Consider the following 57,671-nt stretch of genomic DNA (forward strand, 5'->3'; position numbering starts at 1 on the left):
CAGTTATTTATGGTGATGTTTACCGTCCTGCTGATATGACCGTACGTTGGTCTTCATACGCTCAAACCCTGACAAACCGTCCAGTAAAAGGAATGTTAACGGGGCCGGTTACGATCTTACAATGGTCATTCGTACGTAACGATCAACCACGCTCTACAACAACTTACCAAATTGCATTAGCGATTTTAGATGAAGTACAAGCTTTAGAAAAAGCAGGTATTAAAATTATCCAAATCGATGAACCTGCAATTCGTGAAGGTCTGCCATTACGTAAAGCTGATCACCAACAATATTTAGATTGGGCTGTACGTTCATTCCGAGTTTCATCTTCGAATGTAGATGATGATACACAGATTCACACCCATATGTGTTACTCTGAGTTCAACGATATCATTGAAGATATTGCTGCAATGGATGCTGATGTAATTACTATCGAGACTTCACGTTCGCAAATGGAATTATTAGATGCATTTGCTGCAGATTTTAAATATCCAAACGATATTGGACCAGGTGTTTATGACATTCACTCTCCTCGTGTACCGAGTACAGAAGAGATGGTTGAATTATTACGTAAAGCAAAAGCTGTAGTTCCAGCTGAGCAACTTTGGGTAAATCCTGACTGTGGTTTAAAAACACGTGCTTGGCCAGAAACTAAAGCTGCCTTAGAAGCTATGGTTGAAGCTGCTAAAATCTTGCGAGCTGAATAAGTTTAGATTTCTAGAATTATAAATATAAAAGATCCTGAAGTTAAATCACTTCAGGATCTTTTTTTGTAAAAAGATAATAGTTTCTATTTAATACTTTAATATAGAAAGTTTAAATTTACCCTAATCAAAAAAGTGTATATCATGAAAACTTTCACTTGTCTTTTATACTTTCTGTTTTTTGTATCAATCTATACCTTTGCACAAGAGGGCTATCCCACCCCACCATTCAAATCAAACACTCTTTTTTATATACAACATAGCGAAGGTCATAACACCTATGTCTATGAAGCAAATATGAGTGATAAACAGCATTTCAATAACAAGAATCCTATCAATAACTATCGGATTTTATATGATAAAGGAGGAGAAATTAAACCTTTAACTGGTATTCAACAAAAATTTGCCTACGGTATTATAACAAAAGAACTAGGAAATAATATAGTTGAGTTTGAGATTGTGTCTTACAAAAATCAACCCTTATATCTCAAGATGGATAAAGCAGGAAAGCCTTATGTGGAAACCACATTAAATGGTCACAAATTTAATCTCCATCGTATTTTCATCAAACAAAAAGAGGGAACTTCAGGTTTAGGGACGCAAGTTGAATATCTCATATTTTACGGCACAGACCACAGAGGTACCAAAGTACGAGAGAAATTGATACCGTAGTTGACATTTAGGCATCAATCCCGTTGCCTTCTACCATATTCAACTCTTTAATGCATTAGATTTTTTTATTTAATTAGTTTACATAAATTGATTGAAAAAGAAAATGAGGCGTTTATTTGACGTTGCTGCATCATAATATTTAAACGTATACCCTTCTTTAATTCAAGGGAAGGATATACGTTTTATTCATTTCATAAACAATCTATTGAGTTTATCCTCAATTAGAAAGAATAAACTATCATTTAGTTATTTTTTGTTTTTACGTGCTATTTTCCGTTTTCCTTTTATTCGATCTTCAACGTCTTTGATCGTGGACAACATCTCACTATCTAAATTTTCCAATCTAACCAAATTTAATACTTTTAAGGCTTTTTTAAATTTTTTAAGTTTTTCCAATATAAGTACCCTTTTTAATAGAAATAACGAAGATGAAACTCCGGGTATTGTTAAAGCAAACTCAATTGTTTTTTCTGCCTCTTCATATGCATTGGTATCAATCAAGATTTGTATATAAGGTTGATAAATTTCCAAAGCATATAAATTATGTACTAACGCTTCTTGAAAATATTTCTTTGCTTGTTCAAAATCAAACAACTGTTCCGCATGAAGTCTCCCCATCAGACATAGTGCCATCGTATTTGAATCGTCATAAGACAAGGCGTATGACAAAGATTCTAACGTATTTTCTAGGTAATATGGATAACTATCCAATGCCTGTAACAAATATTTATTCATAAAATATATTGCATCAATTCTCAAAAGATCCTTAAATAATCGATGTCTATTTAAGGATCAATAATTAAATAAAAGATTATCTTAAATACCTCGACTCACGAAATACCAAAGAAATCATTAATTGCTCGAACATTGTCGAGACCAAAATAAAGTCAAAAAAGGAGTAACTACGAGAAAAAAGTATTCTGAAGAATATACCCAAGATCCTTCTTTTGGATTGAAGTAGGGTTATTTAATATAGCAAACATATTCTTCTACTGTTAATTGTGAATACCTAATTGATTTTGCAAATATTTAAAACAAAATTGAAATTTCAAAATAAATTTATCAAAAAACTATTTAGGTATACGTTTCACGATCAACAGCAAATTATTTTCCAGAACCAAATAGCCATACTCATAAATAAAATAATAGGTCTGTCCTTTAGCATTGATGAAATTATGAGTATGATATTTTAAATCAAAGCCTTGCAGCAACATCTTTTCCTTGCTTATCTTGAGTATCCCTTCATCTCCCAGAACTTCTTGTAGAATACGCCTGTTCTTACGCAATGTATGATTGATCTTTCTGATCAAGTTCGTTTGATCACTATTCTGTTTATAGTTATAACTATTGCGACAGGCATCATCACAAAATCTTTTATCAGAGCGTCCCCTTATTGACTTTTTACAATCTAGACATTTTTTTAAATTAATTTCTTCTTCCATAAATCATAAAATAAACGACAACAAACGTTTACAAACGGTTATAGTCGATTACAAACGTTTACAAACGGTTATAGTCGATTACAAACGTTTATTAACCGATTAAAATCTCAATTACTTTTCACTTTTGTTTCTGTTTCCTAAGAATAATTCGAAAGGATGCATTTATTGAAGTTAAACAATTTTACAAACATTTAAAAGCAAAGTTATGAGCAGATTAAAAAACAGAATTCAATTGATTGGACACTTAGGTTCTGATCCCGTGGTAAAAATTAGCACAAGCGGAACTAAAGTATCAACCTTACGTTTAGCTACCAAAGATCTATTTAAAAACAAAGCTGGTGAATGGGTTGATGAAACCCAGTGGCATACTTTAGTGATCTGGGGCAACCTTAATACTACTGTAGAAAAATATTGTCTAAGAGGTTCAGAGTTGTTAGTAGAGGGAAAACTTACCTACCGCGAATACGAAGATAATAATGGAAATAACAAGACAATTACAGAAATCAAAGTTGACAGTTTAATTGTTATGAATAAATCTAAATTAAAGAAACGAAATGAAGAAATTTCTAGTCAAGAAATTATAGAAGAAGATTTACCATTTTAAATAAATAGTAGTAAAAACAAACATTTCAATCCAGATGATTGTTTCTTATTTAAACTCAATATCATATGAAAAGAATATTTCCAATATCATTAATCGTGTTAACTTGCCTTTCTTTATCGAGCTGTTCGGTCATTGAAGGTATTTTCAAAGCAGGAGTTTGGTCAGGTATAATCATCGTTGTGGTCGTTGTTGCTTTAGTAATATGGCTACTAGCTAAACTTTTTGGTGGAGGTAGTAAAAACTAACATAACTTACAAGATATGCCTAAAAATATTTTAGGCATATTTTTTTAATTATATCTATGTTTCATTACTATTGAACTACTAAACCTTTTCAAACTTTCCATACAATTTCCAATAATATTGAATATCAGACAAGGAAAATAAACTTTTTTTCCAAGAGCTAAGAATCAGCGATATCTGTTCCCCATTTTGCTCATACTTCCCAACAAAAACTTCCTCTTCAGACAAAAACAAACCCAAGTTATTATGAAGAAGATGCAGAAAGCAAGACTTACGATCTTCGCGGAAATCGATTTTGTATCGTAATGGCGGGAAATCCTTATACAGAGAGTGGCTCAAAATTTAGAATCCCTGATATGCTAGCCAATCGCGCTGATGTATACAACTTAGGAGATGTTATAGGAGATACAGATTACTTATTCAATTTAAGCTTAATTGAAAATGCTGCTGTTGAAAATCCTGCAATTGACAAAATTGCAGGTAAAAGTTTCAACGATTTTTACGCGCTCATACGGTATATAGAAAATAGAGAAGAACAATTACCAGAGTTAGAAGGAAACTATTTGAAGCAAGAGGTTGATGACTTCCTTGCAGTCTTGCAGCATCTTCTTAAGATTCGGAATATCGTCATAAAGGTAAATCAAAGCTACATCAACAGTGCTGCTATGCAAGATAATTATCGAACAGAGCCTCCCTTTAAATTACAGGGTTCTTATCGAAATATGAGCAAATTGGTCGCCCAAGTCGTTCCTATGATGAACGATCAAGAAATTAATCAGCTTATTTTAACACATTATGAAAGTGAATCACAAACGCTTACTGCAGATACAGAATCAAATTTATTAAAGCTTAAAGAGTTAGCAGATATCTTAACAAAAGAGGAAAAAGAACGCTGGGAAGCAATCAAAAAGGTTTTTCAAAAAGACAATAAGCATGGTGCTCTAGGTAAAGATGATAAAATGTTTGCTCAATTATTGGAATTTAATGAAAACTTACAGGGCATAATCAATGCCATCAGTAAGAAATAAATCGGTAACATAATAAAGATTAAGATTATTCTATCTTCTTAAGATAAAAGAGGCAATCATTAAAAATGAATGCCTCTTCTATTTTATTGCTGTAAGATTTACTTAGTCGCTGCTCCAGTAATTTCAGTAGCCAATTTTTGAGTATACTCAGCCCACAATTTAGCATCATCAGCTGTAAACTTACTAGCAGCGGTAGCTGTTTTAGTAGCCCACTCTTGTTGTTTAGTTGCTAATTCTTGAAGCTTGGTCGCATCACCACCTTTAGCAGCAGCAACATACTCATTCACAAATTTTGTATAATCATCAGCCAATTGCTGTACTTCCGGAGAACTAAATTTAGGTACTGTAGTTGTCGAAGTAGTCTCTGTAGTAGTTGTTGTCGCAACACCATTATCAGTGTTAACTTGAGTAGTTGTATCTTTTACTTCTACTTTTTTGCTATCCGTATTATTACATGACGCAAAAATAATGACTGCAGCTGCAGCAGATAAAATCAATTTCTTCATAAAATTATAAGTTTAAAATAAATAAAATTACGTTAATTTAAAATAAAGATCAGACAATATATTTTAAAATTAAACAAATGCTAAAGCATAAAATAAAAAATCAGAAAGAAATGATCTTTTATACTCTTAGAGCACAATAAAGAGCTTTGAAATTTAATTTGCAAAATTGGATAATTGTAACAATAATATAGACTTATAGATCTATATTTTAGGAAATCCCTTTTATTTTATGAAATACTGAATTCATCTATCACATTAATGAACAATGCTTTACCATCGCCCTCCTGCTCCACCACCTCCAGAAGATCCTCCACCAAAACTTCCACCACCCGAACCACTAGACCTGCCCGATCCATCACTTGAACTGCTTGATGATGACCTCACCAATCTCGGCGTACTCTGAGTTCCATGAGAGATTGTATAGCCACAAAATTTACATAGATCATACTTTTCTTCTAATCCACCAGAACTATAGGTCGCCTTTGTAATAGTTTTACGTAAATCTTTTTCAAATGTTTTATAATGGCATTGTGGACATAATTCGATAGTTTTATTTTCATCCCAGGGAATCAATTTAGTCTCATTAGTTTTACTATTAACCCAGACTTCATAATCACGGCTATTAATTTTCTCTTCCATTAATTGACCTGCATCCAGGTAATTTCTCATTTTTGAATCCGCATTATCTCTATTTATACGCAACCAATTACCAGAATTATCTGGGGGTAATAACCGTCCTTCATATTTATATAATCTTTTATTTGACTTGCCAAAATCTATCCAAGCCAAAGGACTTAATAATAATGGAAAAAAGTTCCATCTCAAAAATTTACGAATTGCTTGCTGAATATTTTCCTCATCCTTATAAGAATTCATAACAGTCGTTACACCCGCATTATACTTCATAGCAAGAGTTATGATACCGAACACGAGAATGAAATAAGGTAAATTCCTAACTTGATAAACTTGTTCAAAATTTTCAAAAACAAATGCAAAAATAAAAGACGTAAAAAACATCAGCATACCCATACACCCACAACCGCTTACTAACGGAGGAAAATAACTACTTTTTTTTGTAATCTTTCCCTTTGTCATTTTAGTCACAACTGAGATCCAAACATATAAGATTACAAAAGCAAAAAGAACTAGTAATGAATTTTTTAAATGTGGATTTTTAAAATTCCAGAAAGGTATTGTTTCTGGCATTAAGCGATCCAATTCAGTTCGTGCATCTGGCGCAGTCAAGATAGTCTGGATAAATCGTGAACATTCTAAAACGCCACGATCATAATCCTCCGCTTTAAAATTGGGGACTAAAAACTTTTCACCTATCCGCTTAAGATAGGCATCCGGCAATATACTCTCCATACCATATCCAGATATAAATCGATACTCATGTCTGTTTTTAGCAATAAAAAGAAGTAATCCATTATTACTCTCTTTTTTACCAATTCCCCAAGCATTAAATAAATTTAATGCAAAATCAAAATCACTATCTCCGACATAGTCATTAACTATTACAATCGCAAATTCACATTTTGTGATCGAATCGATCTGCCAAGAAATAGCATCTAGTTCTTCTACTACATGATTAGAAATAATTTGATCCGGATTTGAAACAAAATAATTTTGTCCCTTAATTTTAGGATTAGGAAGATCTTCAATGCCATATTGAGCAAAAGAAAATGAGGACCCATGAATTAATACAAGGGTAAAAACTGTGAAAATAATTTTTTTAAAAATTCTTGACATAAACTAAATTTAGTATTTTAATTTGAACCAAAAAACATTTAATATTCTTCATAAATAAAATATCGTAACTGAGGCTACTCGATATCAATACATTCAAAAAAAAGAGGTAAGTATCTTGGATACTTACCTCTCAATTAGCGATTAAAAGATTAGAAAAATTATTTTTCGATATCTTTTAAGCTATTCATCTTTTTATATTCTAGGAAACCTTTAATATCTGTAAAATGTTCACGAACACGTTTATTTCCAAATTCAAAGACTTTATGAGCTAATCCATCTAAGAAATCTCGATCGTGAGACACCAAGATCAATGTTCCATCAAAATCTTGAAGAGCATCTTTAATAATATCTTTAGTCTTCATATCTAAGTGATTGGTAGGCTCATCTAGTATAAGAACATTTACAGGTTCCAATAGCAATTTAATCATGGCCAAACGAGTTTTTTCACCTCCTGACAAGACTTTTACTTTTTTTGTAGTATCATCTCCGCTAAACATGAAAGCGCCGAGCAAATCTTTAATTTTCACGCGGACATCACCTACTGCAATCTGATCAATCGTGTCGAAAACAGTAAGTTCTCCATCCAATAACGCTGCCTGATTTTGTGCAAAATAGCCAATCTTAGCATTGTGACCAATTTTCAAACTTCCTTCGTAATCAATCTCTCCCATAATTGCTTTAATCATAGTTGATTTTCCTTCTCCATTTTTACCCACAAAAGCAACTTTTTCGCCACGTTCAATAACCATATCTGCTTTTTGAAAAACAACATGTTCATCATATTTTTTTGTAAGTTCCTCAACCATAACAGGATATTGTCCTGAACGAGGTGAAGGTGGAAATTTTAATCTCAAAGCAGATGTATCAACCTCATCGATCTCAATTACTTCCAATTTCTCTAACATTTTAACACGTGATTGTACTTGGAGCGTCTTTGAATAAGTTCCTCTAAAACGGTCTATGAATTCTTGATTATCAGCAATAAATCTTTGTTGCTCTTCATAAGCCTTTAATTGGTGTAGACGGCGATCTTTACGTAACTCAAGATAATGACTGTACTTAGCCTTATAATCATAGATACGACCCATCGTTACTTCAATTGTTCGATTTGTAATGTTATCGACAAAAGCTCTATCGTGAGAAATAACAATGACAGCTTTTGCAGAATTCATCAAGAAATCCTCTAGCCATTGAATACTCTCAATATCCATATGATTGGTCGGCTCATCCAATAAAATTAAATCTGGTTTTTTCAAGAGAATCTTCGCCAGTTCAATTCGCATGCGCCATCCTCCAGAAAATTCAGAAGTTTGACGAGTAAAATCTGTGCGTTCAAATCCCAATCCTTTTAGTACCTTCTCGACCTCAGCATCGTAATTAACCTCTTCGATTGAATAAAACTTTTCACTTAGTTCAGACACTCTTTCAATCAGCTTCATGTAATCATCAGTTTCGTAGTCTGTTCTTACATTAAGTTGTTCATTTAGTTCCTCTAATTCATCCCGCATCTGATAAACTTCTCCAAATGCTTTAGATGTCTCTTCAAAAACAGTAACATTATCTTCTGTTAATAAATGTTGGGGTAAGTATGCAATAACTGCATCTTTAGGTCCCGAAACATTACCTGTTGTAGGTTTACCTGCACCAGCAATAATCTTCAATAATGTTGATTTACCTGCACCATTTTTTCCCATTAAAGCAATTTTATCATTTTCATTGATTGAAAATGACACATCACTAAAAAGAGTTGTTCCTCCGAAGGAAACTGAAATATTATTTACGTTAATCACTTTTATTCGCTTATATTTTCCGCAAAGATAAGCGAATCAATCTTATAAATATAGTACCCACCATTTTTATAGATGATTATAACTAATTACTATAAGAAAAAACAAGAATTATTGTCAATAATTTTCAGCATATATCTTTATCGATAATTGAATATCATCTCATATAAAAGAAATTAATAATAGTAATTTTCAATTTTGTGTATCTTTGCCTTATGCGATTTGATATAATTACCGTACTCCCAAGTCTATTAGATAGTCCTTTTGCACATTCTATTTTGCAACGGGCACAAAAAAAAGGTTTAGCAGAAATTGTTGTACACAATCTACGTGATTACGCGAAAAATAAACAGAAAAGTGTTGATGATTATCCCTATGGAGGAGGTTCTGGTATGGTTATGCAGATCGAGCCCTTTGCGGCTTGTATAGAAAAACTACAAGCAGAGCGCACGTATGATGAAATTATCTTCATGTCTCCTGATGGTGAAACACTCAATCAAGAAATCGCTAATAATTTATCTACAAAAGGTAACATGATGATTCTTTGTGGCCACTACAAAGGTATTGATCAACGAATTAGAGATATCTATGTTACAAAAGAAATTTCTGTGGGTGATTATGTTTTATCTGGAGGAGAATTACCAGCGGCAATTTTAACAGATGCCATTATAAGATTAATACCTGGAGTTTTATCAGATGAGACTTCCGCTTTATCCGATTCTTTTCAAGACGGATTACTTGATGCGCCCATTTATACGCGTCCTGCAGACTGGAAAGGACATAAAGTTCCGGATGTATTACTTAGTGGACATGAAGCTAAAATATTGCAATGGAGAGACGAACAGCAGCTTATCCGCACCCGAGAAAGAAGACCAGATTTATTAAATGACTAATAAATTTCAGATTTTATTGATTATTTATCATAAAAAGTTTGCTTAATCATTTTTTTTTATAAATTTGTGATACAATGACGACAGTTAGAACATATACAAATTGGTGGTGGCCTGAAGCAACAAGCATCGGGGACTAATTGGTATTGTCAAAATATTTCATAATCAACCAAAACCATTTATGGAAGTTCAAACCCGATGCGACTCAGTATCGGGTTTTTTTATGTTTAAAAAATTAAGAATAAAATGAAATACACGTTTAAAACAAATCTCAAAAAATTGCTTGCTGATACGACAACTCCGGTTAGCATATATCTCAGATTACGTGACGTCTTTCCAAATAGCATTTTACTAGAAAGTTCGGATTACCACAGCAGAGACAACAATATAAGTTACATCTGTTGCCAGTCCATTGCGCATATCAAACTTGATAATACGCAATTAGAAATTGCATATCCGAACGAAAAAGTCATCCTTAAAAATAAGGAAGAAATTAATTTAAAAGAGGAGGTTGCTACATTCAGAAAAGCATTTGGCGAACCCATTTCCACAGAACGTAACATTATTTCAAATGGTCTTTTTGGTTATTTCACATTTGATGCCATCGAACATTTCGAAGATATCAAGTTAACTACGGCTCCAAGTCCAAAACTGGAGATTCCACATTTACAGTATCATGTTTATAAATACGTGATAGCAATAGACCATTTTAGAAATGAACTATTTGTATTTGAACATTTATTAAATGATGAAGAATCCGAATTAGATAAACTACAGTATTTAATACAAAATAAGAACTTTCCCGAATATACATTTCGTAGAACTGGAGAAGAGGCGTCCAATAGATCAGATGAAGAACATCGCGAATTGGTCAAAAAAGTAAAAGAACATATTCAAAGAGGTGATGTTTTTCAAATTGTTCCATCACGCGCATTTTCAACGCCTTTTCTAGGCGATGAGTTCAATGTATATCGTGCTTTACGTTCCATCAACCCCTCCCCCTACTTATTCTACTTTGACTACGGAAATTTCAAACTATTTGGATCTTCTCCAGAAGCACAATTGACCATTAAAAATGGAGAGGCAACAATTTATCCAATTGCAGGTACTTTTAAACGGACCGGTAATATGGAGGAGGATATTAAAATAGCCGAAGAACTTAAAAATGACCCTAAAGAATCCGCTGAACATGTCATGCTCGTAGATCTTGCAAGAAACGATTTAAGTAGACACTGTAACCAAGTTGAGGTAAAATCTTATAAGGAAGCACAATACTACTCCCATGTAATCCACTTAGTTTCAAAAGTTTCAGGCAAATTAAAACCAGGAGTCAATCCTTTTGATGTTGTGGGTGATACTTATCCGGCAGGAACACTGAGTGGTGCCCCTAAGCATATGGCGCTTACTTTAATAGATCGTTATGAAGGCCAACAAAGATCATTCTATAGCGGTGCAATTGGATATATGGGTTTTAATGGCGATTTTAATCATGCTATTATGATTCGTTCATTTTTAAGTAAACAAAATCTATTGAATTACCAAGCAGGAGGAGGAATTGTATTAGATTCAGATCCAGAGATGGAATTACAAGAAGTAAATAATAAAATAGCAGCTTTGAGAAAAGCATTAGAATTAGCAGAAACGTTATGATTAGACCTTTAGAATACTGTGACAATCTATCACACATTCGTAGTTCAATTGACTGTATCGACTATAGAATCATTGAACTTATTGCACAACGGGCGCAATATGTACAACAAGCCGCTCAATATAAATCTTCATTAGAAGAAGTTAAAGCGGAACAAAGAGTAATTAACATGTTCGAGCAAAGAAATGATTGGGCAACTAATTTTAAAATTGAAGGAAAACTCGTAGAAAGTGTATTCCAATCAATCATCAATCACTTCATTAATAAAGAAACAGAAATTTTCCATGAGCAATCATAAAATATTAGTAATCGACAATTACGATTCGTTCACCTACAATTTGGTTCATCTATTACAAGAATGTGATCAAGAATATACAGTATGGAGAAATGATAAATTCAAATTAGAAGAGGTAGCTGCTTTTGATAAAATTTTATTGTCGCCAGGTCCAGGTATTCCGGAAGAAGCCGGTCTGTTATTAGATGTCATCCGCACATATGCGGATACAAAAAGTATATTAGGCATTTGCCTTGGCCAACAAGCCATTGCCGAAGTTTTTGGAGGTAAACTTTATAATATGCCGAGACCGCTACATGGAGTAGCAACAGATCTAATTATTATAGATCATTCAGAAAAACTATTTGAAGATTACGCTAATCACAGTAAAATTGCACGTTATCATTCCTGGGCTGTCGAAACTTCATCTCTTCCTGAAACCTTAAAAGTAACCGCAACAGATGAAGATGGTGTTATCATGGCACTGTCCCATAGGACCCTTGACGTAAAAGGATTACAATTTCATCCAGAATCTGTTTTGACAGAGAATGGAAAAAAACTAATTGAAAACTGGTTAAAAAAATAGAAATGACAATTTTAGATAAAATAGTTGAACGGAAAAGAGTAGAAGTCTCAGAAGCTCAAGCAAAAGTTTCTATCAAAGAACTTAGTGAATATCCACTCTTTAGCAGAACTTGTTATTCGCTAAAAGAATCCGTTCTTGATCCACAACGAACGGGGATAATCTCAGAATACAAACGCGCCTCCCCTTCCAAAGGCATCATCAACAACATTAACACGGTATCAGAAGTTGTCAAAGGATATCAAAATGCAGGCGCTTCTGCAATATCAGTATTAACAGATGCTGATTTTTTTCAGGGAAGTTTAAAGGATCTGGAAGAAGCCCGATCAGTATTAACCATACCTTTACTTCGTAAAGAATTTATAATCGATAAATATCAGATCACTGAAGCAAAAGCCTATGGTGCTGATATTATTTTACTAATAGCGGCATGTTTGACCAATGAAGAAGTAAGCGAACTCTCCAATTACGCTAAAACTTTAGGTCTGAATGTACTTTTGGAGGTTCATAACGAAGAAGAATTAAAAGGAAACCTATTTGATACAGTTGATGCCATTGGTGTAAACAACCGTAATCTGAAAGACTTCTCCGTATCATTAGCGCACTCTTACGACTTAGTCAATAAAATTCCAGATACTTATATTAAAGTTTCAGAAAGTGGAATTTCAGACCCTCAAACAATCCGTGAATTAAAAAGCATTGGTTATAATTCATTTCTTATTGGCGAAAATTTTATGAAAACAACTGACCCGGGGAAAGCATTATTGGAATTTGTAAAAGAAATATAAAAACTATTTAAATCCAATCTAAATAAGAGTATATTTGCTTCTTAAAATCACAGATTAAGTAGCCGCTTCTTATTTTGGACACAAAAATTTTTATCATAAATAAAGATAGTTTTGAGCAAATATACCTTCAATATTGGGAAGGTATGTTTGCATTTTGTATCAAAAATATCCAAGATGAAGAAGTTGCAAAAGAAATCGTTCAAGAAGTTTTTAAATCATTATGGGAACGGCGTGATGATCTTCGGCTTCTAGAAGTTGAGCGATACTTAATCAGAGCTGTTAAACTCAAAACCTTTGAATATATTCGTAATAAAGTTACGCGCCAACATCATTTAGAAAACATAATTAATACTGCGGAAAACCACTATGTAGAGCATCCTTTAATTGCTCAAGAACTATCGGAGAAGATTTCATCATTAGTCAATAAATTACCCGCTCAATGTAAAAATGTTTTTCAAATGAGCAGAGATCAAGGTTTAACAAATAAAGAAATAGCCCATAAATTATATATATCAGAACGAGCTGTAGAATATCACATTTCCAAAGCTTTAAAAACGCTAAAAACCGAATTAACCGAATATATTAATTAAATAAAAAAGAAATCCTGTATTTTTGCTATTAAGGATTTAAGCCGATGAAAGTTGATCAAAAGTTGATAGAGAAATATCATTTAAACCAATGCACCCCAGAAGAAAGAATTCTTGTGGAGGAATGGCTTGTAGATGATAATTTGGACTTTTCTCCACTATCACTTCCTCAAATTGACAAGTCCCGTATCCAATCACAGATCTGGGAAAACATTGCAGCTAATATAATTGAACCAGCCCCAATTAAAGTTGATAATAATAGAAAAAGACTAATACGTTACATAAGTATCGCTGCTTCAATCGTAATTTTATTCGGCCTCTTTATCTGTAAAAACAATATAGACAAAGAAGTTAGTTATGCCATTTTTGATAATAGCACAAGTGCAAATTCAAAGTATTTTGAAAAAAATAGTTATGAACTAATTTTAGGAAAGCATGCTACAGCAAAAATTAATGTAGAAACTGGAGAGTTTTTTTCAATGGGTACAATGGTTATTATTCCAAAGAAAGATTTCGAGTTTAGTTTTACTGGAACTAGAGAAAAAAAGGAATTAAAAAATGGAGAAACTTATTTCATTCTAAACTCTAAAAATACAGGCAAGCAAATTATTCTCTCCCAATCGGAACTCACTTTTTTAGCACCTACAATACAGAATCAGCTTAAATTACAGTTTAACATTATATAACAAGCCTCTATTAATAACTTCAATTTCCATGCAATTAAAACCTATTTCTAAAACTATTCTACTTTTATTAATGGTTTTCTTTATTGGTTGTTCGAGTAGAGACCAAAGCAACAGTAGTTCCAACAACTACAGCTTGTATATTATGAATAAGAATTTGGGAAATACCATCGTAACAACCAATTCTATAGATTCGGGGACAATAAATATTCTTAAAGATGGTATCGACTTACCAACACAATATTTTGATCGAAGCATCATCGTACATAATGGATTTTTCTATCATATAAAAAGTGGAAAATTCATAAAATTCGAAATGCAGGAAAGTGCATTAACAGAAATAGCTGCGATTCCGATGTCCAATCAACATATAGAAAATATGAATTGGCAAGGAAAAGATACGTTATTACTTTTTACGCTTGACAATAAAACATATAGTAAACTGCACTACTATAAAATAGATGTAAAGAAATTCGAGATCATACAAAAAGAAGAAATACATTTACCAGTTGCTCCAATTAAATTTCCGATAGTTTCAATAGGATTCAGCACTTTACATCAGAATAATCTCATACTGGGATATACATACAATAAAGTAATCAACGAAACAGATTTTACGACTATTGACACCATGTATTTTGCAACATTAGACCCACAAACGCTAAAGATAAAAAGCATACAAAAAGATAACCGATCCACCTACCCAGGAGGAGTCAATACAGTACAGTCTTATAGTTTTCATGATGAGAGAGGAAATTTCTATTTTATGAGTTGCCCAGGAATTGCTCTAGGAAACAATCTCAGTAAACCTACCGCAATATTTAAAATACCAAATAATACAACAACAGTAGATTCAAGCTATTTCTTTAATCTTACCGCTACAAATCAAAATCATGCCTATGGCATGTGGTACTTAGGGAATAATGAAGCAATCATTCGTAGTGAAAGAAAAGACCTTTATAACGATTTCAGCGATCATCATTCAACTTATCAATTTGAATATTATGTTGTAGATTTATTAAAACAAACAGCAACAAAGCTAACCCTACCCTACGATAAAGGAACTCGCAAAGAATCTGTTCTTGTGGAGAATGGTAAGGCATATATCACCATTGACGATAAAGATGATAATCATCAAGTTTGGATATACAATATCCAAACTAAAAAGATAAGTACCGGACTAAAATTAGACAAAGAGACAGATTTCATTGTCCGTATAGACAAACTAAATTAGTTTTTATAGCTGAAAATAATTCGCTCCGAATATCTTACCACTTGTCATTTGAATATTGTTAAATAAATCAATTTAAAATCAACTTGATTTTTGTTTTGAAACCTCTTCGACCAAGAAATATTGTCTCCATACAACAGTATTAAACCTTTCTCTTCTTCTTGCTAACTCCATAATTCGCTATCTATCTTTTTATGGCGCTAATCAATGATGATATTTCAATTTGACATTATCATCATAAATCTATTCCAAAAATGAGTAGCCTAAAAACTAAATAAATTTAGATGTATAAATTTTATTAGCCTAAAAATTAAGCAAATAGCACATTTTATAATCTTTTTCTCACTCTGACCTTCGGTATATTTAGAGTTACGCAACACCTCTATGTATAATTAATCTAAATAAAGGGATGTCGAATTTAAAAATAATATGGTCAAGTCTATATTTAATCATATCGTTTACTGCTTACGCACAACAGAGAGGAGAAATAAAAGGAAGAATAAGTACCACCTCAAATACACCTATTGAGGGTGCAACTATTACAATTCTTGAAACAAATCAAGTGACCCAAGCTGATAAAAGCGGTTTATTTTCAATAAAAAATATCGCTTTTGCCAACTATACTATACGAGTATCTGCTGTTGGATTCAAAGCCAAGGACAGAACTTTTCTTATTAGCCAGAAAAACACTGAAGTGCTATCTATAAAACTGGCTTCACAACAGACAACAATGGATGAAGTCGAGATCGTTGCAAGATCCGAAGCAAAAGAAATACAAAAGCAACCATTTAATGTTACAGCAATCGATGCGAAGAAATTGTACAATACAACAATGGATATTGGTCAGGCATTAAATCGTGTTTCGGGCGTTAGACTGCGAGAGTCGGGTGGTGTAGGGTCAAACATGAATTTTAGCTTAAATGGTTTTTCGGGCAATCAGGTTAAATTATTCGTTGATGGAATTCCTATGGATAATTTCGGATCGTCCTTTCAGTTAAACAACATACCAATCAATTTTGCAGAACGAGTTGAAGTCTACAAAGGTGTCGTTCCAGTATGGTTAGGAGGCGATGCATTAGGTGGAGCAGTCAACATTGTAACCAAAAACCAGCCGGGAAAATATTTAGATGCTTCATATTCATATGGCTCATTTAACACCCACAAAACTTCAGTTAATGCCGGATACATTGCTAACAACGGTTTTACAATGATGCTTTCTGCTTTTCAAAATTATTCGGACAACAATTACTTGGTAAATGTAAGATCATACAATTTTGAAACCGGAAAATTTTACCCCGCCGAAAGAAGGAAACGTTTCCACGATGCATACAGAAATGAAACATTAGTATATAATATGGGCGTTTCTAATAAAAAATACGCTGATCAGCTCCTTTTTGGTATTACCCTTGGTCAGAATAAGAAAGAAATCCAGACAGGTAATACTATGGAAGATGTATTTGGAGGTCGAGAAAGCCAAGGAAACATTGTACAGCCTACTTTTAAATACATCAAGAGAAATTTATTGACAGCAGGTTTAGATGTAACGATAAACGCTCGATACAATTTCGGTACGGAAAGAAGTTTGGATACCGTCCCAAGAAGATTCACTTGGACAGGAGAAAGTATACCTAAAAATCCAAAAGATCCAAATGCTCCAGGAGGTGAAAACGACTTAACAGATTACCGCTACAAAAACAACAATGGCAATCTTACGGCCAACATCTCTTATGCAATTAACAAGAATAATAGCATTATGATCAATCATTTGTTGACAACATTTGACAGAAAAGGAAAAGATCATTACTATCCAGATTTAGAAGTTAATAAGCTCCCACGCAAAACAATAAAAAACATTACAGGAATCGGATATAGAACCTCCATACGTGATCGTTGGGATGCTAATATTTTTCTAAAAAACTACAATCAAAATGGAAAATACTTCAATGAACTTGAGAAGGAAATTTATGAGAATGTGGAAATATCAATCAATAAAATCGGATATGGCTTAGCAACTTCCTATTTCCTGAATCCAGACATTCAACTAAAAGCTTCCTATGAGAAAGCATACCGACTTCCCGATAATACCGAATTATTTGGTGATGCCATCAATATTAGTGGTAATCCTGGTCTAAGACCCGAGAGTAGTGATAATATCAACTTAGGTTTATCATATGCTTTAAAATTACAAAAAAACCAACAAATTATCATAGATGCCAATTACATATTCCGCAATGCTAAAGATTTTATACGCCAGTATGTAGGACCATTAAGCAGCAATAATAAGAGAGAACTTAAAAGTGCTAATCTAAGAAGTGTACAAAACAATAGTGTTGATATCAACTTAAAATATTATTTCAAGAACCTGTTTTCAGTTGGAGGAAATATGACCTACCAAAACCTGATCAACACGACTAAAGTTGAACCTTCGCAAATTATACAAAGTAGTATCTACAAAGATAGAATGCCAAATATGCCCTATTTATATGGTAATGCTGACGCGGCTTACTATTTTCACAACGTCGGTAAACAGAATAATACTTTAACGGTTGGATATAATCTTCAATATATACATGAGTTCTTTTTAGATTGGCCAAGTTTAGCGACCCCATCTCAAAGATATAGAATCCCAACACAAGTATCACATGATGTCAACATCATCTATTCTTTAGCATCTGGAAAATATAATATCGCTTTAGAATGTAATAATCTAACCGATGCAACACGTTTCGACAATTTCGAAATGCAAAAACCAAGTAGATCTTTCAATATTAAGTTCAGATACTTTATACGTACAAAATAACAATCACAATTCAATAAATAAATACAATGAAAAAGTTAAACACTTTAAAAATGCTGACCCTAGCATGTGGCGTTTTAGCCATCACTGCATGTTCAAAAGACAATCCTTCTGATGGAGGAAGTGATACCGGAAATTCCGGAAAAAGAGAAAAATTTGTTTTTATCGTAAATGGACAAGGTAGTGGAGAAGCTGGAACTTCAGGTAATTATATCCTGTCAACAGATAATGTAAGCGATGGAACACTCAGTATTGTAGGTAACGGTATGCCAGCGACAGAACAATCCTTTATCAATCAGAACAACTATATCTTTGGACTAACATATGGTGGTCAAGGACCGATAACCCCGTACAACATTGACAGTAAAGGTGAGTTCCAGAGACTTAAAGATGAACAAGTAAATGCTGAGACATCAGGTATTTATGGACATTTTGGAGACAAAAATATTATATTAGGTACCACAAATAGAAGTATTGTTAATCCAGTGGCAACCCTAAGAAATTACGATGCTCAAAATTTCTCTATAGCAAATAAAAACACCGTTGATCTATCCAAAGTTTTAGGCGGAAAAAGAATGGCCATCTGGACCGGCGTGTTTCAAGTAGGAAACAAAATATATGTTCCTTTTCAATCTGGAGACGGATCAAACAACTGGGGCGGTAATTTCACAACCACCGACACTACTTACATCGGTATCTTCTCTTATCCTGAGCTAAAATTCGAAAAAACAATTAGAGATGGACGTGGTTCACATATTGGAAATTGGTGGGCACAACAAGGTCTTGCTGTAGACAACAAAGGTGATGCATACGTTTGGTTTTCAGCAAATGAAGCATCTTTAGCTTCTAAAAACAAATCAGGATTTCTTCGAATTAAGAAAGGAACGGATGAATTTGATAAAGACTATTATTTTGATATTGAATCATTAGGAAATGGCAAAATTGCAAGAGGAAGTTATCTTAAAGATGATAAATTCTTAATGACAGTTTATAATAAAGGCGAACAAGCTGAAGGTGTAGGAGGTGGATTAGTAAAATTATATATCGTCGATATTCAGACAAAAAAGATGACTGAAATCAAAGAAATTCCTGCCCATGAACAACAAGGATATAAGGACGTCGTATTTGTTGAAAAAGATGGCAGTAAAGCTTACTATGCATGTCAGAGTTTAGAAGACAAACAATATTATACCTATACAATTGACATCAATAATGCAACAGCCAAAAGAGGTTTAAAATTTGTCGGTGTATCTGGTGTTTCATCCATGAGTAAAATCAATTACTAAAATTGAAAATCCATTTATTCTGTCAAAGAAATACTTTGACAGAATAAATTTTATCACTTTATAAATAGCGCTTTAAATCATTATGCTCAGCAAAATTAATGCATGGCTACATCTTTGGTTAGGACTAGCGGCAGGCATACCTGTTGTTATACTAAGTATAACCGGCTGTGTACTTGTCTTCGAACATGACATCAAAGAATTCACTACAAATTATATCCGCGTAGAAGCACAAAGATCAGAAGATCAGCTTCCTCCATCTGCAATCTACAAAGCTGTAAAGACAGCCATTCCAGATAAAGAAATAGCTAGTTCCTGGTATTATGGTTTAGATAAATCAGTTAAAGTAAGTTTAGACCACTCCGATAGTTTAGTCTATGTCAATCCTTATACAGCTGAGATCCTAGCTGTTGTTAATCATGAAGATTTCTTTCATTTCATGGATGAAGGGCACCGTCATCTATGGATGCCGAACAAGATCGGCCGTCAAGTAGTCGGCTGGAGTACTTTTATATTCTTTTCACTACTAATCACTGGTCTTATTTTATGGTGGCCAAAAAAATGGAACAAAAGATCTCGTGAGCAGAGTTTTACCATCAAATGGAAAGCGCGGTTCAAACGAGTAAATTATGACCTGCACAATGTATTAGGATTTTACGGACTAACCATAGCCTTAGTTATGTGCCTTACAGGATTAATCATGAGCTTCCCGTGGATGCGCAAATCAGTAGTTTGGCTCAGCGGAGGATACCCGAATAAACCTAAAGTAGAACAAGTTGAAAAAGAAATACCTGATGATCAGCCCTTGAATGATGCATTGGTTGTTGCTGATCAAATCTGGTATAAAGTGCGCCATGAATATGCTCGCCATAACAAAGAAGCCGTTATCGTCCACTACCCTGAAGCCGAGGATAAATCCGTATATGCATGTACAGATATGGAAAATGGTATATGGCGTGACTTAAATTTTGACCGTAATACGCTAGAATTAACAGGCAGAAAACAAGGTCCCATTGATGATGCCAATACCACAGAATGGCTAATGCGCGCAAATTATGCCTTACATACAGGATTCATTGGGGGAATGACTACTAAAATAATATATTTTTTAGCATCACTTATTTGCGCAACATTACCGATTACTGGTTTCTATATCTGGTGGGGGAAAAAGAAAAAAACAGTAAAAAAATCAAAATCTATTCATCCAATAACATCTTAATCTTGCAGACATGTTTCATCATTGCAGATACTTACTTAGTTTATTTCTAGTTTTTACTTTATTTGTTGCCAGTGCTCAAAATTCTGCTAAAATCATGGGCCGTGTCCTAGATGAACAGAACGAACCTGTACCCCATGCACAAGTAACTTTACATCGCGTTCATGATGGAACTGTCGCAAAAATTATTACTGCCGATAGCATAGGGAATTTTATTTTCCCTAATGCACCATATGGAAATTACTATGTGCATATAAAAAATATGACGCACGAAGATTTTAAAACATCTCAATTCATATTAAGCGAGCACGTGAATGCATATGATTTTGGGAAAATTGTATTGCTTCAAAACAATGCTTATCTGGGTGAGGTTGTCATCAATAAACGCAAGCAATTTATAGAACAACATCAAGATAAAACCATTTTCAACATAGAAAACTCTGCTTTAGCAGATGGTAACAGTGGATTAGAACTTTTGACCAAAATTCCAGGTATAAGTCTAGATGATAATGGAACCTTCAGTTTAAAAGGAAAATCTGGTGCTTCTATCATGATTAACGGAAAACTTACCTACCTCTCCGCAGATCAGCTAGCCAATTTGTTAAGAAGCACATCCTCAAACGATATAACAAAAATTGAAGTTATGACTAATCCTAATGCCAAGCAAGATGCGGCAGGAACATCAGGGATAATCAATATCGTATTAAAAAAAGGATTGAAGCAAGGATTGAACGGAGCTGTTTCCGGAAATATGGGAGCAGGTCGGGGATTACACCTAGGCGGTAGTTTAGACCTAAATTACAGAACGGAAAAAGTAAATATCTTCGGAAATTACAATCAATACTTTCAGAATTTAGAATATTACAATTCATTAACACGCTACTTTTATAAAGATGCGCAAGCAGAACCAGAAACCTTCTCCCAACAGGAAAACAAAATTCAACCGAAACTGCGTTCAAATAATTTCAGAGTTGGTATGGATTTTTATTTAAGTTCAAAACAGACTTTGGGATTTCTATTAAATGGAGGCTTTGGTAAATATCCAAAATATGAACCAACCACCAATCATTTTAGAAACTATGCGACAAAAGATCTCATCTGGTCGGCATCAACCATAACCGAAGGAAAAGAAAGATGGGAAGACATGTTATATAACATCAATTATAACCTGAAGTTCAATGAAAATGGGCATGAACTAAAAGTAGATTTTGATATGATTGACCATTATTCCAAAATGGATCAAACACTGAATACTAAATACAGTAATGAAAATCAAAATAATATACGCCCTTTATCATCACGCACTGGCGATATTCCCTCAGACAGTAAGGTTTATGTTGCAAAAATTGATTATACCCTCCCTTTTAATGAAACTTTTAAGCTAGAAACTGGTTGGAAATCTAGTCATATCCGGACAGAAAACGATTTGCGGTATGATACATTGCTAAATGAGAATTATGTTCCAGATCTATCGACAAGTAATCACTTCATTTATAAAGAAACGATACAAGCAGGTTATGTCAATCTATCAAAAACTTGGAACAAATTTTCAACACAAGTAGGATTACGAGCAGAGCACACATCTACCGATGGTAATCAAATAACTTTAAATGAACAGTTCTCTAAGGATTATTTAAAGTTTTTCCCATCAGCATTTTTATCTTATAGCATCAATAACAATCATAAAGTACAACTAAGCTATAGCTATCGCATCGAGCGTCCATCCTTCTGGAGTCTAAATCCATTCCGCGTCTATACAGATCCCTTCTCCTATTCAGAAGGGAATTCAAAACTAGATCCTGCTTACGAGCACGCTTATGAAGCTAACTATACGCTAGCTAACAAATATATATTTACGTTAAATTATGCAGACAGATCTAATGTCGTAAATGATATCATAGGATTAGATCCTACAAACAAACAAATCACTTTTGAAAGACCAGAAAATATCGGTTCATTCAAAAATTTTGGCGTATCATTCATGGCTCCTACACAATTATTTTCCTGGTGGACAGCTACACATTTTGCAAACTATTACAGAAACGAATATGAGATTCCACAAGAAAATGAATTAATCAAAAGATCAGGCAATACGTTATCATTAAATACACAAAATACTTTCAAACTACCCAAAGATTGGTCTGTAGAGATTGGAGGAAATTATAATTCTGGTCTGACCATTGGTTTAACGAATATCAAAAGTTACGGACTTATTTACAGTGGAATACAAAAGAGCATTTTAAGTAAAAAAGCAACGATTAAGCTGGTCGTTAACGACATATTTCATACCAATAACCGTCGATATGAAACAGTATCCAATGCAGTGAGATTAATAGGAAAATCAAATCCAGATAGCAGAACAGCAATTTTATCATTCAATTACCGATTTGGAGGTTCAGATAACAGAGCAAAAGAACGCTCAACAGGTTCGGAAGATATCAAAAATAGATTATAAAAATCAACACGATGCAAAGGTGATATTCCACACCAGTATAAATAGAAAACAGCTATCAAAAGAAATTGATAGCTGTTTTCTATTTATACTTATTCGAGCGTTGTAAATACGAACAACTTTGAAAACTTCAGAACATATATCCTTACTAATTAATCTCTTTACGAAGAAGCATATTTTAGCAAGAAACATGCCCTACATATTAATAAACGATAAATCATGAATTTCCTAAATCATCATATGACATTCATATCAAAAACACCATAAATAGAACTATCTCAAAATTGCTATCTTTGTAAAAAAATCAAATATGTCTGTTAAGATTGGCGAAAATATAGATTTAGGAGACTTTCCATTATTGCTAGCTCCAATGGAGGATGTAAGTGATCCGCCATTCCGTTTTGTTTGTAAGCAAAATGGGGTAGATATGATGTATACGGAATTTATCTCTTCAGAAGGATTAATTCGAGACGCAGCAAAATCACGTAAAAAGTTAGATATCTTCGAGTATGAAAGACCAATAGGTATACAAATCTTCGGTTCCGAAATCGAACACATGAGACAGTCATCTGAAATCTGCACATTAGCAAATCCAGATCTAATCGATATTAATTACGGTTGTCCAGTTAAAAACGTAGCTTGCCGTGGAGCAGGTGCTAGTTTATTGCAAGATATTGATCGTATGGTCGCAATGACAAAAGCAGTCGTGGAAGGAACACATCTACCAGTTACTGTGAAGACCCGCCTTGGCTGGGACGATGATACCAAAAATGTTTATGAAGTGGCAGAACGTTTACAGGATATCGGTATTAAAGCTTTATCAATACATGGACGTACACGCGCACAAATGTATAAAGGGCAAGCAGATTGGTCTATGATTCGTGATATTAAGCGTAATCCACGCATTAAAATTCCAATTTTTGGAAACGGAGATGTAGATTCTTTAGAAAAAGCAATTGCATGGCGCCAGGAATATGAAGTTGATGGTATTATGATTGGTCGCGCCTCAATTGGATATCCTTGGATATTTAGAGAAATAAAACACTTTTTCAACACAGGAGAACGTTTAGCCGGTCCAACAATTGCTGAACGTGTAGATGTGTGCAGAACACATTTGGTTAAATCAATTGAATGGAAAGGACCTAAAACAGGTATTTTCGAAATGCGTCGTCATTATTCAAACTACTTTAAAGGTATACCAGACTTTAAAGAATACAGAATGCGATTAGTCAGTCTTCAGACATTCGAAGAGATCCAAGAAGTGTTAGACGAAATACAACATAACTTTGCGGAAGAAGCTATTTATTAAAAATAGCTTCTTCTAACTTTTAGACTTCAACATCTTCATTACCGTTTTCCTCTCGACAAAAACGGTTCCCAATAAGTAAGCAATCAACATCATATTGCCAATCCAAAAATTCCGGTCAAATACTATGTAATGGATATAAACGATCATAGTACCAACCAACATATAAGCCCCAATTTTAAAGATCTTATAAGGAATTGGATAATTCTTTTGTCCCCAAAAATAGGATAAAAATACCATTACACCATAAGTTATGGTCGTCACATAAATTGCACCTACATAGCTGTAGCGCGGAATCAGGATATAACACAATATAATTGTAATTAAAGCCCCAATACCAGAAATATAGAGACCGTATCGTGTTTGATCAGAAAGTTTATACCACACAGAAAGGTTCATATATATCCCAAGCATCACATAGTTGAATAAAATAACAGGAATAATAAATAGACCCGACCAATATTCTGCACTCTCTGAAGCAGATCCTCCTTGAATAAAATACTTAAGCCATTCAATATTGACAGACAATCCGATCATGACAACCATCATAGCAATCACAAAATATTCCATGATCATTGCATAAACCTTTTTCGAATTATCATTTTTGGCATAGGAGAAGAAAAAAGGTTCGGCTCCTAAACGAAATGCCTGCACGAAAATGCTTAAGAAAACAGCAATCTTTGCAATAGCACCATATATACCAACATCTCGGTCAGCAATACTTTTCGGTAATAATTCAGGCATTAAAATCTTATCTAGGTTTTCGTTTATGATAAATGAAATATTAGCGATCAAAATAGGAAAGCTATATCGAAACATATCACCTAACAACACCCGATCAATTTTAAAATTAAATGTTCTAATCTCGGGCAACAGCATCAACAATGTCACTGCACTCGCTACAAAATTAGAAATAAACACATAACCCAACCATGAGTCTATATACCAGCTAGAAAAATATAGTTCAGTATCCGGAAAATGTTGAAGTAAATAAGGTATGAAGACAATGAATGTCAAGTTTAAAATAACAAATGTGATGATATTGACTAACTTCAATACGCCGTAGCGCAATGGCCGACCATTAGCACGAACTTTGGCAAAAGGAACAACAGCAAGTGCATCAACGACTAAAGTAAGTCCAACAAAGTAAATATAGCTTTTATATTGACCTACAGAGTCAATATTTTCTTTTGCAAACCAATGCGCAATGTCATTAGAAAAAATAAGAATAGTTAATAGAAAAATTAAAGAAGTAAAAATGGTGACAACAAAGCTATTATTGAATACTTTAGATTTATCCTTCTCCTCAACTTTCTGTAAATATCTAAAATAGGTTGTTTCCATCCCAAAAGCTAGGAATGCATTGATCATAGCTGCCCAAGAATACATATTCGTAAATATTCCATAGGTGGAAGCTTCAAATTTACGAACGAAAATTGGCGTTAAAACAAAATTCAGTAATCTAGAGATGATAGTACTGAGACCGTAGATCAAGGTTTGACCAGCAAATTTCTTAAAAACAGACAAGATATTAAGATTTATTTAGACGATTTTTTTAGCACTTCAAAATTCTTAAAATCTTCCCAGACGCCCTCTTCACAAATCACTTCTTCCACTACTGCGCGCTCAGGTCCCTCTTCACAGAATTCTTTTAAACAATCTAGAGCAAAATCATCACCCTCTGCCTCAATATAAACAGAACCATCCGCTAAATTTCTAACAAACCCTTTAATACCCAATTGGTCGGCAACTGCTTTGGTAGATAACCTAAAATAAACCCCCTGTACTTTTCCTTTGATAGAAATATTAACATGTTTCATATCAACAAAAGTACAGAAGATTTTGAGTATTTTACTATGCTAATCTTTGCACCGTAACTTTATCAGATAATCTAAAATGTTCCATATTTTTCAATAGAACAAGACCTGGTTTTTTACCAACTTCAATTGAACCAAATTTATCATCGATATTTAAAGCCTGTGCCCCATTAATAGTAGCCCACTGGATAGATTGCTGAAAATCTAAATTATCAAAATGTTTATGTAACACTTTTAATTCATCTAAAATTGAAAGCTTATCATTGGATGCTAAACTATCTGTACCGATTACAATTTTTTGATTATCGTTTACAAAGTTCATTACTTTTGGCAATTGACCTTCAATATAAAGATTCGCCTTCGGACATAAACACCATACGATATCACGGCCCATTCGGTCCACAAAATCAAGGTCTTTCAATGACGTATACGTATTGTGAACCAAGATCAACTTATTAGGATGAGGTAAATATGGTAAATATGACTGAATTGAATTTCTAGCCTGAGCTTTAAACAAATCAGGATTTTTCCCTATTACTTTAAAGAAATCGATAAATCCTCCCGTTTTATAACGAAACAATCTATTTTCTTCATCACTCTCTTGATTATGAATACTGATAATATTAACATCAGAAACCGCTTTTTTAAATTTCTTCAGAAGTATTTTCGAACAAGAATAAGGAGCATGTGGTGTAATTGAAGAATGTGCTGGATCAAATTCATGAATCAAATCCTTAGCCTCCTGCAATCGACCATCAGCTTCATCCGGTTCTACTCCGAAGACTTCCACAAAAGTGTGGTAAAGAATCTTACTAGACTCCTTAATGTTAGATGTGTTATCAGAATTCACGTGATCTCCAACTGCCACAATACCATTATTGTACATTTCTTCATCAGCAGCAGCCATCGCTTTATCAATCACTTTTAAAGAAGTGCCACGACTTGTCATAACCGAAGAAAGAAAAGCTGGTAATCCAGTCTTTTGCGGAATCGTACCCTTCATATGGGACAATTCTAAGTGACAGTGCGCATTAATAAATCCAGGAACAATAACTCCTTCAAATTTTTCAATATGCTGGCCGCTCAATTCTACGTCTTTACTTTCATAAATCCCAAGGATTTCACCATCATCATTAACTTTTACCACTCCATCTTTAATAGGTAAAGATGTAATTGGTAAGATATAGGTAGCGCTAAAATATTTCATTATTATAAAAACTTTAATAGTTACTTAGCATTCAGGTCAACGCAAAGGAACTGTGGTTATTAACGTTAAAATTCGTGCCAAAATTTAGTAAAAAAAACATTACCATTAAAAAAAACAAATTTACACAATTAGTTTAATTATTTAATCGTGATAAAAATCAAAGGCTTTTAGATAAATTAACTTATAAGAATGTAACATAAATTTAAACCTTAATAAAAACTCCCTTGTTGCTAAAAATAATTAACATGAGCTAAAAGTTTGAATTTTAGCATATTTTTTGAAGGTAGGGAATAAGTTTAAATTCAGCCAATATATTATCTAAAAACCACAATTTTATTCATTTTTGTAGCGATTCAATGACGTTATGTCAGTGAAGCATCAATAAATCATGGAATTATAAATGGACATCCTTTTAGTTATTAAAAAAAGAAACCGGATCAATACAGCTACTTTAAAATCCGAAAGAAGCTAAAGATAAAGCAACACAACATTCATCATAATACAATCCTATAAACGAAAATCTATTCCACTTATTTTTACGAGCAAAACAAATTGATATTCCAAAACTCAATTCCTCAACATCCATTTTTACATTATATTTTTAGTACAGATTTTATTTAATACCTTCGCATTATCAATAAGGGGTGCCTTGTTCTACGAACACGAATAAAGGCTGAGATTATACCCAACAATACATTTATGTGTTGTGCACCTGATCCAGATAATGCTGGCGGAGGGAAAAGGTTAGTTAAATAAGTGAAAAACTGTTGTAACCCCTAGCAATAGTTTGTTTAACTCAAAATTCAATTAAAAAACATGATTAAAAATTTAATCAGCACAGTGCTATTTCTAGGAATAACATTATCCGTATCAGCTCAAAACGCTTTATCCATCAAAGTCTTAGACAATGAAACAAAAAAATCGTTACAGGGCGCAAGTATCGTTCTGACAAAAAATCAGAGTAAGAATTTAACAACTGATCGAAATGGCACTTCAAAGTTTTCAGGATTACCTGATGGACAATACGCCATAACAATCTCTTACATAGGCTATAGTACAGAAAAGAAGCAGATTGATCTGGTACAAAATACTGATCTTGAAATCTTTCTAAAACCACGTGCTATAAAAACAGAAGAAGTCCTGGTCATGGCAACACGTGCCAAAAACAACTCTTCTACAACCTATAAAAATATTAGCAAACAAGATATCGCTAAAAACAATTTCGGACAAGATATTCCATATCTACTAGATCAAACACCATCTGTCGTCATAGGATCGGACGCAGGAGCAGGTATAGGATATACAAATATGAAAATAAGAGGATCTGATAATGCCCGCATAAATGTAACATTGAATGGAATTCCGTTGAATGACGCGGAAAGTATGGGCTCATTTTTCGTCAATCTTCCCGATTTTGCATCCTCAACCGAGAGTATCCAGATTCAAAGAGGAATTGGAACTTCTACAAACGGAGCGGGATCATTCGGGGCATCATTAAACATACAATCCAATACACTCGAAAAAGAGCCCTACGTAGAATTCAACAACTCTTTCGGTTCTTATAATTCTTGGAAAAATACTTTGAAAGTAGGTTCAGGACTACTAAATAATAAATTTGCCTTTAATGTTCGTCTCTCACGTATCTTGAGCGATGGCTATATCGACCGAGCATCTTCCGATTTAAAGTCTTTTTATGTAGATGGAGGTTATTATAGTGACAAACATATTTTAAAGGCCATTGTATTCTCTGGCAAGGAAAAAACATATCAATCTTGGTACGGAACACCAGAGCCAAGATTAAACAATGATGTAGAGGGGATGAAAGATTATGCCGTCAATGATGGCTATACACAGCTAGAAACAGAAAATCTACTAAATTCTGGTCGCACTTACAACAAATACCTATATAAAAACCAAACAGACAACTACACGCAAACACATCACCAGTTACATTACACCAATTTTATCAATGAAAAACTAATTTTTAATGCGGCATTACATTACACCAGAGGTGCAGGCTATTACGAAGAATTCCGACCTGAAGACGACTTTTCAAAATACAATTTACCACCAGTCATTTCAGGAACCGATACCATCAAACAAACCGATTTGGTAAGGAGAAGATGGTTAGATAATTACTTCTATGGGACTACCTTTTCCTTCAACTATAATCCTTCACAGACAATAAAATTGACATGGGGTGGAGCTGCAAATCAATATAAGGGAGATCATTACGGTGAAATAATCTGGGCAAAATATGCTTCCGCCAGCAACTTAGGGGATAAATACTATCTCAATGATGCTAAAAAAGATGACATCAGCACATTTCTGAAAGCAGACTTTACATTCGAAAAATGGTTATTATTTGCGGATATACAGTATCGTAATATTAATTACCAAGTAAAAGGTGATGACGATAAAATCAAAGGAATGGATTTTAAAAGAAAATTCAATTTTGTAAATCCAAAATTAGGAATTACTTACCTCATCAATGAAAATTCAAATTTATACGCCTCATATGCCTATGCTAGTAAAGAACCTGTCAGAAATGACTTTGTTGATCTAAAAGGAAACAATCCCAAACCAGAGAAAATGCAAGATATCGAAGCTGGCTACCGCTTCAATAATGAAACATTTAACATCGGTACGAACTTTTATGGTATGTTCTATAAAGATCAACTTATTCCGACCGGAGCACTTAATAATGTAGGTTCTCCATTGAGAATGAATATCCCAAATAGCTATAGAATAGGCTTAGAAGTAGATGCCGCATGGAAAATTTCAGCGTATTTTGATTGGAAAGCAACAGCGGGACTAAGTCAGAACAAAATCAAAAATTACACGGATGAAACGAGTGGAGAATTCATTAAAAAAACAGATATTGCACTTTCTCCGGCAACTATTTTATCAAGCGAGTTCACTTATCGCCCTCTTCGTTCAGTAGAAATTGCACTATTATCAAAATATATTTCAAGACAATATCTGGACAATAGTTCAGCCAAATTAAGAAGTATAGACCCTTCATTTGTAAACAATATTAGAGCTATTTATAATTTCTCCATATTAGGTTTGAAAAATATAGACCTTGGACTTACTGTCAACAATATCCTAAATGAAAAATATCAAACCAACGGATATACTTGGGGTTATATGGACGGTACATCTCGAAAATATTTTAATTTTTACTATCCACAGGCTACAACAAATTTTATGTTAAGCCTAAACGTAAAATTCTAATAAAACAACTTGCGCCTTCAACATTAATTTAAGGCGCAAGTTGTTTTTAAAGCATTTTCAAGATCCATGACGTCAACAATACTTAATCAGATCAAACTCAATAGTTGGCATTTTTTTCTTAATATTGTCCTATGCGTGCAGTAATACAACGAGTTTCCAAGGCGAGCTGTTCGGTTGATAGCAAAATAACAGGTCAGATTAAAGATGGCTTACTAATCCTTATTGGGATCGAAGAGGAAGATACAATTGAAGATATGAGATGGATGGCACAAAAATTCGTCAATCTTCGAATATTTAATGATGAAAACGGTTTAATGAATAGATCGGTGCTAGACATACGTGGTGAAATATTACTTATATCCCAATTCACATTATTCGCACAAACAAAAAAAGGAAATCGCCCCTCTTTCATCCGTGCAGCCAAACCAGATAAAGCACAGCCGATGTACATACAAATGGCCCACTATCTTAGCACTTTAATAAACAGCGAAGTGCAAATGGGAATATTTGGTGCAGATATGAAAATTGATTTATTAAATGATGGCCCCGTTACCATTATAATGAATACACAGGATAAAGATAATTTCTAATACTATGACAATAAAAGAAGCACAGGAGACCATTGATAAATGGATCAATACAACAGGTATTCGCTATTTTAATGAATTGACAAACACAGCAATGCTAATGGAAGAAGTTGGAGAAGTTGCTAGAATTATGGCAAGACAGTATGGCGAACAATCATTTAAAAAATCTGATAAAGAAGTAAATTTAGCGGATGAAATGGCCGATGTTCTCTTTGTATTAATGTGCCTGGCCAATCAAACCGGTATTGATTTAACAGATGCGCTAGAAAAAAATTTAGAGAAAAAATCAATCCGTGACGCCGATCGACATAAAAACAATGAAAAATTAAAGTAATACAACATTACTATAATTTAGTTCGTTATATAAGTATCAAATTAATTTTAATACAGTTTGCATGCAAACTGTTGAAGGGCTGTATCAAGAAACTTGATACAGCCTTTTAATTTCTTTATCTTTAATGCAGATCATTAATTCCCTCTGGAAATGAATTTAACACATTACGTCCATACATTAAAACACCATGTGCTTTTAGCAATCTTACTTACAGGATTAACACACGCTTCAGCACAAGATAGAAATAAAGAATTTACCTTTCAATATGACCCTCAGGAAATCGTTAATAGTAGCCAATACCAAAAGATCCAGATCCTGGATTCAAGAAAAGATACAACTCATTACGGAATCATACAAAAAGGTTTCTTAGGAAAATCCGCTACTGTAGTTGCTAATCCAGCTCTTGAAGATCAATTGCAGAAATATCTAGAAACAATCAGTAATGGAAATACGCAGAGAGATACATTGCTTTTGCAAATTCGAAGATTATCATTTTCTGAAATTGGTGGTGGAATCAAAGAAAAAGGCTTTTTTGATTTCAGAGCAAATCTATATCAAAAAAAAGGGAACAATTATTTCCCATTAAATCATATCGACAGTAACTTTCAAGTTTCAGGAATCGATGTCTCCAACAAATTATTAAAAAAAGGAAGCCTCATTATAGATTCATTCATTCGTAAAAATTTAATAGTAAAAGACATATCGTCCGAATCATTAACCTTACAGGATATCCAAAACATTGATTACAAGGAAAAAGAGAAATTACCATTATATGCCGCAGAACATCTCGTCGACGGCATTTATATGAGCTATGAAACTCTAAAAAACCAAAAACCAGATTATCCGCTAGTTGATGAGAAAGATAAAAAAGGCAAAATCAAATATTATTATTACACCAATGAAAAAGGGAAAAAAGTAAAATTAAAAGATTCACAGATATATGCCGTGGTAGATAATGACGAAACCTATGTCTCCACAAGTTTTGGATATTATCCACTTGTAATGGAAAATGACGAATACTATTTCTATGGTTTAGCAGAAGAAAACAGTACGAGCTTCTCGATATCAGCAGGCATAGGATCAGGTTTTGGATATGGAGGTGGAATGATTGGAATTGGAGTGGGATCAGCACCTTCAAACATTAAGCGATACAAAATAAAAATTGACCATGTAGATGGAAATTTTGAAAAAATAGAACAACTACCTAATTAAGATTATGAAAAAAAGCAAATTCTATTTGTTTATTATTACGGCGGCGCTGTCAGTACAATCGTGCACAGTTTCGTTAGAACTTGATAAAAAAGCCAAGACCTTCAATAAGGCGGCGGTTGTTACCGCGCATCCCTTAGCTTCAAAAGTTGGTGTAGATATCCTAAAAATGGGGGGCAACGCCATTGATGCCGCTGTCGCAGTACAATTTGCATTAGCAGTAGTTTACCCTAATGCTGGAAACATAGGTGGTGGTGGGTTTATGGTCTACAGAAGTAGTAAAGGTGAAATCAATGCTTTAGATTTTAGAGAAAAATCACCAGAAAAAGGACATGCTAATATGTACCTAGACAAGCAGGGAAATGTAATAGAAGATCTAAGTGTATATGGCCATTTATCCGCAGGAGTCCCAGGATCAGTTGACGGAATGGTTGAAGCTCACAAAAAGTATGGCAAATTAGATTGGAAAACTTTATTAAATCCTGCTATAGCATTAGCTGAAAAAGGCTTTCCGATTACAAAACAACAGGCAGAAGAATTCAACGAATATAAAGAAAGCTTTCAAAAATATAACCCAAGTGGCGCCCCTATACTGAAAACCACCAGCTGGAAAAAAGGCGATTTATTCCAGCAACAAGAACTGGCTAACACAATTAGAAGAATTGCTGATCAAGGTCGTGATGGCTTCTACAAAGGCATAACAGCTGACCTAATTGTTAAAGAAATGCATAAAGGCAATGGCATTATCAGTTATAATGATCTTGAGAATTATAAAGCAGTATGGCGACAACCCGTTACAGGATATTACCGTGGACATAAGATCATATGTATGGCACCTCCATCTAGTGGTGGACCAGCCTTAGTTGCACTATTACAATCAGTAGCACAATATCCATTAGGAAAATGGGGATTCCAAAGTGATTCCGCTGTACGTGTAATGGTTGAAGCCGAACGTCGTATTTATGCCGATAGAGCAAAGTATTTAGGTGATCCAGACTTCATAAGAGTACCTGTCAAAGAATTGACAGACTCTATTTTCAACAGTGAAAGATTAAAAGCCGTAAACTTAACCAAAGCAACCGTAAGCAGCGATGTAAAGGCAGCTAAATTTCCAGGATATGAATCAGAAGAAACAACACACTTTAATATCGTCGATTCCGAAGGCAATGCCGTTTCTATTACGACAACACTTAATAATTCATATGGATCACGTGTCTTTGTATCTGGCGCAGGCTTTATATTAAATGATGAAATGGATGACTTCTCAGTTAAACCAGGAGTTCCAAATATCTATGGCCTCGTTGGCGGAAAAGCGAATGCCATCGAGCCAAACAAACGTATGTTAAGTTCAATGACACCAACTATTGTGGAAAAGGATGGAAAGCTATTTATGGTAGTAGGAACACCAGGCGGATCAACAATTATGACCTCCGTCTTCCAAACGATAGTCAACGTAATTGACTATCAACAAAATGCACAGCAATCCGTTTCATCCCCGCGTTTTCATCATCAATGGCTACCCGATCAGATTGATGTAGAAAAAAATGCAATAACTCCCGAAGTAAGAAAAAGTCTAGAAAATGCAGGGTACAAAATATCACCCAGAGGTAATATAGGCAGAGTGGAAAATATCATAATATTACCCAATGGAAAACTCCAGACAGGTGCCGATCCGAGGGGTGATGATACCGCTTCAGGTTTTTAGTATATTAAATTTTAAATAGTATAGATTATTTTTAAAACAATTAAACTTATACAAACATATCAGCTCTATATAAAAAACACTGATTTTATGATTAAAAATTATACGTATCCAATCAGCAGAACAATGATGATGCTATTTTTTGCCACTTTAATCGTGAGCTGTAGCATGCTAAAAGGTCCTGACTTTACAAAAATACAAGTTGGCATGACCAAAGAGAAGGTTGTTCAGCAACTAGGAAAGCCGGATGCCGTAGTAGCCTCAAAAAAATATCAAGACGGTATATTAGAGATTTATGAATATGGCACTGCACAATTAGAAAATGCAGCAGATTCAACTTCAGGATATAGAATCTACTGGCTATACTTTTTCAACAATGAACTTCAAGAATGGGGAATAAAAAGAAACTATTCACCATCTGATTACGATGGATATTACGAAAAGTATAGACGCCGTCATTAATTAAATAAACAAAAAAGCCCTGTTGCAAAATTGCAACAGGGCTTTTTTATTATATTTAGTAAAGAAGAATGATCTTACATCATTCCGCCCATGCCACCACCCATTGGAGGAGCACCAGCACCATTATTTTCTTCTGGCTCATCAGCTAATACACATTCAGTTGTTAACAACATAGAAGCGATAGAAGCTGCATTCTCTAAAGCTACACGAGAAACTTTAGTTGGATCGATAACACCAGCACCAATTAGGTTTTCGAATACATCAGTACGAGCATTGTAACCGAAGTCCCCTGTACCTTCTTTCACTTTCTGAACGATAACAGCACCTTCAATACCAGCATTGAAACAGATCTGACGTAAAGGTTCCTCGATAGCACGTCTGATGATCTCGATACCGATAGTCTCATCTTCATTAGCACCTTTTAATCCTTTTAAAGCGTCAGTAGCACGAATGAAAGCAACACCACCACCTGCAACGATACCTTCTTCAACAGCTGCACGAGTTGCATGTAAAGCATCATCAACGCGATCTTTCTTCTCTTTCATTTCTACTTCAGTAGTAGCACCTACATAAAGAACAGCAACACCACCTGATAATTTAGCTAAACGCTCTTGTAATTTCTCACGATCATAATCAGAAGTAGTTGTTTCGATTTGAGAACGGATTTGAGCAACACGAGATTTAATATCTTCAGCATTACCGGCACCATTAATGATTGTTGTATTATCTTTATCAACAACAACTTTTTCTGCTTGACCTAAGTAAGATAATTCAGCATTTTCTAATTTGAAACCTCTTTCTTCAGAAATCACTGTACCACCAGTTAAGATAGCAATATCCTCTAACATTGCTTTACGACGGTCACCAAACCCTGGAGCTTTCACTGCTGCAACTTTCAGTGAACCACGGATTTTATTAACAACTAAAGTAGCTAATGCCTCACCATCTAAATCTTCTGCAATAATGATTAATGGTTTGCCAGTTTGTACTTGTTTTTCTAAAATCGGCAACAACTCTTTCATGTTACTGATTTTTTTGTCATAGATTAAAATGTACGGATTTTCAAGTTCCGCTTCCATTTTATCAGAGTTTGTAACAAAATATGGAGATAAGTAACCACGGTCAAATTGCATACCTTCTACTGTTTTAACTTCAGTTTCAGTACCTTTTGCTTCTTCTACAGTAATAACACCATCATTACCTACTTTTTCCATTGCTTGCGCAATTAAAGCTCCGATAACTTCGTCATTATTTGCAGAAATTGATGCTACTTGTTTGATTTTATTATTGTCTTGACCAACAGTTTGAGATTGCGATTTTAAATTCGCAACAACTGCTGCTACAGCTTTATCAATACCACGTTTCAAATCCATTGGATTAGCACCTGCTGCTACAGATTTAATACCTGGAGCTACGATAGCCTGAGCCAAAACAGTTGCAGTAGTTGTACCGTCACCTGCTTGATCAGCAGTTTTAGAAGCAACTTCTTTCACCATCTGAGCGCCCATATTTTCTAAGGCATCTTTCAATTCGATTTCTTTAGCAACAGTAACACCATCTTTAGTGATAACCGGAGAACCGAATTTTTTTTCAATGATTACATTACGTCCTTTAGGACCCAAAGTTACCTTTACTGCATTTGCCAATGTGTCAACACCTTTTTTAAGTGCTTCACGAGCTTCAACGTTATATTTTACTTGTTTTGCCATTATCTTTAAATTTTTGAAATTTTCACCTGATCCCAGAAGAGACCAAATTTATTTACATTTGGATACTATATAAAAAAATTAAATAACCGCGTAAATATCAGCCTCACGCATAATTAAATACTCTTTACCTTCAACAGTAATTTCAGTTCCAGCATATTTACCATATAAAACTTTATCACCAACTTTAACAGTCAAAGGTTCGTCAACTTTACCCGTTCCAACTGCTACAACGATTCCTTGTGATGGTTTTTCTTTTGCTGTATCAGGGATGTATAATCCTGAAGCTGTTTTTTCTTCTGCCTGAGCAGCTTCAACTACTACTCTGTCACCGATAGGTTTAATGTTTAATGCCATAATATATTTTATTTTTAGTTCTATTTCAATTATATCTAAATGTCATCAGCAATTATGCCAAAGAGCCAAGAGCAGACTTTTGAGACAAATTTGCATCGAAAAAACAAGGCACTGGCAGATTTCATTCACATTCTGTCAGGCTGTCACGCTACAAAACTGACAATACAAAAAAAGCCCCCAATTACTTGGGGGCTTTCAATTTCTATACAACAACCTATTTAGTTGAATCTGTTACAGTTTTCTGTGCCGGAGCTTGTTGAGCTGGAGCAGGTTGTTGTGTATTATTTAAATTCAATGGACTAGTTTGTGCAGGAGTTTCAATTTGATTACCCAAACCACCACCCACTGTAGCTGTTGTAGTTGGAGCTACAATATTAAATGCTAAACAAAAAACCATGATCGCAATCACTAATCCCCAAGAACCTTTTTCTAAAAAGTCACCTGTACGTTTTACACCCATAATATTAGTTCCACCAGCAAATCCTGATGATAAACCACCTCCTTTTGGATTTTGTATTAAAACTAAAAATGATAATAAAATACTTGCCAAAATTATAAGAGCAATTAATATTCCTTGCATTTCTCTATATGTATTAAGTTAATTTCTTTTCTAAATTTAAAATTTCCGACGCAAAGTACGCATTTTTTTCTGGATATTTCAAAACTAATTTTTTGTAAACCTCTATAGCCTTAGGATATAATCCTTGTTCGATATAAATTCGGGCCAAAGTTTCAGTCACCAACGAATACTGATCTTCCGAACTTTTCCTTGCTTTATTTTCCAGATTAATCTTATCAGCTGGAGGAGGTTTTATCTGCGGATCCTCTTTGATAAATCGTTCGATTAGATGATCCGTATTTTTCTTCTCTACCTGAAATGGTACCGTATTTTTAAATTCCTCGCTTAACTTAACCTCAGGAGACTGTAGATGAAAAATATTCTCCTTAATCTGTTGATCCAAAACTTGAGCATCAATCGTCTGTTTAAACCGAGTCACATGCTGTTCCGCAGAATGGGCATGATAATTTGGGGCCTTCAAAAATGGCTGGTAAGTATCTGCATGCTCTAAACGAGTTTTATGTAACCACCATAAAAAACTATAAGGCATCAGCTCATCGTCATACACACTGACCCGCTCTTCCTCACGCACTTCTTCATCCACAGGGCCTATGACAAAGGTCGACTCCACAGATAACATTGGTTCATTAGAAATATCATCTTTAATCTCCTCCAGAATATCATCGGTTTTTTCCAATCGAAAAAAATCATGCGCTACACCGGATTGAATCAAAGCATTCAGTTCCTCTCTTCCATTATCAAGATCTGCAGTTGAATCCTCCTGTACATCATCAATTGTATCTTCGAAAGCAACATAATCATCCGATTTAACTTCAATAGGTAATTCAACAGGAACAGCTTTATGCAGATACTCATATAACCAATTTGGATTAGCAGCATAAAGCAATGTCGAAGAAATATTATGAACTTCCCTATTTAGCAAATAGAGGTGTCTTTCATAAGCAAAACGAAGAGACTGCGCATATGGAAATTTGGCAATCAAGGACAACAAATCAGATTCCGAAAGAGATAACGGATTGTTGATCGCTTGATGAAACAAGTTTATATCATCTGAAATTCGTCTATTTTCCATATCTCAAACCACTACCAATTAGCAAATGCTTTATTGTAAACATCTTCTGTCAACATTAGAATAATTTCTTTATTTAATGTTTCCTCTTGAGCCGACTGCAATTGACCAGAAAAATCTTTAAACCTTGTGAAAGATTGTTCAAAATTGTCCTTCTCAACGATTTTATTATGATAATTTACTTTAATCGTTATTGAAAGGCGATTTAATGCAGCACGATCCGTTCCTGCCTCAACAGCAGCGGGACTAATCGTATAATCCGTGATAAAACCCTCAAAAGTTGCATCAGCATTATCATTAACCTGACTCAACCGCGATTGATTACGTATACGCTCTTTTAAGGCTTCTGTAAAATTCTGACTTAAGGTTGGATAAACCATTGATGCAATATTCTCAAAGTACAATACGCTCACTGTCTTCATCCCATCAGGAATAGATCCACCGGTAAAACCATATTTTACACCACAGCTTGTTGTAGAAAACAACATCGCTATCATGATAAAACCCGGTAGCAAACTTGATCTAAGCTTCTTCATAAACGAGATTATAAATCTAAATTTAAGTCTTTAATTTTTCTGTACAAAGTTCTTTCGGAGATACCCAACTCCTGCGCTGCCGCTTTACGTTTACCACGATGCTTCTTAAGCGCTTTTTTAATCAAATCGGATTCTTTCTCTGTTAAAGATAACGATTCTTCAACTTCTTCGGCATCCTGTGTATCATAATTTAAATATCCATCTTGACCCGGGTTACTTTTCAGCACATTAGGTTGATGTATAGTCAATGTCTGTGAAGCAGCCAAGTGATCTTGAAGCCGATCAGCACTAGGTTCAACCTCTTGATACAATCGATTAATATAGGGAGAATTTTCATCAAACGTGGAAGGATTAACTCCATTTTGAATCAATTCAACAACCAATTTTTTCAAATCAACCATATCTTTCTTCATATCAAAAAGAACCTTATATAAAAGATCACGCTCTGAAAAATCATCCTTTCCACTTTGATTAGCAACTACTGCTGGTAAAGTAGAACGGCTTTCAGAAGGAAGATAATTTTGTAAAATTCGCGCATCTACAACTCGTTCCTTCTCAAGAACGGCAATTTGTTCCGCAATATTTTTCAACTGGCGCACATTTCCTGGCCAGCTGTAAGTCTTCAACAGTTGTTGTGCATCGTCAGTCAGCTGTATGCTTGGTGAGCGGTATTTATCAGAAAAATCGACAACAAACTTTCTAAATAACAAATAAATGTCTTCCGCACGTTCACGTAATGATGGAATACGAAGGGGGACAGTGTTCAATCTGTAATAAAGATCTTCTCGAAACTTACCATTTTGTACAGCATTAAAAACATCAACATTTGTCGCAGCAACTACGCGAACATTAGTTTTCTGAACCTTAGAAGAACCCACACGGATGTATTCACCAGACTCTAAAACACGTAGCAAACGAGCCTGTGTACCTAAAGGTAATTCCCCTACCTCATCTAAAAAAATAGTACCACCATCGACAACCTCAAAATATCCCTTTCTTGCTTCATGTGCCCCAGTAAAAGAACCTTTCTCATGACCAAACAATTCCGAATCAATTGTTCCTTCAGGAATAGCCCCACAGTTCACAGCAATAAAAGCACCGTGTTTACGCGCGCTTAATTGATGAATAATATGTGAAAACACCTCCTTACCACTACCACTCTCCCCTTGGATCAAAACTGAAATATCAGTAGGAGCCACTTGACGGGCAATATCTATAGCCCTATTAAGTAAAGGTGAGTTACCTATAATCCCAAATCGATTCTTAATATCTTGATTATCCATCCTCTAAATTTAAGAATAAAGACCTCTATTATATTCTAATTAATCAACTATTTTACCCAGTAAAGTAGCCGAAGTACAAGACTCGATCATTACAGTAACGTAATCACCAGCCTGATAACGTTCATCTACAGGAAAAATAGCCATTGCATTTTGATCATTACGACCAGCAAAATCTTTATCCGAGCGTTTTGAAAAACCCTCAATTAAAACACGTTGGTTTTTACCTACAAATTGCTGTAAACGTTCAAAACTATGTGCTCTTTGTTTCGCAACAATTTCTGTTAAACGACTTTTCTTAATTTCTTCTGGAATATCATCAGCATAACGTTTAGCAGCTAATGTACCCGGACGTTCCGAATACGCAAACATAAACGCATAATCATACTTCACGTAATCCATCATGCTCACTGTATCTTGATGCTCTTCTTCCGTTTCTGTACAAAAACCAGTAATGATATCTGTTGAAATACCACAACCCGGAATAATCCGATTGATTGCATCAATACGATTGATATACCAATCTCTATCATAAGTACGGTTCATTAATTCTAATACTCTAGAATTTCCAGACTGTACAGGTAAATGAATATATTTACAGATGTTATCATAGCTTGCCATTGTATGCAACACCTCATCAGTAATATCTTTTGGATGAGATGTCGAGAATCGAACACGTAATAACGGGTTCACTTCAGCCACCAATGCTAATAAATTCGCAAAATTAACAGGAGTACTTGCTTCTTGCCCTTCAATTGTAGGGGCAGTATATTTATATGAATCAACATTTTGTCCCAACAAAGTAACCTCACGATATCCTGAATTGAACAAATCATGCGCTTCCTTCACAATAGATGCAGCATCACGACTGCGTTCTCTACCTCTGGTAAATGGAACAACACAGAACGAACACATATTATCGCATCCGCGCATAATCGAAATAAATGCTGTGATACCGTTCGAGTTTAAACGAACAGGACTAATATCAGCATATGTTTCTTCACGCGAGAGCAATACATTAACAGAACGATTTCCATCGTCCACCTGTGAAATTAAATTTGGCAAATCACGATAAGCATCAGGACCAACAACAACATCAACTAACTTTTCTTCTTCCAAAAATTTAGCTTTCAATCGTTCTGCCATACATCCCAACACACCCACGATCATACCAGGGTTGCTTTTCTTAGCAAATTCAAATTCTTTCAAACGATTACGTACACGTTGCTCAGCATTCTCACGAATGGAACATGTATTGATAAAGACAACGTCTGCCTCTTGATAGTTTTTCGTTGTTTCAAATCCTGTCTCCAATAAAATAGAAGCAACTATTTCACTATCAGAAAAGTTCATTTGACAACCATAACTCTCAATATATAACTTACGTCCATTACCTTTGGAAACATTATTTTCAATCAATAAGGCTTCACCTTGACGCGTCTCGTCGTGTTCCTTAGTTGTATGCGCAAAATCTAACATAGCTCAAAATTCAAAGACTACAAAGTTAGGAATAAATATTGAATTGATGACAGTTTGTCATATTAATATTGCACCTAAATGAATATAAAAACCAACAAAAAAGCGCTGATGATACATCAGCGCTTTTTTAAATATAAAATATTTTTCAGACCTATTGAGCTTGGCTCTTAGCTTCTTGTTTCATTTGATTACCAGCAACGATAACAATTTCTACACGACGGTTTGCTGCACGTCCTGCTTCAGTATCATTACTCTCTAAAGGCTCAGAGAAATTTCGTCCTTCCGTACGGATACGAGAGGAAGCTAAACCTTGAGAAACTGCAAATGCACGAACCGCATTAGCACGGTTTTCAGAAACTTTTTGATTGGCATCTAAAGATCCAACGTTATCCGTATGACCGATAACCAAAATATCAGTACCTTGCTCTTTATTTAAAGTCGCAACTAAGTTTTTAATATTTTCTCTCGCAGAAGCTTTCAAATCAGATTTATTAAAATCAAATAATATACCTGAATCAAATTTAACTACGATACCTTCACCCGCTTGAGTAACTTCAGCACCCTCAACAGTTTTAGCGATCTCGGCAGCTTGTTTGTCCATCTTCTTACCAATTAAGACACCTGCAGCACCACCGATAGCAGCACCAGCAATAGTACCAATAGCGGTACTACCAGCCTTGTTACCGATTAAAGCTCCTAATGCACCTCCTGCAACCCCACCAATTACGCCACCTTTTGTGGTATTATTTGTATTTTGAATTGTTGAACAACTCCCAAATAACATTGCTGATGTAGCCACTGTAAGACCAAAAACAGCTAACTTCTTATTCATTTTCATAATTATAATATCTTAAATAATATTTCCAGTGTGATTCCACAGCTATATGAAACAAACCGAATGCCAAAAAATAAATAATAGCCGATAAAGAACAATTTTAGTAACAAAAATATCGACAATAGTGAACAGATAGAAAATTGAATGGATTATTTCTCCTGTGTTTTTACTTCAATATCTGGAAGAGTAAGCCCCTCTGGACGGCCATTTTTATTAAAATCAGCAAGAGAACGTTGCACATACTCCAAAAAATCATAATGTTGCCAATTTGCAACCATATTCGGAGATGGCCTATAAATGCGCATAAAGGAATCTAAATCTTTATCATCCAATTTTGTTATTTCTCGGACAGCGTCCTTAGAAAAAACCTTATCCACCTGCAACTGTTCTTTTTCACTGTCTAGAAAACGACTGAAACGCTTTGCATTTTTCGCCTCACGCCCAAAAAGGTTATAAAGAGCAGTGGCCGGGCTAGCCAAGTAGGTTCCAAACTTATTACTACCACCATTATAAACGCCCTTCTTTCCATAGTCACGCATAGCTTCATTTAATTCCGCTTCCTTAGTTTTACGTTCTATAATAACGGTCTCTAATCGAATTCCTGATTGCAATTCAACATAGAAATCTTTAAGATCACTAATTAAAGTTTTCGCCTCAGCGTAACCGATTTTAGAAAAAGATAAACTATCTCCAATAGATGCTTCAATTACAAATACACCAAATGAATTGGACACAACAGATTTATTTGTCCTCAAATTACGAACATTCACCTCAGGAAGACGCAATGAAGTCCCTTTTTCGAACACCATCCCAGAGATACGCTGTATTTGTTGTGCCTGAACATTTGTGCCTAAAAAAAACAGGAACACGAAGCTAAGCAAACTGATATGGCAAATTATTTTTCTATACATATTTAAATAAAAGTAATAATAGTTTGACACATCAATTGTTAAAAAAGTTTAAATATTTAAGAATTCCTATTTATAAGGATAAAAGACAAAATTTGCACCTTCAGGAACAATAACTAACAAACACATAAAATCCTGTGCACGCTTAAACTTTTTGATAAACGCGTCTTTCCTATCCTCTTTAATAATATTTGATTCAACAAGCTCTTCAAATGTAGAAGCGTTAATACTCCAGTTTGTTTTTAGCTCGACATGATCTAAAATCAATTCACCGACATTAACAACATGTTGGTGCGCTATAAAAATTGGATACGCAGATAAGCCCTCAGCCATAATTTCTAAAGATATCTCCTTAATCGAATCACTATAATAATCTAAATCGATCTTTAAACTCTTTAGGGGACTTGATTTTTGGCTATCATCTTCATTATTTTTCGATGCCCCAAACCACTCTTCTATTTCCATAATTATCCCTTTAATTTTAATAAAACAACATTTTCAACATGCTGTGTGTGCGGAAACATATCAACAGGTTTAATACGAATCACATCATATTTTTCAGCCAATAAAGTCAAATCACGTGCCTGAGTCGCCGCATTACAACTTACATAAACAATTTTTGGAGATTCCATTTCTAATAGTCGTGCAACAACATCGGTATGCATACCAGCACGAGGGGGATCTGTAATGACTACATCAGGTTTGCCATGTTTAGCAATAAAGCTTGCCGTTAGCACATCTTTCATATCTCCTGCATAAAATTTCGTGTTTTTCACGCCATTTATTTCCGAATTGATTTTCGCATCTTCAATTGCCGACGGCACATATTCAACACCAATAACCTCCTTAGCATATTTAGCAACAAAATTTGCAATTGTACCGGCGCCTGTATACAAATCATATACAAGTTCATCACCAGACAAGCCTGCAAAATCTCGGGTTATTTTATACAGTTCATAAGCTTGCGCAGAGTTCGTTTGATAAAATGACTTTGGTCCAACCTTAAATTTAAGACCTTCCATTTCCTCATAGATGAAATCGCGTCCATTATAAATCTCTATTTCCTGATCAAAAATCGTATCATTCTTTTTCTGATTAATAATATAAAGAAGAGAAGTTATTGACGGAAACGTATCCTTAATGAAAGACATTAATAGCTCAACTTGTCCTTCTTCTGGATAAGCGAACACCACGATCACCATCAATTCTCCAGTTGAAGAAATACGAATGATTAAATTACGTAACACGCCACTATGATCACGTAAATCATAAAATGATAGCGCATTTGCGACAGCAAATTCTCGAACACTATTACGCAAAACATTAGAAGGATCTTCTTGCAAATAGCAATGACTAACATTAAGAATCTTATCGAATCTTCCAGGAACGTGGAAACCTAGAGCATCCATATTCATATCTTCCACATTATCATCCAAAGTCGTCAACCATTTCTTATTAGAAAAAGTGTACTCCAATTTATTCCTATAATATTCCGTCTGCCCAGATGCCAATATAGGCTCCATTGAAGAAGTATCAACTTTGCCAATACGTGTGAGCGCATTTTCTACAGACTGCTGTTTAAACAACAGCTGTGCATCATAAGTCATATGTTGCCATTTGCAACCACCGCATACTCCAAAATGCTCACAAAAAGGTTCAACACGATATTCAGAAGCTTTTTTCAAGGTCTGAATACGACCTTCACCAAAGCTTTTCTTTTTCCGCATCAATTCAACATCAACCACATCACCTGGAATTGCCTTTTCAACAAACAATACCAAATCATCTGTTTTTCCAACACCCTTACCTTCTTCTGCAATATCAATAATCGCGATATCGTTGAAAACTAATCTTTCTTGTGAATTTCTTCTTCTCATATTGGCGCAAAATTACGCTTTTTTGATCAGAATTTTAATGAATAGTTGCGTGAACTAAATAAGGAAGAATTTCCTTTTGAAAAGAAATGAAATTTTTACGCACATCTGCTTCTGTAACCGCTGTAAATGCAAATGAAAATACAATGTTTTTGCTCGTCTTAATAAGGAAAGTCAGCTTCTTTTCGGAGATAGAAGCTGCAATGGTATCATTTTGAATAAAAGAACTCAGCAATAAAAATTCTAAATCATCGGAGAGCGTCTTTAAATACTCCTGCGCATTAGCAGATTCACGAATAAATTCCCAACCTACAAATTCATTACAGACTGTATAAGTAAGGCGGCTAACTTTCAAAATTGTATTTCCCAGAAAAACTGCCAAATCCTCTTCTCCGACGTTCTTTTTCAGAATATCCTTCACATTCTCTTGAATATACTCCATTAAAATAGCGTGAAGAATCAGCTCTTTACTATCAAAATATTTATAGAATGTCGCTTTTGCTATATTAGCTCTTTTTGCCAATTCATTAACGCTGGTTTTATTATAACCGTACTTACGAAATAGCTCTCGAGCAGATCTTTTGATAGATTCAATAATTTTATCTGCTTCCATAGATTTATCTTGAAAATTTAAGTACATGAACCAAACGTCGAGCAACCACAACGTTTAAAATACGATTATTCATCAATAAAATTTCATTATCAAACACATATTTATTTGCATTAATGAAAAAAGAAATCACATTATCTATACCTTTCAAAATCAATTTCTTGATTAAAAGTATAGATAATGTGATTAAATAATCTATTCGTTCTATCATTAAATGATTTCGCTTTCAAATTGAGATAAGAACCTCACATCATTTTCAGAAAACAATCGTAAATCTTTAATCTCATATTTTAAATTGGTGACACGCTCAATCCCCATACCGAAAGCAAAGCCAGAGTATTTTTTACTATCGATACCACAGTTATCTAAAACGTTTGGATCTACCATACCGCAACCTAAGATCTCTACCCAACCGGAGTATTTACACAATTGGCAACCTGCACCTTTACAAATTGTACATGAAATATCCATCTCAGCAGATGGCTCTGTAAACGGAAAGTAGGAAGGGCGGAAACGCACCTGTGTACCTTCACCATATAATTCCTGCACAAAGTGAAACAATGTCTGCTTCAAATCCGCAAAAGAAACATTCTCATCCACATACAATCCCTCCACTTGATGGAAGAAACAGTGTGCACGAGCAGAAATCGCTTCATTACGATAAACACGACCAGGCATAATAGCTCGGAAAGGTGGCTTACCAGCTTCCATTAAACGAACCTGTACCGATGAGGTATGCGTACGCAATGTAATATCATTCCCTTCTTGTTTTTTAATAAAGAAAGTATCCTGCATATCACGAGCAGGATGTTCCGGCGGAAAATTTAAGGCCGAAAAGTTATGCCAGTCATCTTCAATTTCAGGTCCCTCAGAAACGATAAAACCCAATTTCTTAAAAATCTCAACAATCTCTTTACGTACCAAAGACAGTGGATGACGGGATCCCAACTTTAAACCCTGACCAGGTAAAGTAAGATCACCTTCACTCTTTTGAGCCTGTGATTTATTCGCACCAAATTTTTCGTGAGCCTCTTGGTATGTTTTTTCAGCAAATTGTTTAAACTCGTTCAATACCATACCCAAAACACGCTTCTCTTCTACAGAAACAGTTTTAAATTCATCAAACAAACTTTTAACAATACCTTTTGAAACTAAAAATTTCAATCTGAAATTTTCTACATCAGCTGAAGAAGTTGGAGCAAATTGCTTAATTTCCTCAGTATACTGCGTTATTTTATCTTGCAACATAATTATTCAAAGATACACCAAAATATTATAAAAGATAAAGGGTTTTCGTAAGTGAAGTTCAAATTTATGTAACAAGAGCAAAAAAATAATCACAAAAAAAGAGCATCATTAAAAAAGATGCTCTTTTTCGAAATATATTCCAGCACCTAAAACGGTAACGGATCACTATCATTCTCATTCTCTGTGAAATCGACTTCAACCTCCTTATTCTCAATCTTATCTGCATGAGATTGAGCAGGGGGAGCTGTAGGAGGTTCAAAATCAGATTTCCTTCCTAATAAGGTGAAGTTCTCAGCTACAATTTCAGTAGAATAACGTCTTATACCCTCTTTATCTTCATATGAACGCGTTCTTAAGCGTCCTTCAATATAAACTAACTTTCCTTTTGTCAGATACTTTGCTGCGACATCCGCCAATCCACGCCAAAGAACAACTGTATGCCACTCCGTTTGCTCTACACGTTTTCCATCTCGATTAAAATTTTCTGATGTTGCTAATGGAAAACTAGCAACAGAGACATTATTGTCTAAATATCTAATTTCTGGATCTTTGCCTAAATGGCCTACTAGAATAACTTTGTTGACTCCTGACATAATATTTAAGGTATTTGGTTATAATTTAGCTGTTTCTAAAAAAGAAAATATGAGCTTATGTTTAGCTAATTTATCCAAATCTTTTAATAAAACATAATTCCAATTTACTTTTTTTTTCTCCAAATCCCTAGAGCTTAACACGCTATAGAAAGTCGCATAAATATTTTGATGGCTTAAAACATGTTTTTTATTCCGTTGCAACAAACTTATTGTAACTTCTGTCCCAAATAAAGCTAAAAACTCTGGATGAGCAGTTATTTCCAACCCTTCTAAAGCCTCAGAAGTTTCAATCATAGGAAATTCATACAAATTCTCCCAAACATCAGATGCGCCACGCTTAGACATTAAAATTTCATCGTCCTTTTGAATAATAAAGTAGTGAAAATAACGATTTCTGCTTTTCTTAGCTTTAATTTTCACAGGTAAATCAGCCACCATTCCATGTGTATAGGCAAAACAGTCCAATTGCAATTCACATTCACCACATAATGGAGACTTTGGCTTACAGTGTAGAGCACCAAAATCCATAATCGCTTGGTTATACAATGCCGGATAGTCTCGATCAAGATTATCCTTTGCCAATTGCATAAAGATTTTTTTACCCGCAGGAGTATTAATAGCCGTCTCTACACCAAAATAACGAGATAAAACACGAAAAACATTTCCGTCTAACACGGCTTGCGGTTCATCATTCGAAAAAGAAGAAATGGCCGCTGCAGTATACTCTCCAACTCCCGGCAGTTTAATTAATTCTACGTACGATTTAGGGAATTCACCTTGATACATATCACGCACAATTCCTGCAGCCTTATGCATATTTCGGCCACGGGAGTAATACCCAAGTCCCTGCCATAAATGCAAAATATCATCTTCAGAAGCGTTAGCAAAAGCTAAAACATCAGCATATCGATCCACAAACCGCAAGTAATAAGGCATGCCCTGCTCTACACGGGTTTGCTGTAAAATAATTTCAGACAACCATATTTTATAAGCATCCCTTGTATTTCGCCAAGGCAGATCACGCTGATGATCATGATACCATTCTATTATTTTTTTTGCAAATGACATCCTGCAAAAATGCGTTTTTTTATACCAGCTATCAAATTAATCCCCGTCAATTATTTATTCATTTCCTTTTCAAGAATCGCTTTCAGCTCATTGACTTTTTCAGGATTATTTTTTGCAATATTGATTTTTTCGCCTTTATCTGTGCGCAGATCATACAATTGATCAACCTCGTCGTTTCCAAGCTCAATATTGACTAGGCTATTTCTTTTTGCGCCCTTACCAGCCTTAATATATTTGTAATTATCCTTTAATACACTCAAAGTACCTGATGCTTTTATTAGATAAGATCTTCCTACCAGATCTTTACCCATAAAGCTTCTCCAAGTATTTTCACTATCAACAGCCTCACCTTTAGGATATTTAACATTCAAAAAAGAAGCAAAGCTGCTCAATAAATCTACCTGACAAACTAAAGCATCCGATGTAGTACCCTTTTTAATCATTTTTGGCCAGCTGATTATAAAAGGAACACGCGTCCCTGCTTCAAATGCAGAATATTTCCCACCACTATAAGGTCCAAATGGATTATGTCCATTTAACTGACTAACTGCACCGTCATCATAACCATCATCCAGCACAGGTCCATTATCACTAGAAAAAATAATAATCGTATTCTCGTATACCTTATTATCTTTTAATGTTTTAACCAGTTGTCCAACAGTATAATCCAGTTGCAGTATAGCATCTCCGCGATAACCCAATCCACTTTTACCCTTAAACATTGTCGCAGGCATACGAGGCACATGTGGTTCGGTGGCATTATAAGTAAGGAAAAAAGGCTTTTGATAATGATCTTGTATAAAACGGATCGCTTTATCTGCAAATGTTAACGTTAATTCTTCATCAACCCACTTAGCCTCTTTGCCACCTGACATCCATCCGATTCTACCTATGCCATTCACAATGGTATTATCATGACCATGATTAAGAGAATTTTTCATCTTCAGCAACTCCGGATTTTCTTTACCGGTAGGCTCACTACCTACTTTTTTGTTATAAGAAACCATTATCGGATCTGCCTTATTAACACCAAGTACATGATGATTTTCCAGAAAAACAGTTGGCACACGATCGGCAGTAGCTGGAAAGATAAAGGAATAATCATAGCCAACTTCCAAAGGACCTGGTTTGATACTCCCATTCCAGTCCTTATCCACTTGATCTCCAAGACCTAAATGCCATTTCCCAATCACAGCGGTTTGATACCCCGCATCTTTAAATACTTTGGGTAACGTTATTTTATCCTGAGGAATAATCAATTTAGCATCACCTGGTAAAATACCTGTACCTGTCTGTCTGAATGGATAATTGCCCGTCATTAGAGAATATCGAGACGGCGTACAAGTCGCTGCCGTAGCATGACCATTTGTAAATCTGATTCCTTCCGAAGCCAAAGCATCCAGATTGGGGGTATTTAATTTTGTAGCGCCATAACTTCCTAGGTCGCCATATCCCAGATCATCAACATAGATCAGAACAACATTAGGTTTCTGTTGCTGTCCCGCTACCTGAGTAACAGAGCCAACTAAAGTCAGCAGACTAATAATATAGTGGTTTACCAATTTCATTATAATTTTTTATTAAAGATAGTTAATGCATCATGATCCTCCACTTTCATGATTTCACGTTTTAATTTCTTTTTCAGATCCTTCACAATCTTTGCGGGAGCAGTAGTATAAATATTTTTCATTTCAGATGGATCTTGAGTAAGATCATATAACTCCCAAGAATTGACACGTTTATAAAAACGGATCAGTTTGTAATGTCCATCGCTCACACCAAAATGAGGTGAAACAGCATGTTCTCCATTTTCATAATAATGATAGTACAAATTTTGACGTCCCCGTTTATCTTTTCCAGTGAGCACATCAACAAATGATTGACCTTGCATCTCCTGGGGTTTCTTCACTCCTGCCAACTGCAGCAACGTTGGAGCAATATCAACATTCATAATCTGAGCGTCGGATACCGTCCCTTTGGCAATCATTTCAGGAAATTTAGCAATCATTGGAGTCCTGAAAGACTCCTCATACATAAATCGTTTATCAAACCATCCATGCTCGCCCATATAAAAACCTTGATCCGACAAATAAATAACAATTGTATTCTTCTCCAAATCATGTTCCTTCAAATAATCCAGCACGCGACCAATATTACGGTCCATAGATTCAGCAGTATTCAAATAATCAATCATATAACGACGATATTTCCATTCTGCCAAAGCTTTTCCAGAAAGTTGCTTCATATCCAATTGCTCTTTGATAGGCTTATAATAGGCCAAGTATTTGCGCCACTGATCGTCATTCATACGGGAAAAATTGCCTTCCTTCTTCATTGCCGCTACAGAGTTGTACATTTTAAGATCATATCCCATCTGCATATCCTTGTCAATTGACATTTCTTGCCCCCCGGCAGACAAACGTCCCTCATAATCATCATAAAAATTTGCAGGAAGAGGAAATTCCTTTTCATCATTTTTGCCAAAATCTTGCGGATCAGGCATCCAGGTACGATGGGTAGCCTTGTGGCCTATAACAAGACAAAATGGATTACTTTTATCTAAAGAATCCAACCAGTGAGTTGCCTTATCCGTAACAATATCAGACACATAACCGTTAACGGTCTCTCTTTGATTATTTGCGTTCACAAAAGTCGGATTAAAATAATGTCCCTGCCCCACCAACACGCTAAAATAATCAAAACCCTGAGGTTCATTACCTAAGTGCTGTTTTCCAATCCAGGCCGTTTTATAACCTACCTTTTGCAAGTCTTTAACAAACAAATCTTGACTATGATCAAAGTTTGATGTTTCATTATCCTTAAATCCGTTTTTATGACTATATTTTCCCGTTAATAAAGTAGCTCTACTCGGTCCACAGATCGAATTCGTTACATAAGCCTTGTTAAAACGGATACCTGCTGTTGCGATTCTGTCAATATTTGGCGTATGTCCCAATGTAGAACCATAGGCACCAATTGTCTGGTACGAATGATCGTCCGAAATGATAATAACAATATTTGGCTTTTGTTGAGCAAAAGCGAGCACCTTTGCTACACAGAGAACTATTAATAATGCGGTCTTCTTCATGAAATATAAAAGAATTAGTTTTGGTTGAATTTCAAATATACAGAAACGATTTAAAACGGCAATTTGAAGAAATGCTGTAACGAAAAAATCACAGCAACAAATTTTACCCATTAAAAGAATTTAGAAAATGCATAATTTCGCAGTTCATAGAAAAAACAATGAAAAGTAAACACTTTCAAACACTTATCCTGCTATTAATTTTTGTTAATTTCTCCAATGCACAGGAGAAAATGTATAAAATTCAATTTGCACTCCATATGGGCGGAGTTGCAGAGGCAGAATCTGTAGCAGATCTTTATTCCACTCGCGACTTCCTAAGAGTAGAAAATAAATTTATGGATAAAACAGTTCAGATATCTGACTTTAACAAACACAAAGCCTATACATTAGATTACGATAATGAAAACTATTATGAGGAGGAGCTTTTATCAGGAAAATTAACTGTCACTGATACTGAAGACCCCATCTCAACAGCTGATCTACAGGTTGAATTTATAACAGGAGAGTCCAAATCAATTGCAGGCTATAACTGTAACAAAGCCATCATCACACTTCCAATTGAAACAGAAGAAGGAAATCCAATTATTGAAGTCTGGTATACGAAAGCTCTCCCTAAAATGTACTGGGGAGAATATGGTTATTTAGAGAAGATCCCCGGCGCGGCATTATCCATATCAGCCTATGAAATGGGAATTCAAGCTTTTAAAGTGACAGCATCAGAAATAAATCCTTCATTATTTGAAATCCCTGCTAATTTTGAACTTATCGAAAAAGCTGAAGAACAATTCACATTTGAACCTACTCAATTAGATGAAAACAGAGTATCCTATTTTGACGAAAACACCGGATACATTGGTATCTCCGATGAGGATGGCAATCAAGTTACACCTGCTAAATATAGCATTATTCACGAATACATTGCAGGATATGCCGTAGCTGTAGATTCTAGCAATAGCTATGGTCTATTAAATCTTGAAGGCAAAGAAGTTATCCCATGTCAATATGAACACTTAGCAAGAACGGAAGATGGTCCATTATTATTTTCAAAAAATGACCAATACGGATTTATGGATACGAATGCTCGTATCCTTATTCCTGCATTATACAGCTATGCCCGTGAATTCGACAATGAGCATGCCATCGTAACAACAAAAACTGGATCAGGAGTCATTGACAGAACTGGAAAGATAATCATTCCTACTGAATTTGAACTCATTCACGAATTTCAAAATGGAACAGCTGTTATATCAGAAGAAGAACTATATTACCTAGTTGACCATCAGGAGAAAAAACTTAGTGCAGCTTTCGAATTTATAACAAACGGTGGGGAGAATCTCTGGCTTTGTATGCAGAACGAAAAATATGGATTCATTGATTTAAAAGGCAAACCTGTCACGCCCATTAAATATCAGTACGCAGCTCCGTTCGATTCTGGGTTATCTTTAGTCTCAGAAAATGGAGAAGATTTTTTTTATATCGACCATAAAGGAAAATTCGTCCAAAAGATGGAAACAGAGTAATAATAATAAAATGAGGCAATTACTTGTCTCATTTTTGTTTTAGCTCAGGTTTCTGTTTCTTTGCATTAAAAATATAACATGGAAAAATTGAGCTTTAAGATTGCAACATTACACCGGGGCAGATATATGTTGCTCATGATGCTATTTGTCCTAGCTCTTGTTTACATCGTATCGAGACTGCCTTTATCCGAAGTAGTAAAAATAATGGGCTCCTTATTTTCATTGCCTCTTGTCTTGTATATAGCCGTAAAATGCTCAAGAAAACCAACAGTTTGGACTATTGACAATGAATCTCTAACAATAGAAGATCCCACTTCTCATAAAATCATACCGCTCAATACCATAGACTATGTGCGTAATTTAAGACGATCGGGAGGCAATCTTATCATCATTAAATTAAAAACCGGAGCGCACGTCAGAGCTTGGAGAAATAAGTTATTCGAATCGGAAGATGATCTCAAGAATCTCTGTCAATCACTAAAAGACAGTAAAATAGAATATTACGACATGTAACAAATAGGTAAAAAGAGAAAGATTGTAACTAAAGATACAATCTTTCTCTTTTTTCTTCCTTTACTTTGTGTCACATTAGGATTGATTATTATGTATGAAATTATTCAAAAACCATGGCCATGGTATATATCAGGTCCATTGATTGCCCTTATCATGTTTTTATTACTAAAACAGGGCAAAGATTTTGGGATGTCCAATAATTTAAGAACAATGTGTTCAATAGCAGGGGCAGGTAAAACAAGCTCTTTTTTCAGGTTTGACTGGAAATCACAGATTTGGAATCTCTTAGTAGTACTAGGCACTATAATCGGGGGATTCATAGCGCATTTCTATCTTAGTGATGGGAGCACACCTGATATTAACAGCAAAAGTGTCCTTGACCTTCAATCGTTAGGTATTATAGAAAATCTACAAGGATATATGCCCGACCGCCTGTTTCTATTTGATGGCTCACTTTTTCAATTTTTACTCTTAAGCATTGGTGGCTTATTAATCGGTTTTGGTACCCGTTATGCTGGAGGATGCTCGTCAGGACATGCCATCTCCGGATTGAGCAACTTTCAATTGCCCTCATTGATTGCCGTTATCGGTTTTTTTATTGGCGGGATCATCATGGTTCAATTTATATTCCCACTTATTTTCTAAATCCTTATGAAACAGTTAAAATTTATATTAATTGGAATACTCTTTGGTATCATCATGTATAAGTCAGAGGCCGCTTCCTGGTACCGCATATATGAAATGTTCCAATTCAGATCATTTCACATGTACGGAATAATTGGTACAGCTTTAACCACAGCAATTATAATCGTACAAATAATCAAACGTAAGAATATCAAAGATACGAGTGGCCAAGATATTCAATTCATAGATAAAAACAGGAGTATCACACGCTACCTTCTTGGAGGAACAATCTTTGGGTTAGGCTGGGCGCTCACCGGCGCATGTCCCGGACCAATGTTTACACTCCTAGGAGCAGGATATTGGACGATGGGAATTGTACTGGTATTTGCACTCCTGGGAACGTGGTTATATGGCCTTTTAAGAAATAAGTTACCTCATTAAACACTAACAAATGATCACAGTTCAACAAGCATTTTCTGGAATTTTTGAGAAAGAATTGATCGTAGAAATCGAACAAGTTGCTATCATCAAAAAATTTAAAGCCGGCGAAGTAATCATAGACATTGGTCAATATATTAAATTTATGCCACTTCTATTAGATGGCGTCATCAAGATTATTCGAGAAGACAAAAAAGAAGGTGAACTGTTATTATACTTTTTAGAAAAAGGAGATACTTGCTCCATGTCTATAGTTTGTTGTATTGGGGCAAAAAAAAGTGAAATCAGAGCAATTGCTGATACCGACACTACAGTTGCTATGATACCCAATCAATATCTAGATGGCTGGATGGGTCATTATAAATCCTGGAGAAATTTTATTCTGGAGAGTTACTCCAATCGACTCAATGAGATGCTAACAACCGTTGACAACATCGCTTTTTCGCAAATGGACGTTAGGATCATGAACTACTTAAAAGAAAAAGCAACAATCATTCAATCACAAGACATTGGTATTACACACCAAGTAATTGCCAATGACCTCAATACATCTCGTGTAGTGGTATCGCGCATATTAAAATCATTAGAAAACCAAGGGAGGATTCTATTGCAAAGAAATAATATCCGGCTACTTTAATGAATAAAATAAAACACTCAAAGGTAACTTATGTTACCTTTTATGATTTAATAAGGCCATACCTTTGAAAAAAAAAGGAATAATATGATGGATTTCTCACTCATTCTCGGATACACATTAGCAATAGCTGTAGGTCTCACAATGGGTATTCTGGGCAGTGGCGGTAGTATTTTAACACTACCTATATTTGTTTACTTATTTCATATAGAGCCCATCCAGGCAGTTGATTATTCTTTATTTACTATTAGCATCATATCACTAATAGGTTCCATTGGGCACGTGTACAAAAAAGAAATCGATTTTAAAACAACAACATTATTTATTCTTCCATCGCTGCTAGCGGTGTACATTACGAAACAATATATACTTCCAAATATTCCCAATAGTATCCCTATCAATCAGAGTACTATCTCGAAAGATCAGATTATTATGAGTTTCTTTTCAGTACTGATTTTAGTCTCGGCATTTGTAATGCTTAAAAGAAATAATAATAATTATGGAAGAGTACGCAATACTATAGCTCATTTAATAACCATCGGATCTATCACTGGATTATTAACTGGATTGGTGGGGGCCGGAGGAGGATTTATCATCGTACCCGCACTCGTATTATTAATGAAAATTAACATTAAACAAGCTTCGGCGGCATCCCTATTCATTATTACCATTAACGCCACATTCGGTCTACTCAGCAATTTCAAACACTTAGATCAAATCAATTGGACAATATTAATTATCTTTACAGGAATCACACTGATTGGATTGATGATTGGATTTCAATTGAAAACGAAATTAAAGCCAGAAAATTTAAAAGTAGTATTTGGATACTTTCTTGGAGCAATAGGCATTGCCATAGCAGGTACCGAAATCAGTCAGTTTATAAATTTATAAAGAAATAAATTATGTTTTTCCAACACATTTTCGAATCATCATTAGCACATGCAAGTTACCTTATTGGCTGTCAAGCCAAAGGCGTAGCAATTGTGATAGATCCTAAAAGAGATGTAGACACATACCTATCAATTGCAGAAAAAAACAATTTAAAAATAACTCATATTGCAGAAACCCACATTCATGCCGACTATCTTTCGGGATCATTAGATTTAGCATCGCTAACAGGAGCTCAACTCTATCTATCTGATGAAGGAGGGCCAGAGTGGCAGTATGATTTTGATCATATCGGGTTAAAGCATCAAGATGAAATAAAATTAGGGAATCTTATTTTCAAAGTACTACATACACCAGGACATACGCCTGAAAGTATCAGTTTCCTATTAACCGATACTCCAGCAACGAGCGAACCCGTCATGTTATTTACAGGAGATTTTGTCTTCGTTGGCGATGTGGGGCGTCCAGATCTATTAGAAAATGCGGCAGGACTTATTGGCACAAAAGAAATTGGAGCACATCAAATGTTCGAATCCTTGAAAATATTTGCTAACCTTCCCGAATTCGTCCAAGTATGGCCTGCACATGGAGCAGGATCAGCGTGTGGAAAAGCTTTAGGCGCAGTCCCAAGTACAACTGTCGGATATGAAAAAGTAAGAAACTGGGCATTACAATTTGGAAATAATGAAGTGGGATTTGTAGAAGAACTGTTAAGTGGGCAGCCAGAACCACCAAAGTATTTTGCAATGATGAAAAAACTCAACAAAATTAAGCGTCCATTATTAACATC

The 57,671-nt window shown here is 34.8% G+C and carries 56 protein-coding genes (2 of these 56 cut by a window edge); 31 read left to right on the forward strand and 25 right to left on the reverse strand.

The window, feature by feature from the left end; translation table 11 throughout:
• Positions 1 to 707 carry the end of a 5-methyltetrahydropteroyltriglutamate--homocysteine S-methyltransferase gene (gene metE, locus ACFS6I_RS03470; RefSeq protein ID WP_380918211.1) on the forward strand. Its footprint begins 1,606 nt before the window's first position, so only the last 707 of its 2,313 coding nucleotides appear in the window; the start codon falls outside the window, past its left edge; the stop codon is at positions 705 to 707.
• A 141-nt stretch (positions 708 to 848) separates the two neighbouring features.
• On the forward strand, positions 849 to 1,376 hold the full coding sequence (locus ACFS6I_RS03475; protein ID WP_380918213.1) for a DUF4833 domain-containing protein: 528 nt from the start codon (positions 849 to 851) through the stop codon (positions 1,374 to 1,376).
• A 246-nt stretch (positions 1,377 to 1,622) separates the two neighbouring features.
• Here the strand turns inward: ACFS6I_RS03475 and ACFS6I_RS03480 are convergent, their stop codons facing one another.
• Positions 1,623 to 2,111: a hypothetical protein gene (locus tag ACFS6I_RS03480; RefSeq protein ID WP_380918215.1), complete on the reverse strand. Its 489-nt coding sequence runs from the start codon at positions 2,109 to 2,111 to the stop codon at positions 1,623 to 1,625.
• Positions 2,112 to 2,446: 335 nt separating this feature from the next.
• Positions 2,447 to 2,818 (reverse strand): hypothetical protein, encoded by a 372-nt coding sequence (locus ACFS6I_RS03485; protein ID WP_021192382.1) that lies wholly within the window; start codon positions 2,816 to 2,818, stop codon positions 2,447 to 2,449.
• 205 nt (positions 2,819 to 3,023) lie between these two features.
• On the opposite strand from ACFS6I_RS03485, the gene ACFS6I_RS03490 reads away from it, so the two are divergent.
• The 3 genes from ACFS6I_RS03490 (at position 3,024) to ACFS6I_RS03500 (ending at position 4,692) form a co-directional block, all read left to right on the forward strand.
• Positions 3,024 to 3,422 (forward strand): single-stranded DNA-binding protein, encoded by a 399-nt coding sequence (locus ACFS6I_RS03490; RefSeq protein ID WP_380918217.1) that lies wholly within the window; start codon positions 3,024 to 3,026, stop codon positions 3,420 to 3,422.
• Between the two features lie 65 nt (positions 3,423 to 3,487).
• Positions 3,488 to 3,667 carry a hypothetical protein gene (locus ACFS6I_RS03495; RefSeq protein ID WP_084825378.1) on the forward strand — a complete coding sequence of 60 codons (180 nt, stop codon included), beginning with the start codon at positions 3,488 to 3,490 and terminating at the stop codon, positions 3,665 to 3,667.
• A 353-nt stretch (positions 3,668 to 4,020) separates the two neighbouring features.
• Positions 4,021 to 4,692 (forward strand): hypothetical protein, encoded by a 672-nt coding sequence (locus tag ACFS6I_RS03500; RefSeq protein ID WP_380918219.1) that lies wholly within the window; start codon positions 4,021 to 4,023, stop codon positions 4,690 to 4,692.
• Between the two features lie 98 nt (positions 4,693 to 4,790).
• On the opposite strand, the gene ACFS6I_RS03505 is transcribed toward ACFS6I_RS03500, so the two are convergent.
• From ACFS6I_RS03505 to ACFS6I_RS03515, 3 genes are all read right to left on the reverse strand, one after another.
• Entirely contained in the window at positions 4,791 to 5,198 is a 408-nt protein-coding gene (locus ACFS6I_RS03505; RefSeq protein WP_132771566.1) for a hypothetical protein, read from the reverse strand.
• Between the two features lie 270 nt (positions 5,199 to 5,468).
• Complete coding sequence (locus ACFS6I_RS03510; protein WP_380918221.1) at positions 5,469 to 6,950, reverse strand: TPM domain-containing protein; 1,482 nt, start codon at positions 6,948 to 6,950, stop codon at positions 5,469 to 5,471.
• A gap of 158 nt (positions 6,951 to 7,108) precedes the next feature.
• Positions 7,109 to 8,740, reverse strand: a complete 1,632-nt coding sequence (locus tag ACFS6I_RS03515; protein ID WP_132771568.1) for an ABC-F family ATP-binding cassette domain-containing protein — start codon at positions 8,738 to 8,740, stop codon at positions 7,109 to 7,111.
• 212 nt (positions 8,741 to 8,952) lie between these two features.
• Between ACFS6I_RS03515 and trmD the strand changes: the two genes are divergently transcribed.
• From trmD to dusB, 13 genes are all read left to right on the forward strand, one after another.
• Positions 8,953 to 9,630 (forward strand): tRNA (guanosine(37)-N1)-methyltransferase TrmD, encoded by a 678-nt coding sequence (gene trmD, locus ACFS6I_RS03520; protein ID WP_380918224.1) that lies wholly within the window; start codon positions 8,953 to 8,955, stop codon positions 9,628 to 9,630.
• A 243-nt stretch (positions 9,631 to 9,873) separates the two neighbouring features.
• On the forward strand, positions 9,874 to 11,277 hold the full coding sequence (locus tag ACFS6I_RS03525; RefSeq protein ID WP_380918226.1) for an anthranilate synthase component I family protein: 1,404 nt from the start codon (positions 9,874 to 9,876) through the stop codon (positions 11,275 to 11,277).
• Entirely contained in the window at positions 11,274 to 11,573 is a 300-nt protein-coding gene (locus ACFS6I_RS03530) for a chorismate mutase (RefSeq protein WP_021192368.1), read from the forward strand. The genes ACFS6I_RS03525 and ACFS6I_RS03530 overlap by 4 nt, the downstream gene beginning before the upstream one ends.
• Complete coding sequence (locus ACFS6I_RS03535) at positions 11,560 to 12,135, forward strand: anthranilate synthase component II (protein ID WP_380918228.1); 576 nt, start codon at positions 11,560 to 11,562, stop codon at positions 12,133 to 12,135. Before ACFS6I_RS03530 ends, ACFS6I_RS03535 begins: the two co-directional genes overlap by 14 nt.
• A 2-nt stretch (positions 12,136 to 12,137) precedes the next feature.
• The gene (gene trpC, locus ACFS6I_RS03540) at positions 12,138 to 12,920 is read left to right on the forward strand and encodes an indole-3-glycerol phosphate synthase TrpC (RefSeq protein ID WP_380918230.1); all 783 of its coding nucleotides are present in this window, start codon (positions 12,138 to 12,140) and stop codon (positions 12,918 to 12,920) included.
• Positions 12,921 to 12,994: 74 nt separating this feature from the next.
• Entirely contained in the window at positions 12,995 to 13,510 is a 516-nt protein-coding gene (locus ACFS6I_RS03545; protein ID WP_021192365.1) for an RNA polymerase sigma-70 factor, read from the forward strand.
• Positions 13,511 to 13,554: 44 nt separating this feature from the next.
• On the forward strand, positions 13,555 to 14,193 hold the full coding sequence (locus ACFS6I_RS03550) for a hypothetical protein (RefSeq protein ID WP_380918232.1): 639 nt from the start codon (positions 13,555 to 13,557) through the stop codon (positions 14,191 to 14,193).
• A 142-nt stretch (positions 14,194 to 14,335) separates the two neighbouring features.
• Positions 14,336 to 15,424 (forward strand): hypothetical protein, encoded by a 1,089-nt coding sequence (locus tag ACFS6I_RS03555; protein WP_260292226.1) that lies wholly within the window; start codon positions 14,336 to 14,338, stop codon positions 15,422 to 15,424.
• Between the two features lie 406 nt (positions 15,425 to 15,830).
• Positions 15,831 to 18,221 (forward strand): TonB-dependent receptor, encoded by a 2,391-nt coding sequence (locus ACFS6I_RS03560; protein ID WP_380918235.1) that lies wholly within the window; start codon positions 15,831 to 15,833, stop codon positions 18,219 to 18,221.
• Positions 18,222 to 18,247: 26 nt separating this feature from the next.
• The gene (locus tag ACFS6I_RS03565) at positions 18,248 to 19,504 is read left to right on the forward strand and encodes a DUF4374 domain-containing protein (RefSeq protein ID WP_132771573.1); all 1,257 of its coding nucleotides are present in this window, start codon (positions 18,248 to 18,250) and stop codon (positions 19,502 to 19,504) included.
• 82 nt (positions 19,505 to 19,586) lie between these two features.
• Positions 19,587 to 20,720 (forward strand): PepSY-associated TM helix domain-containing protein, encoded by a 1,134-nt coding sequence (locus tag ACFS6I_RS03570; protein WP_132843537.1) that lies wholly within the window; start codon positions 19,587 to 19,589, stop codon positions 20,718 to 20,720.
• A 10-nt stretch (positions 20,721 to 20,730) separates the two neighbouring features.
• Positions 20,731 to 23,172, forward strand: a complete 2,442-nt coding sequence (locus ACFS6I_RS03575) for a TonB-dependent receptor domain-containing protein (RefSeq protein ID WP_380918237.1) — start codon at positions 20,731 to 20,733, stop codon at positions 23,170 to 23,172.
• A gap of 307 nt (positions 23,173 to 23,479) precedes the next feature.
• Positions 23,480 to 24,478: a tRNA dihydrouridine synthase DusB gene (dusB, locus tag ACFS6I_RS03580; protein ID WP_132771576.1), complete on the forward strand. Its 999-nt coding sequence runs from the start codon at positions 23,480 to 23,482 to the stop codon at positions 24,476 to 24,478.
• Positions 24,479 to 24,490: 12 nt separating this feature from the next.
• Here dusB and ACFS6I_RS03585 read toward each other — a convergent pair whose 3' ends face one another.
• From ACFS6I_RS03585 to ACFS6I_RS03595, 3 genes are read right to left on the reverse strand one after another with little or no spacing between them, the layout of a single operon-like run.
• Positions 24,491 to 26,002, reverse strand: a complete 1,512-nt coding sequence (locus ACFS6I_RS03585; protein WP_380918239.1) for an oligosaccharide flippase family protein — start codon at positions 26,000 to 26,002, stop codon at positions 24,491 to 24,493.
• Between the two features lie 11 nt (positions 26,003 to 26,013).
• Positions 26,014 to 26,295: an acylphosphatase gene (locus ACFS6I_RS03590; RefSeq protein ID WP_021192356.1), complete on the reverse strand. Its 282-nt coding sequence runs from the start codon at positions 26,293 to 26,295 to the stop codon at positions 26,014 to 26,016.
• 34 nt (positions 26,296 to 26,329) lie between these two features.
• Complete coding sequence (locus ACFS6I_RS03595; protein WP_206368607.1) at positions 26,330 to 27,499, reverse strand: amidohydrolase family protein; 1,170 nt, start codon at positions 27,497 to 27,499, stop codon at positions 26,330 to 26,332.
• An 816-nt stretch (positions 27,500 to 28,315) separates the two neighbouring features.
• Here ACFS6I_RS03595 and ACFS6I_RS03600 point away from each other — a divergent pair.
• From ACFS6I_RS03600 to ACFS6I_RS03625, 6 genes are all read left to right on the forward strand, one after another.
• Positions 28,316 to 30,736, forward strand: a complete 2,421-nt coding sequence (locus ACFS6I_RS03600; protein WP_380918242.1) for a TonB-dependent receptor — start codon at positions 28,316 to 28,318, stop codon at positions 30,734 to 30,736.
• A gap of 131 nt (positions 30,737 to 30,867) precedes the next feature.
• On the forward strand, positions 30,868 to 31,326 hold the full coding sequence (dtd, locus tag ACFS6I_RS03605; protein ID WP_380918244.1) for a D-aminoacyl-tRNA deacylase: 459 nt from the start codon (positions 30,868 to 30,870) through the stop codon (positions 31,324 to 31,326).
• 4 nt (positions 31,327 to 31,330) lie between these two features.
• Positions 31,331 to 31,657, forward strand: a complete 327-nt coding sequence (locus ACFS6I_RS03610; protein ID WP_021192353.1) for a nucleotide pyrophosphohydrolase — start codon at positions 31,331 to 31,333, stop codon at positions 31,655 to 31,657.
• 150 nt (positions 31,658 to 31,807) lie between these two features.
• The gene (locus ACFS6I_RS03615) at positions 31,808 to 32,869 is read left to right on the forward strand and encodes a hypothetical protein (RefSeq protein ID WP_380918246.1); all 1,062 of its coding nucleotides are present in this window, start codon (positions 31,808 to 31,810) and stop codon (positions 32,867 to 32,869) included.
• Positions 32,870 to 32,873: 4 nt separating this feature from the next.
• Positions 32,874 to 34,571, forward strand: coding sequence for a gamma-glutamyltransferase (gene ggt, locus ACFS6I_RS03620; RefSeq protein ID WP_380918248.1), 1,698 nt, complete (start codon positions 32,874 to 32,876; stop codon positions 34,569 to 34,571).
• 87 nt (positions 34,572 to 34,658) lie between these two features.
• Positions 34,659 to 35,030, forward strand: a complete 372-nt coding sequence (locus tag ACFS6I_RS03625; protein ID WP_380918250.1) for a hypothetical protein — start codon at positions 34,659 to 34,661, stop codon at positions 35,028 to 35,030.
• 74 nt (positions 35,031 to 35,104) lie between these two features.
• On the opposite strand, the gene groL is transcribed toward ACFS6I_RS03625, so the two are convergent.
• The 17 genes from groL to ACFS6I_RS03710 all read right to left on the reverse strand — a co-directional run bounded on the left by groL (position 35,105) and on the right by ACFS6I_RS03710 (position 52,261).
• Complete coding sequence (gene groL / locus ACFS6I_RS03630; protein ID WP_132771583.1) at positions 35,105 to 36,739, reverse strand: chaperonin GroEL; 1,635 nt, start codon at positions 36,737 to 36,739, stop codon at positions 35,105 to 35,107.
• A gap of 78 nt (positions 36,740 to 36,817) precedes the next feature.
• A complete protein-coding gene (locus ACFS6I_RS03635; protein WP_021192191.1) occupies positions 36,818 to 37,093 on the reverse strand; it encodes a co-chaperone GroES in 276 nt (91 codons plus the stop codon).
• A 214-nt stretch (positions 37,094 to 37,307) separates the two neighbouring features.
• On the reverse strand, positions 37,308 to 37,673 hold the full coding sequence (secG, locus tag ACFS6I_RS03640) for a preprotein translocase subunit SecG (RefSeq protein WP_132771584.1): 366 nt from the start codon (positions 37,671 to 37,673) through the stop codon (positions 37,308 to 37,310).
• 13 nt (positions 37,674 to 37,686) lie between these two features.
• The gene (locus ACFS6I_RS03645) at positions 37,687 to 38,745 is read right to left on the reverse strand and encodes a hypothetical protein (protein WP_380918253.1); all 1,059 of its coding nucleotides are present in this window, start codon (positions 38,743 to 38,745) and stop codon (positions 37,687 to 37,689) included.
• A gap of 11 nt (positions 38,746 to 38,756) precedes the next feature.
• On the reverse strand, positions 38,757 to 39,278 hold the full coding sequence (locus tag ACFS6I_RS03650) for an LptE family protein (protein ID WP_380918255.1): 522 nt from the start codon (positions 39,276 to 39,278) through the stop codon (positions 38,757 to 38,759).
• 8 nt (positions 39,279 to 39,286) lie between these two features.
• A complete protein-coding gene (locus ACFS6I_RS03655; protein ID WP_021192197.1) occupies positions 39,287 to 40,561 on the reverse strand; it encodes a sigma-54 interaction domain-containing protein in 1,275 nt (424 codons plus the stop codon).
• A 39-nt stretch (positions 40,562 to 40,600) separates the two neighbouring features.
• On the reverse strand, positions 40,601 to 42,037 hold the full coding sequence (gene miaB / locus ACFS6I_RS03660) for a tRNA (N6-isopentenyl adenosine(37)-C2)-methylthiotransferase MiaB (protein ID WP_346596956.1): 1,437 nt from the start codon (positions 42,035 to 42,037) through the stop codon (positions 40,601 to 40,603).
• A gap of 151 nt (positions 42,038 to 42,188) precedes the next feature.
• On the reverse strand, positions 42,189 to 42,869 hold the full coding sequence (locus ACFS6I_RS03665; protein ID WP_231577295.1) for an OmpA family protein: 681 nt from the start codon (positions 42,867 to 42,869) through the stop codon (positions 42,189 to 42,191).
• A 152-nt stretch (positions 42,870 to 43,021) separates the two neighbouring features.
• On the reverse strand, positions 43,022 to 43,783 hold the full coding sequence (locus tag ACFS6I_RS03670) for a peptidase associated/transthyretin-like domain-containing protein (RefSeq protein WP_132771589.1): 762 nt from the start codon (positions 43,781 to 43,783) through the stop codon (positions 43,022 to 43,024).
• A gap of 66 nt (positions 43,784 to 43,849) precedes the next feature.
• Positions 43,850 to 44,245, reverse strand: coding sequence for a hypothetical protein (locus ACFS6I_RS03675; protein ID WP_021192201.1), 396 nt, complete (start codon positions 44,243 to 44,245; stop codon positions 43,850 to 43,852).
• A gap of 2 nt (positions 44,246 to 44,247) precedes the next feature.
• A complete protein-coding gene (gene rlmD, locus ACFS6I_RS03680) occupies positions 44,248 to 45,657 on the reverse strand; it encodes a 23S rRNA (uracil(1939)-C(5))-methyltransferase RlmD (RefSeq protein ID WP_380918258.1) in 1,410 nt (469 codons plus the stop codon).
• Between the two features lie 34 nt (positions 45,658 to 45,691).
• Positions 45,692 to 46,267 carry a TetR/AcrR family transcriptional regulator gene (locus ACFS6I_RS03685; RefSeq protein ID WP_031289705.1) on the reverse strand — a complete coding sequence of 192 codons (576 nt, stop codon included), beginning with the start codon at positions 46,265 to 46,267 and terminating at the stop codon, positions 45,692 to 45,694.
• Between the two features lie 207 nt (positions 46,268 to 46,474).
• Complete coding sequence (gene pheS / locus ACFS6I_RS03690; RefSeq protein WP_132771591.1) at positions 46,475 to 47,512, reverse strand: phenylalanine--tRNA ligase subunit alpha; 1,038 nt, start codon at positions 47,510 to 47,512, stop codon at positions 46,475 to 46,477.
• 146 nt (positions 47,513 to 47,658) lie between these two features.
• A complete protein-coding gene (locus tag ACFS6I_RS03695; RefSeq protein WP_021192203.1) occupies positions 47,659 to 48,105 on the reverse strand; it encodes a single-stranded DNA-binding protein in 447 nt (148 codons plus the stop codon).
• 18 nt (positions 48,106 to 48,123) lie between these two features.
• A complete protein-coding gene (gene mutY / locus ACFS6I_RS03700) occupies positions 48,124 to 49,173 on the reverse strand; it encodes an A/G-specific adenine glycosylase (protein WP_380918261.1) in 1,050 nt (349 codons plus the stop codon).
• A gap of 50 nt (positions 49,174 to 49,223) precedes the next feature.
• Positions 49,224 to 50,741, reverse strand: coding sequence for a sulfatase family protein (locus tag ACFS6I_RS03705; RefSeq protein ID WP_380918263.1), 1,518 nt, complete (start codon positions 50,739 to 50,741; stop codon positions 49,224 to 49,226).
• Positions 50,741 to 52,261, reverse strand: coding sequence for a sulfatase family protein (locus ACFS6I_RS03710; RefSeq protein WP_132843518.1), 1,521 nt, complete (start codon positions 52,259 to 52,261; stop codon positions 50,741 to 50,743). Before ACFS6I_RS03710 ends, ACFS6I_RS03705 begins: the two co-directional genes overlap by 1 nt.
• Before the next feature lie 158 nt (positions 52,262 to 52,419).
• Between ACFS6I_RS03710 and ACFS6I_RS03715 the strand changes: the two genes are divergently transcribed.
• The 7 genes from ACFS6I_RS03715 to ACFS6I_RS03745 form a co-directional block, all read left to right on the forward strand.
• Positions 52,420 to 53,781: a WG repeat-containing protein gene (locus ACFS6I_RS03715; RefSeq protein WP_380918265.1), complete on the forward strand. Its 1,362-nt coding sequence runs from the start codon at positions 52,420 to 52,422 to the stop codon at positions 53,779 to 53,781.
• 78 nt (positions 53,782 to 53,859) lie between these two features.
• Positions 53,860 to 54,294 (forward strand): hypothetical protein, encoded by a 435-nt coding sequence (locus tag ACFS6I_RS03720; RefSeq protein WP_315399964.1) that lies wholly within the window; start codon positions 53,860 to 53,862, stop codon positions 54,292 to 54,294.
• 90 nt (positions 54,295 to 54,384) lie between these two features.
• Entirely contained in the window at positions 54,385 to 54,939 is a 555-nt protein-coding gene (locus ACFS6I_RS03725; RefSeq protein WP_021192209.1) for a YeeE/YedE family protein, read from the forward strand.
• A 6-nt stretch (positions 54,940 to 54,945) separates the two neighbouring features.
• Positions 54,946 to 55,359, forward strand: a complete 414-nt coding sequence (locus ACFS6I_RS03730; protein WP_021192210.1) for a DUF6691 family protein — start codon at positions 54,946 to 54,948, stop codon at positions 55,357 to 55,359.
• Between the two features lie 10 nt (positions 55,360 to 55,369).
• Positions 55,370 to 55,993, forward strand: coding sequence for a Crp/Fnr family transcriptional regulator (locus tag ACFS6I_RS03735; RefSeq protein WP_380918268.1), 624 nt, complete (start codon positions 55,370 to 55,372; stop codon positions 55,991 to 55,993).
• Between the two features lie 84 nt (positions 55,994 to 56,077).
• A complete protein-coding gene (locus ACFS6I_RS03740; protein ID WP_380918270.1) occupies positions 56,078 to 56,884 on the forward strand; it encodes a sulfite exporter TauE/SafE family protein in 807 nt (268 codons plus the stop codon).
• Between the two features lie 11 nt (positions 56,885 to 56,895).
• Positions 56,896 to 57,671, forward strand: the 5' portion of a protein-coding gene (locus ACFS6I_RS03745; RefSeq protein ID WP_380918272.1) for an MBL fold metallo-hydrolase. Its footprint extends 622 nt past the window's final position; only the first 776 of its 1,398 coding nucleotides appear in the window; the start codon lies at positions 56,896 to 56,898; the stop codon falls past the right edge of the window.

This window comes from Sphingobacterium anhuiense, from assembly GCF_042686355.1.
Lineage (GTDB): Bacteria > Bacteroidota > Bacteroidia > Sphingobacteriales > Sphingobacteriaceae > Sphingobacterium > Sphingobacterium anhuiense.

Coding starts and splice junctions, on each gene's coding strand:
- ACFS6I_RS03475 (WP_380918213.1), top strand. CDS start 849: ATGAAAACTTTCACTTGTCTTTTATACTTTCTGTTTTTTGTATCAATC.
- ACFS6I_RS03480 (WP_380918215.1), bottom strand. CDS start 2,111: ATGAATAAATATTTGTTACAGGCATTGGATAGTTATCCATATTACCTA.
- ACFS6I_RS03485 (WP_021192382.1), bottom strand. CDS start 2,818: ATGGAAGAAGAAATTAATTTAAAAAAATGTCTAGATTGTAAAAAGTCA.
- ACFS6I_RS03490 (WP_380918217.1), top strand. CDS start 3,024: ATGAGCAGATTAAAAAACAGAATTCAATTGATTGGACACTTAGGTTCT.
- ACFS6I_RS03495 (WP_084825378.1), top strand. CDS start 3,488: ATGAAAAGAATATTTCCAATATCATTAATCGTGTTAACTTGCCTTTCT.
- ACFS6I_RS03500 (WP_380918219.1), top strand. CDS start 4,021: ATGCTAGCCAATCGCGCTGATGTATACAACTTAGGAGATGTTATAGGA.
- ACFS6I_RS03505 (WP_132771566.1), bottom strand. CDS start 5,198: ATGAAGAAATTGATTTTATCTGCTGCAGCTGCAGTCATTATTTTTGCG.
- ACFS6I_RS03510 (WP_380918221.1), bottom strand. CDS start 6,950: ATGTCAAGAATTTTTAAAAAAATTATTTTCACAGTTTTTACCCTTGTA.
- trmD (WP_380918224.1), top strand. CDS start 8,953: ATGCGATTTGATATAATTACCGTACTCCCAAGTCTATTAGATAGTCCT.
- ACFS6I_RS03525 (WP_380918226.1), top strand. CDS start 9,874: ATGAAATACACGTTTAAAACAAATCTCAAAAAATTGCTTGCTGATACG.
- ACFS6I_RS03530 (WP_021192368.1), top strand. CDS start 11,274: ATGATTAGACCTTTAGAATACTGTGACAATCTATCACACATTCGTAGT.
- ACFS6I_RS03535 (WP_380918228.1), top strand. CDS start 11,560: ATGAGCAATCATAAAATATTAGTAATCGACAATTACGATTCGTTCACC.
- trpC (WP_380918230.1), top strand. CDS start 12,138: ATGACAATTTTAGATAAAATAGTTGAACGGAAAAGAGTAGAAGTCTCA.
- ACFS6I_RS03550 (WP_380918232.1), top strand. CDS start 13,555: ATGAAAGTTGATCAAAAGTTGATAGAGAAATATCATTTAAACCAATGC.
- ACFS6I_RS03555 (WP_260292226.1), top strand. CDS start 14,336: ATGAATAAGAATTTGGGAAATACCATCGTAACAACCAATTCTATAGAT.
- ACFS6I_RS03560 (WP_380918235.1), top strand. CDS start 15,831: ATGTCGAATTTAAAAATAATATGGTCAAGTCTATATTTAATCATATCG.
- ACFS6I_RS03565 (WP_132771573.1), top strand. CDS start 18,248: ATGAAAAAGTTAAACACTTTAAAAATGCTGACCCTAGCATGTGGCGTT.
- ACFS6I_RS03570 (WP_132843537.1), top strand. CDS start 19,587: ATGCTCAGCAAAATTAATGCATGGCTACATCTTTGGTTAGGACTAGCG.
- ACFS6I_RS03575 (WP_380918237.1), top strand. CDS start 20,731: ATGTTTCATCATTGCAGATACTTACTTAGTTTATTTCTAGTTTTTACT.
- dusB (WP_132771576.1), top strand. CDS start 23,480: ATGTCTGTTAAGATTGGCGAAAATATAGATTTAGGAGACTTTCCATTA.
- ACFS6I_RS03590 (WP_021192356.1), bottom strand. CDS start 26,295: ATGAAACATGTTAATATTTCTATCAAAGGAAAAGTACAGGGGGTTTAT.
- ACFS6I_RS03595 (WP_206368607.1), bottom strand. CDS start 27,499: ATGAAATATTTTAGCGCTACCTATATCTTACCAATTACATCTTTACCT.
- ACFS6I_RS03600 (WP_380918242.1), top strand. CDS start 28,316: ATGATTAAAAATTTAATCAGCACAGTGCTATTTCTAGGAATAACATTA.
- dtd (WP_380918244.1), top strand. CDS start 30,868: ATGCGTGCAGTAATACAACGAGTTTCCAAGGCGAGCTGTTCGGTTGAT.
- ACFS6I_RS03610 (WP_021192353.1), top strand. CDS start 31,331: ATGACAATAAAAGAAGCACAGGAGACCATTGATAAATGGATCAATACA.
- ACFS6I_RS03615 (WP_380918246.1), top strand. CDS start 31,808: ATGAATTTAACACATTACGTCCATACATTAAAACACCATGTGCTTTTA.
- ggt (WP_380918248.1), top strand. CDS start 32,874: ATGAAAAAAAGCAAATTCTATTTGTTTATTATTACGGCGGCGCTGTCA.
- ACFS6I_RS03625 (WP_380918250.1), top strand. CDS start 34,659: ATGATTAAAAATTATACGTATCCAATCAGCAGAACAATGATGATGCTA.
- groL (WP_132771583.1), bottom strand. CDS start 36,739: ATGGCAAAACAAGTAAAATATAACGTTGAAGCTCGTGAAGCACTTAAA.
- ACFS6I_RS03635 (WP_021192191.1), bottom strand. CDS start 37,093: ATGGCATTAAACATTAAACCTATCGGTGACAGAGTAGTAGTTGAAGCT.
- secG (WP_132771584.1), bottom strand. CDS start 37,673: ATGCAAGGAATATTAATTGCTCTTATAATTTTGGCAAGTATTTTATTA.
- ACFS6I_RS03645 (WP_380918253.1), bottom strand. CDS start 38,745: ATGGAAAATAGACGAATTTCAGATGATATAAACTTGTTTCATCAAGCG.
- ACFS6I_RS03650 (WP_380918255.1), bottom strand. CDS start 39,278: ATGAAGAAGCTTAGATCAAGTTTGCTACCGGGTTTTATCATGATAGCG.
- ACFS6I_RS03655 (WP_021192197.1), bottom strand. CDS start 40,561: ATGGATAATCAAGATATTAAGAATCGATTTGGGATTATAGGTAACTCA.
- miaB (WP_346596956.1), bottom strand. CDS start 42,037: ATGTTAGATTTTGCGCATACAACTAAGGAACACGACGAGACGCGTCAA.
- ACFS6I_RS03665 (WP_231577295.1), bottom strand. CDS start 42,869: ATGAATAAGAAGTTAGCTGTTTTTGGTCTTACAGTGGCTACATCAGCA.
- ACFS6I_RS03670 (WP_132771589.1), bottom strand. CDS start 43,783: ATGTATAGAAAAATAATTTGCCATATCAGTTTGCTTAGCTTCGTGTTC.
- ACFS6I_RS03675 (WP_021192201.1), bottom strand. CDS start 44,245: ATGGAAATAGAAGAGTGGTTTGGGGCATCGAAAAATAATGAAGATGAT.
- rlmD (WP_380918258.1), bottom strand. CDS start 45,657: ATGAGAAGAAGAAATTCACAAGAAAGATTAGTTTTCAACGATATCGCG.
- ACFS6I_RS03685 (WP_031289705.1), bottom strand. CDS start 46,267: ATGGAAGCAGATAAAATTATTGAATCTATCAAAAGATCTGCTCGAGAG.
- pheS (WP_132771591.1), bottom strand. CDS start 47,512: ATGTTGCAAGATAAAATAACGCAGTATACTGAGGAAATTAAGCAATTT.
- ACFS6I_RS03695 (WP_021192203.1), bottom strand. CDS start 48,105: ATGTCAGGAGTCAACAAAGTTATTCTAGTAGGCCATTTAGGCAAAGAT.
- mutY (WP_380918261.1), bottom strand. CDS start 49,173: ATGTCATTTGCAAAAAAAATAATAGAATGGTATCATGATCATCAGCGT.
- ACFS6I_RS03705 (WP_380918263.1), bottom strand. CDS start 50,741: ATGAAATTGGTAAACCACTATATTATTAGTCTGCTGACTTTAGTTGGC.
- ACFS6I_RS03710 (WP_132843518.1), bottom strand. CDS start 52,261: ATGAAGAAGACCGCATTATTAATAGTTCTCTGTGTAGCAAAGGTGCTC.
- ACFS6I_RS03715 (WP_380918265.1), top strand. CDS start 52,420: ATGAAAAGTAAACACTTTCAAACACTTATCCTGCTATTAATTTTTGTT.
- ACFS6I_RS03720 (WP_315399964.1), top strand. CDS start 53,860: ATGGAAAAATTGAGCTTTAAGATTGCAACATTACACCGGGGCAGATAT.
- ACFS6I_RS03725 (WP_021192209.1), top strand. CDS start 54,385: ATGTATGAAATTATTCAAAAACCATGGCCATGGTATATATCAGGTCCA.
- ACFS6I_RS03730 (WP_021192210.1), top strand. CDS start 54,946: ATGAAACAGTTAAAATTTATATTAATTGGAATACTCTTTGGTATCATC.
- ACFS6I_RS03735 (WP_380918268.1), top strand. CDS start 55,370: ATGATCACAGTTCAACAAGCATTTTCTGGAATTTTTGAGAAAGAATTG.
- ACFS6I_RS03740 (WP_380918270.1), top strand. CDS start 56,078: ATGATGGATTTCTCACTCATTCTCGGATACACATTAGCAATAGCTGTA.